This window comes from Plesiocystis pacifica SIR-1, assembly GCF_000170895.1.
In the GTDB taxonomy this organism is placed as follows: domain Bacteria; phylum Myxococcota_A; class Polyangia; order Nannocystales; family Nannocystaceae; genus Plesiocystis; species Plesiocystis pacifica.
Genome location: NZ_ABCS01000039.1, coordinates 1 through 56,765, shown reverse-complemented (window position 1 = coordinate 56,765; position 56,765 = coordinate 1). Strand labels below are relative to the sequence as shown.

At 70.6% G+C, this 56,765-nt stretch carries 48 protein-coding genes (1 of these 48 running past the window's edge); 24 read left to right on the top strand and 24 right to left on the bottom strand.

Annotation, left to right across the window (positions count from 1 at the left end; genetic code table 11):
- On the top strand, nt 1–1,654 hold the 3' portion of the coding sequence (locus PPSIR1_RS20275; RefSeq protein WP_006973006.1) for a serine/threonine-protein kinase. The gene continues 1,472 nt to the left of window position 1, outside the view; only the last 1,654 of its 3,126 coding nucleotides appear in the window; the start codon falls outside the window, past its left edge; the stop codon is at nt 1,652–1,654.
- 15 nt (nt 1,655–1,669) lie between these two features.
- Here the strand turns inward: PPSIR1_RS20275 and PPSIR1_RS20270 are convergent, their stop codons facing one another.
- From PPSIR1_RS20270 to PPSIR1_RS20260, 3 genes are all read right to left on the bottom strand, one after another.
- A complete protein-coding gene (locus PPSIR1_RS20270) occupies nt 1,670–2,089 on the bottom strand; it encodes a hypothetical protein (protein WP_006973005.1) in 420 nt (139 codons plus the stop codon).
- A 27-nt stretch (nt 2,090–2,116) separates the two neighbouring features.
- Nucleotides 2,117–2,536 carry a hypothetical protein gene (locus PPSIR1_RS20265; RefSeq protein WP_006973004.1) on the bottom strand — a complete coding sequence of 140 codons (420 nt, stop codon included), beginning with the start codon at nt 2,534–2,536 and terminating at the stop codon, nt 2,117–2,119.
- A gap of 92 nt (nt 2,537–2,628) precedes the next feature.
- Nucleotides 2,629–3,252 carry a metallophosphoesterase family protein gene (locus tag PPSIR1_RS20260; protein WP_157595753.1) on the bottom strand — a complete coding sequence of 208 codons (624 nt, stop codon included), beginning with the start codon at nt 3,250–3,252 and terminating at the stop codon, nt 2,629–2,631.
- Nucleotides 3,253–3,528: 276 nt separating this feature from the next.
- Here PPSIR1_RS20260 and PPSIR1_RS20255 point away from each other — a divergent pair, with 276 nt between their 5' ends.
- Nucleotides 3,529–3,972, top strand: a complete 444-nt coding sequence (locus PPSIR1_RS20255; protein WP_045116400.1) for a CBS domain-containing protein — start codon at nt 3,529–3,531, stop codon at nt 3,970–3,972.
- Nucleotides 3,973–4,187: 215 nt separating this feature from the next.
- Here PPSIR1_RS20255 and PPSIR1_RS48095 read toward each other — a convergent pair whose 3' ends face one another.
- From PPSIR1_RS48095 to PPSIR1_RS20235, 4 genes are all read right to left on the bottom strand, one after another.
- Nucleotides 4,188–5,357, bottom strand: a complete 1,170-nt coding sequence (locus PPSIR1_RS48095; RefSeq protein ID WP_045116390.1) for a hypothetical protein — start codon at nt 5,355–5,357, stop codon at nt 4,188–4,190.
- 61 nt (nt 5,358–5,418) lie between these two features.
- Nucleotides 5,419–6,837: a hypothetical protein gene (locus tag PPSIR1_RS48090; protein WP_006972999.1), complete on the bottom strand. Its 1,419-nt coding sequence runs from the start codon at nt 6,835–6,837 to the stop codon at nt 5,419–5,421.
- Between the two features lie 53 nt (nt 6,838–6,890).
- Nucleotides 6,891–8,294 carry a DUF1501 domain-containing protein gene (locus PPSIR1_RS20240; RefSeq protein WP_006972998.1) on the bottom strand — a complete coding sequence of 468 codons (1,404 nt, stop codon included), beginning with the start codon at nt 8,292–8,294 and terminating at the stop codon, nt 6,891–6,893.
- A 55-nt stretch (nt 8,295–8,349) separates the two neighbouring features.
- Entirely contained in the window at nt 8,350–10,014 is a 1,665-nt protein-coding gene (locus PPSIR1_RS20235) for a DUF1549 domain-containing protein (protein WP_006972997.1), read from the bottom strand.
- Between the two features lie 446 nt (nt 10,015–10,460).
- Between PPSIR1_RS20235 and PPSIR1_RS20230 the strand changes: the two genes are divergently transcribed.
- The 8 genes from PPSIR1_RS20230 (at nt 10,461) to PPSIR1_RS20195 (ending at nt 16,557) form a co-directional block, all read left to right on the top strand.
- The gene (locus tag PPSIR1_RS20230; protein WP_006972996.1) at nt 10,461–11,105 is read left to right on the top strand and encodes a hypothetical protein; all 645 of its coding nucleotides are present in this window, start codon (nt 10,461–10,463) and stop codon (nt 11,103–11,105) included.
- A gap of 310 nt (nt 11,106–11,415) precedes the next feature.
- Nucleotides 11,416–11,970, top strand: a complete 555-nt coding sequence (locus PPSIR1_RS20225; RefSeq protein WP_006972994.1) for a hypothetical protein — start codon at nt 11,416–11,418, stop codon at nt 11,968–11,970.
- A complete protein-coding gene (locus PPSIR1_RS20220) occupies nt 11,967–13,166 on the top strand; it encodes a hypothetical protein (protein WP_006972993.1) in 1,200 nt (399 codons plus the stop codon). Before PPSIR1_RS20225 ends, PPSIR1_RS20220 begins: the two co-directional genes overlap by 4 nt.
- Nucleotides 13,166–13,741, top strand: a complete 576-nt coding sequence (locus PPSIR1_RS20215; RefSeq protein WP_006972992.1) for a hypothetical protein — start codon at nt 13,166–13,168, stop codon at nt 13,739–13,741. The genes PPSIR1_RS20220 and PPSIR1_RS20215 overlap by 1 nt, the downstream gene beginning before the upstream one ends.
- Nucleotides 13,742–13,809: 68 nt before the next feature.
- Nucleotides 13,810–15,204 (top strand): cytochrome P450, encoded by a 1,395-nt coding sequence (locus PPSIR1_RS20210; RefSeq protein ID WP_006972991.1) that lies wholly within the window; start codon nt 13,810–13,812, stop codon nt 15,202–15,204.
- A 196-nt stretch (nt 15,205–15,400) separates the two neighbouring features.
- Nucleotides 15,401–15,565, top strand: a complete 165-nt coding sequence (locus PPSIR1_RS48085) for a hypothetical protein (RefSeq protein WP_006972989.1) — start codon at nt 15,401–15,403, stop codon at nt 15,563–15,565.
- Nucleotides 15,566–15,631: 66 nt separating this feature from the next.
- Nucleotides 15,632–15,874, top strand: coding sequence for a hypothetical protein (locus PPSIR1_RS20205; RefSeq protein WP_006972988.1), 243 nt, complete (start codon nt 15,632–15,634; stop codon nt 15,872–15,874).
- 212 nt (nt 15,875–16,086) lie between these two features.
- A complete protein-coding gene (locus PPSIR1_RS20195; protein WP_006972986.1) occupies nt 16,087–16,557 on the top strand; it encodes a hypothetical protein in 471 nt (156 codons plus the stop codon).
- Nucleotides 16,558–16,773: 216 nt separating this feature from the next.
- Here PPSIR1_RS20195 and PPSIR1_RS20190 read toward each other — a convergent pair whose 3' ends face one another.
- Complete coding sequence (locus PPSIR1_RS20190) at nt 16,774–17,397, bottom strand: class I SAM-dependent methyltransferase (RefSeq protein ID WP_045116398.1); 624 nt, start codon at nt 17,395–17,397, stop codon at nt 16,774–16,776.
- Nucleotides 17,398–17,504: 107 nt separating this feature from the next.
- Nucleotides 17,505–19,784 (bottom strand): serine/threonine-protein kinase, encoded by a 2,280-nt coding sequence (locus tag PPSIR1_RS20185; RefSeq protein WP_006972984.1) that lies wholly within the window; start codon nt 19,782–19,784, stop codon nt 17,505–17,507.
- Nucleotides 19,785–20,153: 369 nt separating this feature from the next.
- On the opposite strand from PPSIR1_RS20185, the gene PPSIR1_RS20180 reads away from it, so the two are divergent.
- Nucleotides 20,154–20,915 carry a hypothetical protein gene (locus tag PPSIR1_RS20180; RefSeq protein WP_006972983.1) on the top strand — a complete coding sequence of 254 codons (762 nt, stop codon included), beginning with the start codon at nt 20,154–20,156 and terminating at the stop codon, nt 20,913–20,915.
- Between the two features lie 289 nt (nt 20,916–21,204).
- A complete protein-coding gene (locus PPSIR1_RS20175; RefSeq protein ID WP_157595751.1) occupies nt 21,205–21,936 on the top strand; it encodes a TlpA family protein disulfide reductase in 732 nt (243 codons plus the stop codon).
- A 203-nt stretch (nt 21,937–22,139) separates the two neighbouring features.
- Here PPSIR1_RS20175 and PPSIR1_RS20170 read toward each other — a convergent pair whose 3' ends face one another.
- The 4 genes from PPSIR1_RS20170 to PPSIR1_RS20155 all read right to left on the bottom strand — a co-directional run bounded on the left by PPSIR1_RS20170 (nt 22,140) and on the right by PPSIR1_RS20155 (nt 27,444).
- The gene (locus tag PPSIR1_RS20170; RefSeq protein WP_006972981.1) at nt 22,140–23,267 is read right to left on the bottom strand and encodes a DUF3419 family protein; all 1,128 of its coding nucleotides are present in this window, start codon (nt 23,265–23,267) and stop codon (nt 22,140–22,142) included.
- A 186-nt stretch (nt 23,268–23,453) separates the two neighbouring features.
- The gene (locus PPSIR1_RS20165; RefSeq protein WP_157595750.1) at nt 23,454–25,289 is read right to left on the bottom strand and encodes a long-chain-acyl-CoA synthetase; all 1,836 of its coding nucleotides are present in this window, start codon (nt 25,287–25,289) and stop codon (nt 23,454–23,456) included.
- Nucleotides 25,286–26,392 carry a phosphotransferase enzyme family protein gene (locus PPSIR1_RS20160; RefSeq protein ID WP_006972979.1) on the bottom strand — a complete coding sequence of 369 codons (1,107 nt, stop codon included), beginning with the start codon at nt 26,390–26,392 and terminating at the stop codon, nt 25,286–25,288. Before PPSIR1_RS20160 ends, PPSIR1_RS20165 begins: the two co-directional genes overlap by 4 nt.
- On the bottom strand, nt 26,389–27,444 hold the full coding sequence (locus PPSIR1_RS20155; protein ID WP_006972978.1) for a hypothetical protein: 1,056 nt from the start codon (nt 27,442–27,444) through the stop codon (nt 26,389–26,391). Before PPSIR1_RS20155 ends, PPSIR1_RS20160 begins: the two co-directional genes overlap by 4 nt.
- A gap of 22 nt (nt 27,445–27,466) precedes the next feature.
- On the opposite strand from PPSIR1_RS20155, the gene coaD reads away from it, so the two are divergent.
- From coaD to PPSIR1_RS48080, 3 genes are read left to right on the top strand one after another with little or no spacing between them, the layout of a single operon-like run.
- Nucleotides 27,467–27,997, top strand: a complete 531-nt coding sequence (coaD, locus tag PPSIR1_RS20150; protein WP_006972977.1) for a pantetheine-phosphate adenylyltransferase — start codon at nt 27,467–27,469, stop codon at nt 27,995–27,997.
- Between the two features lie 12 nt (nt 27,998–28,009).
- Nucleotides 28,010–28,705: a hypothetical protein gene (locus PPSIR1_RS20145; protein WP_157595749.1), complete on the top strand. Its 696-nt coding sequence runs from the start codon at nt 28,010–28,012 to the stop codon at nt 28,703–28,705.
- Nucleotides 28,702–28,872 (top strand): hypothetical protein, encoded by a 171-nt coding sequence (locus PPSIR1_RS48080; protein WP_006972975.1) that lies wholly within the window; start codon nt 28,702–28,704, stop codon nt 28,870–28,872. The genes PPSIR1_RS20145 and PPSIR1_RS48080 overlap by 4 nt, the downstream gene beginning before the upstream one ends.
- Here the strand turns inward: PPSIR1_RS48080 and PPSIR1_RS20140 are convergent.
- The 4 genes from PPSIR1_RS20140 to PPSIR1_RS20125 form a co-directional block, all read right to left on the bottom strand.
- A complete protein-coding gene (locus PPSIR1_RS20140; protein ID WP_157595748.1) occupies nt 28,869–29,723 on the bottom strand; it encodes a hypothetical protein in 855 nt (284 codons plus the stop codon). The genes PPSIR1_RS48080 and PPSIR1_RS20140 overlap by 4 nt on opposite strands.
- A gap of 181 nt (nt 29,724–29,904) precedes the next feature.
- Nucleotides 29,905–31,479, bottom strand: a complete 1,575-nt coding sequence (locus PPSIR1_RS20135) for a WS/DGAT domain-containing protein (protein WP_006972973.1) — start codon at nt 31,477–31,479, stop codon at nt 29,905–29,907.
- The gene (locus PPSIR1_RS20130) at nt 31,476–32,432 is read right to left on the bottom strand and encodes a glycyl-radical enzyme activating protein (RefSeq protein ID WP_006972972.1); all 957 of its coding nucleotides are present in this window, start codon (nt 32,430–32,432) and stop codon (nt 31,476–31,478) included. The genes PPSIR1_RS20135 and PPSIR1_RS20130 overlap by 4 nt, the downstream gene beginning before the upstream one ends.
- Nucleotides 32,422–35,091, bottom strand: coding sequence for a pyruvate formate lyase family protein (locus PPSIR1_RS20125; RefSeq protein ID WP_006972971.1), 2,670 nt, complete (start codon nt 35,089–35,091; stop codon nt 32,422–32,424). Before PPSIR1_RS20125 ends, PPSIR1_RS20130 begins: the two co-directional genes overlap by 11 nt.
- 716 nt (nt 35,092–35,807) lie before the next feature.
- Here PPSIR1_RS20125 and PPSIR1_RS50250 point away from each other — a divergent pair.
- Complete coding sequence (locus tag PPSIR1_RS50250) at nt 35,808–37,379, top strand: M57 family metalloprotease (protein WP_006972970.1); 1,572 nt, start codon at nt 35,808–35,810, stop codon at nt 37,377–37,379.
- Between the two features lie 74 nt (nt 37,380–37,453).
- On the opposite strand, the gene PPSIR1_RS20115 is transcribed toward PPSIR1_RS50250, so the two are convergent.
- Nucleotides 37,454–38,515, bottom strand: a complete 1,062-nt coding sequence (locus PPSIR1_RS20115) for a pirin family protein (protein ID WP_006972969.1) — start codon at nt 38,513–38,515, stop codon at nt 37,454–37,456.
- 166 nt (nt 38,516–38,681) lie between these two features.
- On the opposite strand from PPSIR1_RS20115, the gene PPSIR1_RS20110 reads away from it, so the two are divergent.
- A complete protein-coding gene (locus PPSIR1_RS20110; RefSeq protein WP_006972968.1) occupies nt 38,682–40,052 on the top strand; it encodes a hypothetical protein in 1,371 nt (456 codons plus the stop codon).
- Nucleotides 40,053–40,324: 272 nt separating this feature from the next.
- On the opposite strand, the gene PPSIR1_RS43280 is transcribed toward PPSIR1_RS20110, so the two are convergent.
- The 4 genes from PPSIR1_RS43280 to PPSIR1_RS20090 all read right to left on the bottom strand — a co-directional run bounded on the left by PPSIR1_RS43280 (nt 40,325) and on the right by PPSIR1_RS20090 (nt 45,981).
- Nucleotides 40,325–41,884 (bottom strand): carboxypeptidase regulatory-like domain-containing protein, encoded by a 1,560-nt coding sequence (locus PPSIR1_RS43280; RefSeq protein ID WP_006972967.1) that lies wholly within the window; start codon nt 41,882–41,884, stop codon nt 40,325–40,327.
- A gap of 174 nt (nt 41,885–42,058) precedes the next feature.
- A complete protein-coding gene (locus tag PPSIR1_RS20100) occupies nt 42,059–43,303 on the bottom strand; it encodes a hypothetical protein (protein ID WP_006972966.1) in 1,245 nt (414 codons plus the stop codon).
- Between the two features lie 142 nt (nt 43,304–43,445).
- Complete coding sequence (gene ftsA, locus PPSIR1_RS20095) at nt 43,446–44,726, bottom strand: cell division protein FtsA (RefSeq protein ID WP_045116387.1); 1,281 nt, start codon at nt 44,724–44,726, stop codon at nt 43,446–43,448.
- Between the two features lie 16 nt (nt 44,727–44,742).
- Nucleotides 44,743–45,981, bottom strand: a complete 1,239-nt coding sequence (locus PPSIR1_RS20090; protein WP_045116386.1) for a cell division protein FtsQ/DivIB — start codon at nt 45,979–45,981, stop codon at nt 44,743–44,745.
- Nucleotides 45,982–46,318: 337 nt separating this feature from the next.
- Between PPSIR1_RS20090 and PPSIR1_RS20085 the strand changes: the two genes are divergently transcribed.
- The 4 genes from PPSIR1_RS20085 to PPSIR1_RS20070 all read left to right on the top strand — a co-directional run bounded on the left by PPSIR1_RS20085 (nt 46,319) and on the right by PPSIR1_RS20070 (nt 51,298).
- Complete coding sequence (locus PPSIR1_RS20085) at nt 46,319–47,704, top strand: aminotransferase class V-fold PLP-dependent enzyme (protein WP_006972963.1); 1,386 nt, start codon at nt 46,319–46,321, stop codon at nt 47,702–47,704.
- 31 nt (nt 47,705–47,735) lie between these two features.
- Complete coding sequence (locus PPSIR1_RS20080) at nt 47,736–48,512, top strand: hypothetical protein (protein WP_006972962.1); 777 nt, start codon at nt 47,736–47,738, stop codon at nt 48,510–48,512.
- 749 nt (nt 48,513–49,261) lie between these two features.
- A complete protein-coding gene (locus PPSIR1_RS20075) occupies nt 49,262–50,257 on the top strand; it encodes a sigma-70 family RNA polymerase sigma factor (RefSeq protein ID WP_045116393.1) in 996 nt (331 codons plus the stop codon).
- A 108-nt stretch (nt 50,258–50,365) separates the two neighbouring features.
- A complete protein-coding gene (locus PPSIR1_RS20070) occupies nt 50,366–51,298 on the top strand; it encodes a hypothetical protein (RefSeq protein WP_086001530.1) in 933 nt (310 codons plus the stop codon).
- 227 nt (nt 51,299–51,525) lie between these two features.
- On the opposite strand, the gene PPSIR1_RS20065 is transcribed toward PPSIR1_RS20070, so the two are convergent.
- The gene (locus PPSIR1_RS20065; protein ID WP_006972959.1) at nt 51,526–52,338 is read right to left on the bottom strand and encodes a phytanoyl-CoA dioxygenase family protein; all 813 of its coding nucleotides are present in this window, start codon (nt 52,336–52,338) and stop codon (nt 51,526–51,528) included.
- A 161-nt stretch (nt 52,339–52,499) separates the two neighbouring features.
- Nucleotides 52,500–54,110 carry a phytoene desaturase family protein gene (locus tag PPSIR1_RS20060; protein WP_198154562.1) on the bottom strand — a complete coding sequence of 537 codons (1,611 nt, stop codon included), beginning with the start codon at nt 54,108–54,110 and terminating at the stop codon, nt 52,500–52,502.
- 70 nt (nt 54,111–54,180) lie between these two features.
- Between PPSIR1_RS20060 and PPSIR1_RS20055 the strand changes: the two genes are divergently transcribed.
- From PPSIR1_RS20055 to PPSIR1_RS20040, 3 genes are read left to right on the top strand one after another with little or no spacing between them, the layout of a single operon-like run.
- On the top strand, nt 54,181–54,849 hold the full coding sequence (locus PPSIR1_RS20055; protein ID WP_198154561.1) for a TetR/AcrR family transcriptional regulator: 669 nt from the start codon (nt 54,181–54,183) through the stop codon (nt 54,847–54,849).
- A 14-nt stretch (nt 54,850–54,863) separates the two neighbouring features.
- Nucleotides 54,864–55,943, top strand: a complete 1,080-nt coding sequence (locus PPSIR1_RS43275; RefSeq protein ID WP_006972956.1) for an NHL repeat-containing protein — start codon at nt 54,864–54,866, stop codon at nt 55,941–55,943.
- 16 nt (nt 55,944–55,959) lie between these two features.
- The gene (locus PPSIR1_RS20040; RefSeq protein ID WP_157595746.1) at nt 55,960–56,490 is read left to right on the top strand and encodes a hypothetical protein; all 531 of its coding nucleotides are present in this window, start codon (nt 55,960–55,962) and stop codon (nt 56,488–56,490) included.
- Nucleotides 56,491–56,765 lie beyond the last annotated feature (275 nt).

The window sequence follows — 56,765 nt, the reverse complement described above, 5'->3', positions numbered from 1 at the left end:
GAGCGTGGTCCCCCAGGCCGTGCGCGCGGTCGCCAGCCTCAACGCCATGGCCGCCTGCACCGACGAGGCGGTCCTCGCCACCATGCCCGCGCCGCCGCCCGCCGCCCAGCGCGGTCAGATGCTCGCCGCCCGCCAGTCCCTCAGCGAGGGCACCTACCTGCGCGTGGCCGGGAAGTACGCCGAGAGCCTCGAGACGGCCCGGCGCGCCCGCGAGCAAGCCGACGCCCTGGCCTGGCCGCCGCTGCAGATCGCCGCCTTGCTCGGCGAGGTCCAGTCGCACAAGTTGTTGGCGAACAACGAGGAGGCCGAGCGCCTCGCCATCGAGGGCTACGTCCTCGCCGTCGGCTCGCGCAGCTGGTCCGAGGCCGCGGCCCTGGCTTCGGAGCTCGTGTTCGTCGTGGGCTATCAGCAGTCGCGGCTGGAAGAGGGCGTCGTGTGGTCCAAGAGCGCCCAGGCCCTGCTCGCGCTCAGCGGGGACGCGAACGACCTCGGCCTCGCCAAGCTGCGCCGAGACCTCGCCTCGTCTCGCTACGCGGCGGGGGACTACGCCGGGGCCGTCGAGGGCTTCGAGGCCGCGCTCGCCATCGAGGAGCGGGCGCTGGGCCCCGAGCACCCGACCGTCGCCCAGGAGCGGGTCAACCTGGGCACCGCCTGCTACGGCGCCGGCGACTACGCCCGCGCCCGCGAGCAACTCACCGAGGCCGTCGCGCTCCACCGCGCCGCCCTCGGCAGCCACCACCCGGACACGGCCAACGCCCTCAACGCCCTCGCCACGGTGAACCGGACCCTCGGGGAGCACGACGAGGCCCTCGAGAATTACGAGGCCGCGCTCGCTGCCTTGCGCGGATCGCTGGGGCCCGAGCACCCCGAGGTCGCCCACGCCCTGTCCAACCTCGCCTCGCTCCACCGCGACCAGGGGGACTTCGACCAGGCGCGCGCGCTCTCGGAGGAGTCCCTCGCCCTGCTCGAGAAGCACTACGGCCCCGACGACCAGCACCTCGGGCACTCTCTCATGGGCCTGGCCAACCTGAACGCGCGACGAGAAGCCTACCCCGAGGCCCAGGCCCTCTACGAGCGCATCGTCCGGCTCTACGAGGCCAACCTGGGCCCCGAGCACCCCGAGCTGTCCAAGCCCCTCAACAACCTCGGCTTCGTGCTCAGCGCCCAGGGCGACCACGCGGGCGGCCTCGAGCACTACGAGCGCGCCCTCGCCATTCGCGAGAAGACCCTGGGCCCCGAGCACCCCCGCGTCGCCACGACCCGCTCGGGCATCGGCGAGCTCCACCTCGAAGCCGGCGAGCTCGCCCTGGCGCGGGACGAGTTCGAGGCCGCGCTGGCGATCCGCGAGCAAGCGGACGGGCCCGAGGCCGACCGCACCCTCGGCGTCGTGGCCTCGCTCGCCCAGGTCGCCCTCGAGCAGGGCCGGGCGCGCGAGGCGAGCGAGCTGGCGCAGCGGGTCGTCGACGCGTGGACGAAGGCGGGCAAGTCGGCCGAGCAGCTCGCGCCCTCGCGCTGGGTCCTCGCCCGCGCGCGCGCGCAGCTCGACGGCCCCAGCCCAGAGACCATCGCGCTCGCCGAGCTCGCCCGCGAAGGCTACGCCGACGACGCCGAGACCCTGGCGGCCATCGACGCGTGGCTCGAGCGAAACGACTGAGCCGCCCTTTCGTGGTCAAAAGCCGCAGTCTTGGGCGGCGCCGACGGTGTACTCGAAGTCCTCTTCGACCCCGCTGATGACGTAGGTGCCCTCGGGCACGGTGATGCTGCACCCCGCCTCCGGCGTCTGGCAGTCGTCCGTGCACGCGCCGCCAGCCTGGCTCTCGATCACCGCCACGCCGGTGACCACGAGCGCGCCGTCGACCAGCTCGACCTCGCAGCTGGACTCTTGCAGCGAGTCGCAGCTCGAGCTCATGCACGCGGCGAAGCCGACGTCGAAGTTCAGCGTGGCCTCGCCGTCGACGACGGCCTCGGACTCGACGCAGATCTGCTCGAGGGTCTCGACCTCGGAGGTCTCGGTCCTCAGGGAGCACGCGCCGAGGCTCAGCAGGGCGCACGCGGACAGGGCAATGGACAGGCGCTTCATCGACTTCATCGGGGTCTCCTCAATCCTTCGAGTGGTTCAGAACCCGCACTCCATGGGCTCGCCGCCGACCTCGTACTCCATCTCGGCCTCCCCGGCGCGGACGAGGTAGGTGTCCACGGGGACCGTGATCGAGCACTCGGCCGTGACCGCGCCGCAGTCGGCCGTACAGCTGCCGTTGGTCTGGGCCTCGATGGTCGCGGAGCCGCTGACCTCGAGCACGCCGTCGACCAGCTCGACCTCGCAGCTCGCGTCGACCAGCTTGTCGCAGCTCGAGCTCAGGCAGGCGTCGAAGGCCACCTCGAGGGTGAGCTGGGTGTCTCCGCCCTCGATGCCGGTCTCCTCGATGCACACCGACTCGAGGACCTCGACCTCGTACTCCTCGGTCTGGGTGCAGCCCGGGGCGGCGAGCAGGCAAAGCAGGGCGGACAGGGCCGTGAACGCGGGAAGACGTGCCATCGCTCGCTGTGGTCCCCGGCCGAGCGCGGGCGGTTCACGCCCCCGACGCCCCGGGCCGGGGCCATCCTCACCCGGGACCCATTGAACCACTCTCATCGCAGCGAGACCGCGCCCCCCGTGCGCATCGAGTAGACCTCGAGGGTCATCGCGGGCAGCACCAGGACCGCGCAGGTCGGGCCGAGGGCGCAGCGCCCCTTGGTCACCGAGCCGGGGTTGCACAGCCAGTGGTGGGCCCAGCGAAAGCGCATCGGGATGTGCGTGTGGCCGAGCACGACCACGTCGGGGTCGTGGCGACGCAGGCATCGCCGCATGCGCTTGGGCACCATGCCGGGGCGGACGCCGGTGTAGTCCTCGGCGAGGGAGGCGTGGGCCAGGGCGATCTGCTTGCCCGCCCAAGTGTAGCTGCGCGTGCGCGGCAGGGCGTCGAGCCAGCGCACCGTGTCGCGGCTCATGCCACATCCGCGGGGCTCGAGGCCGGCGTGGCGCACCGCGTTGGCGTCGTGGTTGCCCTGGACCGTGGGGATATACAGGGCCTCGAGGCGCTCGACGACGGCGTCGGGCCGCGGGCCCTTCTCGACCACGTCGCCGAGGCAGACGACCCGGTCGACTCCGGCGGCTTCGAGGATGGTCAGGGCGCGTTCGAGGTGGTCGAGGTGGGCGTGGATATCGGAGATGAGGCCGACCCGGAGACCCGGGCGGCGTGAGCGAGGGGACATGCTGAGCTCCCGACGAGGCCGCGCCGCGGCCTGCCCCGCTCCCATCTGGGGGTCGGGCGACCATGGCGCGAAGGCGCGACTCCCCCGCCAAAGCGCGGCTTCAGCGGGAACAGAGGTGGATTCGGGTGCTCAGCGGTGCATCGGCCGACGCTCTGGGCCCAAGCTGACACGCCTTCGGTGCTCCGGCAACGCTGCGCAATTTTTGACCCCCACCGAGCCCGGCGGGCCCAACTTTTGCCGCCGCGTCCCGGCCCCATCTCCGGGATCATCGCCGCGATGCAAGCCCGAGAGCTGATGGTCGCCCCCCTCACAGTGAGCCCCGATGCTTCGGTCCGCGAGCTCGCCGAGACCCTGCTGCGCGAAGGCTCCGAGGGCGCCTGCGTGGTCGAACGCGGCGCCCTCGTCGGCGTGGTCACCTCGATGGATCTGGTGTTCCGCGAAAAGCGGGTCCACCTGCCCTCGGTCCTGAGCATCATGGACTTCACCATCCCCCTCGAGCCCCCCGGTCGCCTCCAGCGCGAGCTCGACAAGATCGCCGGGACCGAGGTCCGTCAGATCATGAGCGCGTCGCCCGTGGTCGTCGGGCCCGACGCGGGCTCGGACGCGGTCGCCAGCGCGATGGTCGACAAGCACATCACGATCTTGCCGGTGGTCGAGGACGGGCGCCTGCTCGGGATGATCACCAAGCCCTCGCTGCTGCGCGCGACCTTTGCTCGCTAGCCCTACCAGGGCTGGGCGCCGCAGCTGCCACCGCTCGCCGATCCGAACCCCGCCACGACCCGCCAGGCGCTCAGCTTCGCGGAATGCACCTGGGAGCTGTGCGCGACGACGGTCGTGCTCGGGTCATCGTCGCAGTCGATGTAACAACGCGTCGCGAAGTCATGCCCCATGATGGCTCAGCTCCGCGACGCTGTCGCCTCTTTCGGGGCGCCCGCTCAGACCCCGCAAGCGCCCGCGACCGCGAACGCGGCCTCCGCGAAGAAGTCCCCGTAGCTCGTCGCGCACGCGTCGCCCACCATCCCGTGGGTGAAGCGCTGGGTGAACTCGATGAGCCGCGGCGCCAGCTCGGCGCCCTCCTTGCCGTCCCACTGGAAGCCGGGGCAAGCGTTGGGCTTGGCGTGACCCACGAGGCTGAGCACGGACACGCGATCGTCGACGCCCTCGACGATGGTGCTCAGCTCGTCGGCCCAGCTGTCCGGGTTGCCCGCCGAGCCCCACGCCGTCACGGTCTCGAGGTCGTCCTCTTCGTCGGTCAACAGCACCACCACCAGCGCCGAGTCGTCGCGCACGAAGCCCATGTTCGCCCCGGGCTCGGGGCCGCCGACCACGTTGGCCGCGGGCCCCAAGGCGGTGAGCGCCATCTCCATCGGTCGCTCGTCGGGGCTGCCCGCCGTGCCCACGGCCAGGGCGCAGCTCAGGCCCGCGTCGAGGGCGGCGTTCATGCCCCCGGCGTGGGAGATGAAGGGCAGGCCGGACTCGGCGAAGAAGCTGCAAGCGGCGCCGCCCGGGCTGCGGACCAGGTCGGCGCTGTCCGTGGTCACGGCGCCGACTTGGAAGGTCACGTCCTCGGGCACGAGCTTGGCGATGTCGTCGATGAAGCCTCCGGCGGCGGCGAGCAGCTTGCCCTGCTCCTCGGCCATGGTGTCGGAGTTGTCGATGACGAACAGCAAGTCGACGCCCGTACACGGCTCGAGGGCCGCGCCGCCGCCGTCTTCCTCGCCCGAGTCCGCCCCGTCCGTGCTCCCCTCGTCCTCGCCCATCCAGTCGGCCCCGTCGTCCCCCTCGTCGCCGTCGGTCTCGCCGGCTCCGTCCACGCCAAAGCCGACCATCATCGTGTCCCCGTCGACGTCGAGCGCCGCTCCCTCGTCGGCGCAGCCCGAGGACCCGAGCAGGGTGAGCAGCGCCCCGAGCATCGCCGCGCCCGCGGCCAGCGAACCCACGCCGAGGCCAAAGCGGGCCTCTCGACGCGCGGCCACGGCCTCGTCGCGGCTGCGCCAGGGCTCCCGCGCGGGGCGGGTCATCGGCGGGGTCGGGTAGCGACTCCACGACTGGGACAGGGAGGCAGAGCTGTGGGCGCTGGGGTGATTGGAGGGCCGGATCGACATGGCGAAGTTCCTCGGGGTGCGTGGGGTCGGGGGTCGGAGGTCGGAGAAGCGTGGGGGTGGCTCAGTCGTTGGCGGCGCCCTCGATGATCCACTGGCGGACGATCCCGATCGAGGTCTCGTCGAGGGGGTCGCCGCCCTTGGGCATCTGCACCCCCGACAGGCCGTTGCCGGTCAGCTTGGTCATCAGGTAGCTGTTGGTCGGGTTGCCGGGCTCGACGAGGGCCTGGCCCGGGTTCTGGGCCGAGCCGCCGAGCAGCGCGTCGTAAGCCTTGCCCGCGCTCAGGTCGAGGTCGGCGGCCGGCTGGGTGCCGCCGTGGCAGCCCCCGAAGGCGCAGCTCTGATCGAGGATCGGCTGGACGTCCTCGCTGAGGCTGTGGCCGCCGCTGACCGCCCCGCCGCCGAAGGTCTGGGCGAAGTCGCAGTTGGCGTAGTCGATAGCCAGGCCCAGGTCCTCGGCCGCGCCCTCCCCCGCGGTGCTCTCGATCCAGCACGCCAGGGCGATGACCTCGGCGGAGCTCAGGGGCTGGTTGGCCAGGGGCATCGGGCTGCCGGGCACGTTGCCCTGGAGGCGCTGGAGCAGGTAAGAGCGCGCCGTGTCGCCGGGCTCGACGAGGGCGTAGGGGTCGTCGGCGCCGAAGGTCCCGTTGCGGTTGGGGTCGCCGCCGACCAGGGCGCTCTCGAGCAGGTTGAGCTCGGCGTCGGTCAGCAGGCTCAGGTCGGCGATCTCGAGCACCTGCCCGTAGGGCTGCCAGACCACCGAGCTCAGCGCGCCCACGGCCAGGGCCCCCGACTCCGTCTCGCGCTCGAAGGTCACGGCCTGGGGCTCGCCCGCGTAGAGCTCGCTGGGGATGGCCTCGCGCAGGTGCACGGCGGCGGACACCGGGGTGCCCTCGGCGTCGGTGATGAACTCGACGTAGGCGACCTCGGCGGTCACGAGCACGGGCTCGACGGGGGTCGGCTCCTCCGGGGGAAGGTTCGGGTCGTCCCCCTCCTGCACCGGGTCCGGCAGCGGCGGCGGGGTCAGGTCCACGACCACGCGATCGCCCACGGGCTCGCAGCCGTCGAAGGTGTCGGTGATGTCGTCCTTGTCGAGGTTGCAGCGCTGGCCGATGGTCGCCAGCATCGACGAGGGGGTGCGCAGGTCCGGGTACTCTTTTTGGTTGTGGCACACGCCCTCGTTGGGCGTGCAGGTCCGGGTGATGACCTCGCCGTGCAGCGTGGGGTAGTCGGGGAACAGCGCCATGGCCTCCTCGACGGCCTCGTGCATGCCCGAGCCCTCCTCCCCGCCGGAGCCCTCGTCCCCGTCGCCGTCATCGCCCGCGTCCTCGCCGGCCTCCCCGTCCGCGGCTCCGGTCTCGCCCTCGCCGAGCAGGACCGCGTCCTCGCTCTCGGGCGCGGCGCAGCCGTTGGCCAGGGTTGCGAGCAGGGCCAGGGTGCTGAGGGTGGTCAGGGAGAGCAGCAGGGAGGGCTTGGCGGTCATCGTCTCGATCTCTCGGCGCGAAAGGGTCGGCAGGTGGAGGGGTCCGGCGCGGTCTAGAAGATCGCCGTCAGCGGCTCGATCCCGGGGAAGTAGGGCTCGGGGTCAATCTCGAGCACGGCGAGCATCATGGCCATGTGCGAGATGGTGGAGAAGGCCGGCTCGCCCGCCTCGACCTCCATGGTCGCGGGGTGGGTCGCGCCGAACTGCTGGCCCGCCTGGCTGACGAGTCCGCCCATGTAGGGGAAGGCCTGGTTGCGCGAGCCGGGGCCGCCGGTGTGGTCCGAGCCGCCGCCCGAGTTGAAGCCGCCGCCCATGACGTTGTCGCGGCCGAACTCCGAGGTGATGGTGATCAGCGTGCGATCCCAGTAGCTGCCGCCCTCGGGGTGCTCCATGAGCTGCAGGGCCACGCGCAGCCCCGACAGCGCCCGGGCGACGTCGTCGGCGTTGGCCTCGTAGGAGGCCATCTCGTTGCTGTGCGTGTCCCAGCCCCGGCTCTCGACGAGCACCGCCGCCGAGCCAAAGCCCATGAAACGCAGCGCCAGGGCCAGGTCGCGGCCCAGGCTGCTGGTGCCCAGGCAGGCCTCGAGCATGCGGTTGGTGACGCCGTGCATGCCCGCGTCGAGGGAGCCCTCGACGTCGATGGTCGGGTGGGTGAACACGGCCTTGAAGGCCTCGACGTTGCCCTTGCCCTTGCGGATGCGCTCGAGCAGGGCGCGGTCGCGGTTGCTCCGGCGCAGGGCCGCGGCGCCGTCGAGGGACTCCTCGAGGGTCCGGGCCCACTCGGGCTGGGAGCCGCCGTTGTCCCCCGACTGGGCGGCGAACTCCGAGTAGCTGGGCACCATCACCGGGGCGATGGACTCGTAGGGCGTGCCGAAGGGCAGCGTCGCCCCGCCGGTGCCGATGACCACGGGCGGGAAGGCGGGCTGGCCGACGCCGACGTTGTACTTGTGGTGGCCGTGGTAGATCATCGACATCAGGCCCGGGCCGCCGGCCTCGCGCCCGCTCGAGATCACGTTGCGCGCCGTGGCGTGGTTGCCGATGCCCGTGGCCGCGCCGGGGACGTGGTCGATGGTGGTGAGGACGGCGAGCTCGTTGCTGATCTGCGGCAGCGAGGGCACCTCGAAGCCGAGCACGGGCACGCTGTCGGCGTAGGCCTCGGCCTGGAACACGCCGCCGACGGTCCAGTGGGTCCCCTCGGCGCCAAGCTGGGAGCCGTAGGGGTTCCAGCGCGAGTCGACGTTGGCGTTGAACATCGGCACCGTCCGCCCGCCGCCGTTGAGGTTGATGACCAGGACGTAGTTGTCCTTGCTCGCGGGCAGCTCGGCGGCCTTGCTCAGCTTCGGCGTCCAGATGAAGGGCGCGGCCGAGGCCGCGGCCAGGCCCCCCACGCCGACGCGCATGAAGTCGCGGCGAGAGGTCAGCAGGGGCTTGCGGGTGGGCTTGGACTGGGCGGACATGGCGGGTTCTCCAAAGCGGGCGGTCGGTCGGAAGTCGGGCGAAGGTCGGTCGAGCTCAGTAGGCGATCAGGTCGGCGGACTTGAGCACCAGCCGGCAGGTCTCGGTGGCGAAGGCGGTCGGCGTGCAGTTGAGGTCGTCGCGGCACAGATCCACGCCGGCCATGACCCCGTCCATGGCGTCGGCCGGGATGGGCTTGACCAGGGCCGAGGCGTAGACCTGGTCGGCGGCGACGCGCAGCGCGTCCTCGGTCTTGTCGCTGGGGTCCTCGATGACGCCCAGGGGGAAGATCGGCGAGCTCTCCGTGGCCAGGCCGCACAGCTCCTCGGTGATCGTCGCCTGGGTCAGGGCCGCGATCAGCCCGGTCCGCAGCTCGCGGAGGGCGTCGACCTGATCCGGGCAGCCGCCGAGCAGGGCCGCGCGGTCGCGGAAGCCGTAGTCCGGGGTGCCCTCGGCGGTCAGCGGGTAGTCGTGGGGGTGCATCCCAGACGCGCCGCTTTGGACCTCGGGGTAGCGGTGGTCGCAGTGGCCCAGGTCGACGCCGGTCAGCTTGGCCGCGGTCGTCAGCCAGACCTCGGCGTCCATGAGCTTGAGCGGGCCGTGCCAGTAGGGCGGATCCCAGTGGTCCTCGTTCTCGTCGACGGCCTCGGCGTACTCGTTGCTCGCGCCGTAGAGCTGCGAGGTCAGGATGGTCCGCTCGAGGGCCACGACGTCGCCGCCGGTCTCGACCATGAGCGCGACCAGGCGCTGGCGCACCGCCGGCAGCTCCGAGCCGAGGTCGTAGCCGAAGTAGCGCTCGAGGGTGTCGTCGACGAAGCTCTCGTAGAAGGCCTCGTGGGCGGCGATGAGCTCACCGGGGCGGCGCAGCACGCCGAGCTGCGAGGCGCTGAGCTGGGCGTGGGGGATGACGTTGGCGCCGTTGGGGTCCATGTCGCCAGGCACCGGCGTCTCGATGACCACGGCCTCGTCGCCCCACAGCTCGCTGTGGCACTGGCCGGTGAAGGGCGCGGCGCACTGGCGGGTGTCGAGGACCACCCCGCGCGCGTTGGCCTGGAAAGGATCGGGCGTGTCGCGCTCGTCCCACATCCGCCACAGCGGCATCAGGGCCACGCGCTCGGCCGGGTTGGCGTCGCGGCCCAGGAAGGCCAGGAAGCTGTAGGCGACCAGATCGAGGCCGTCCCAGCGACCGAGGAAGGCCGGGTGGGTCGTCGCCTCGACGGCGAACTCGCCCAGGGAGGTCTCGCCGGTGTAGAGCTCCCCGGCCTTCGCGTCGAGGTCGGCGATGTCCTGCCAGCGAGCGATCGCCGAGGTGAAGTGGAACACGTCGGCCCAGTGGCGCTGGCCGAGGCGGACGTAGTCCGGCCGGCTCATGAAGTCGTCGACGATGGCCTCGGTGCTCCGCCACTTGCACGACTCCTCGTAGTCGTGGTCCGTGGGCGAGGAGCCCAACAGGTCGATCCACAACCGGCGGCACAGCTCGACCTCGTCGGCCGCCGCGAGCTCGACACTCTGCCCCTGGATCCGCACGCACGCGGCCTCGTCGAGGATGTTGTCGAAGCTCAGCGCCGCGCAGATCGCCTCGGCCTGTTCGTCGCCCTCCCCGCCCTCGGGATCAGTGCCCTCGTCCGCCGAACCGCCGCCATCGGCAGCGCCCGCGTCTGCGCCCTCGTCGCTCGCTCCGGTCTCGCCAGCGTCATCCCCGCCGAACTCGGCGGAGTCCACGCCGTCCTCTCCAGTACAGGCGGAAAGCAGCAAAATCGTGGCTCCGAGGGCTCCAAGTGCGGTTTTGGTGGTCATGTCGTTTTCTGTATGACGTGTCAGCTACTGTGCGAGCTGTACTGACTTATCCTACATCTCCCACCTCTTTGTTAGACGACTCACCTCCTCCCGATCAAGACAAAATTTGATTTTTCTGCCGATTTTTTGGGGGCGCTCATTTAACGCCGTAAACTGATCGGTCGACCAATTCATCCGCAGCGGGGCCCTCGATGACCCGCCAGCCAGGCCCGGCGGAGGGCCGCCGAGGCGGACCTGGAGCCGGTCGCCAGCGGCGACGCTCGGATCCCGATCGCCAGCGGATGAGCACGCCGATCATCATTAACGATTGACTCCAACTGTGCTGATTTGACCCCGTGGATCCTCGAAGGCCGCAGGGGTAGGCTGCGCGCATGCGCCTCTCCCCCACCCGCACCGCGCTCGCCTCCCTGGCCCTCTTGCTCCCCCTCGCGCTGACGGCCTGCGTCGTCCACGTCAAGAAGGGCTCGGGGAGCGACACCAGCAAGCCCAACACCGACGGCAGCGACGCCGACGAGGCCAAGCCCGACACCGCCACCGAGACCACCCCGGAGGAGGACGCCGACAGCGATCCCGCCCGCGCCGAGGCCCCGAGCCTGGCCGAGTGCCCCGCCGAGGCCCCCGAGGGCGGCGCCAACTACTGCACCGAGGACGGCAAGCTCGCGGCCTTCAGCGGCCCCGTCGACAGGGTCAAGGTGCCCGAGTCTGCCGAGAAGCTGTTCTACCAAGAGGGCACGGACACCGAGCGCAAGACCTACCTGGCCATCTCCGCCGTCGGTGAGACCCTCTACATCCGCCACGTCACCTGTGAGAACTGCCGCCGCGTGCTCGGCAAGGGCTACACCGCCCACCTCGATCACATGAGCGAGGAGCAGGTCAAGGCGCTCCAGGCCGAGCTCGGCCTCGACGCCGAGGTCGCCGCGCTGACCACCGCCGCCGCGTGGAAGGACTTCGCCAGCAACGAGCGGGGCATGGGCACCCTCGTCGGCCTGGCCGCCAAGGCCGAGGGCGAGCTCTAGTCGGCCGGTCGACCCGCCGACCGCTGCACCAACAAACGAAAGACCCCGAGGACGCTCGACGGAGACGGCACCCCAGTGCCGACTTCGTCGAGTGTCTCGTCGTGCTCGCGCACGTCATCGAGGGCCACTCAGAGGGTCGGCCAAAACGAGTTTGGCCAACCCTCTGTCTACTTTAGCCGTCGTGGACGACGCCACGCCCTCCCTGCCCCACGTCCACGACTCAGAAAGCTCCCCCGCCGTTAATCCATGCGCGCGACATCGGTATTGCCCCGATGTCCGCCGAGCGTCGACCGCTCGCGGAGGAGTCCCCATGAACCGCAAACAACCACTCGTCTCCACAGACTCATCCAGTCTGCGTCCCCTCGCGCTCGTCGGCCTGCTCGGCTTCGCCATCGGCTGTGGCCTGCACGCCCTGCCCGCGTCCGGCATGCCTGCTCCCCAGCCGAGCCCCAGCGCCGACCCCGTCGAGGCCGACACCGGCCACGAGCTGCTGTCCCGGGTCCCCGGCCCCGAGCTGACCCTGCAGAACATCAGCGAGGGCCCCGTGGCCCTGAGCTTCCACCCCACGTTGCTCGGCCCCGACCGCGCCGTGCTCGAGCGCAGCGAGGCCGTCGAGGCCCGGATCGAGCGCGGAGCCGAGTTCTCCCACGCCCCGCGCTTCGAGGTCCCCGACGGCTTCTACACCCTCGAGCTCGAGTTCACCGCGGCCCCCCTCGGGGCGCGCGACGAGGACCGCACGGACCGCGGCCTGATCGAGTGGCGGGTCGAGATCGTCGACGGCCGCACGACGACCGCCGACGACAACGCCTGGCTCGCCGCGATCCAGCCCGCCGACGTGACCGGCGAGATCGGAGGTGCCCGATGACCGCCCTCGGCAACCGCAAGGCCCGCACCTGCGCCGCCCTCGGCGTCGGCCTGGTCGCCGCGCTGTGGGGCGCGGAGGCCTCGGCCGCGTCCGGCGTCATCGAAGGGCGCTTCACCTTCACCCAACGCACGGGCGGCTACTGCGACAGCGCGTCCATGGACTGCGCGGGCTCGAAGTACGACAGCACCGACTACGACACCGCCCAGCCCCTGCGGCACGCCCGGCTCGAGGTCCGCGACGGAAACTTCAACTACCTCGGCTCGTGCGGCACCGACAAAAACGGCGACTTCGAGTGCAGCTGGTCGAGCTCGGGGACGCCCTCGAACCTCTACGTCTACTTCCGCTTCGAGGACAAGAACCAGCGCTTCATCGTCTACCAAAACAACGGGACGGACCGCTGGTACTACCGCAAGTCCGTGAACCCCCAGCTGTCGAACCAGTCGGTCGGCACGGTCAACGTGCCGGCCTACGGCTTCACCTCGCTCTACGACGTGATGCAGCGCTCCTACTACGGCTTCCTCAAGAAGTCGGGGCTGATGCAGTCCCGGTTCACCGGCATCAAGGTCCTCTACGACCACCCCGACTCGGGCGGGTGGGCCAACGGCGCCCAAAAGCGGATCCAGATGGGCTTCAACCGGACCAACACCATCAACGCCGCGCACGAGGCCGGGCACATCGCCGACTACCTCGCCAAGCCGCGCAACAGCCACAACGGCTGGGGCTACAACTCGAACTCGGGGCACTCGCCCGAGTCCCACGAGTGGCGAGGCTTCGCCATCAGCGAGGCCCTCGCCGACCTGGTCGCCGTCGGAGCCTACTGGTCGTTGTCGAGCTCGAACGAGCCGCGGCTGTGCATGTACGAGGCGACCGACGAGTGCACCACCGACCCCGACCTGGACATGGAGACCGCCGACGGCTCGTGCGGGATGAGCGGGCCCAACAACTCGCGCACGCGCGTGGCCACGACCCGCTTCTTTTGGGACATCATCGACTCCAACGACTCCGTCGACGCCAACCTCTACGACATCTACGAGATGATCGACTCGCTGCCCGCGGGTGATAACTGGGGCCAGGCCGACTCGGCCGCGAGCGACATGGACAGCTTCCACCAGTGGGAGTTCGCCACGCAGTTCAACGCCCTGCGCGGGATCAACGTCTCGACGCCCTACTTCAACAACTGCATGGGGCATTTCTGATGCTCGACCCGCACCGCACCCTTGGCGCCGTGCTCGTGTTTGGCCTGTGCGGACTGCTCGGGTGGGTCGCGGGTGTCGGCGCGGGCAACGAACCCGCCGCGGTCACCGAACACGGCGATCACGATCACGCGCGCGAGGCTCCGCCGCGCCACGGGCACGCGCACCGCTCCCGCCTCGCCGCACATCGACCGCACTCGCCAACGCGTTCGCTGGCGGAGTCTGGGGAGCGAGAGTCGAGCGCGCGTCCTCCGGGCCTTCGCAAGGCCGTCGATCCCGAGTACGCCCAGGCCTGCGAGCGCTCCGAGACCTGCGCGGACGGGCGCGCCTGCATCGACGGCGCGTGCGCGCACTGCATCGCCGACCACGAGTGCGAGGGCGACCTGCTGTGCGCGCGGGATCGCTGCGTCGCGCCTGACGATGTCGCGTGCACCCGCGACGAGGACTGCGGCGCGGGGAGCTACTGCGTCGACGATGTCCGTGCCCACGGGCCCGCGCGCCGCCGCCATTTCACGGTGTGCACGGCGGATGTCGAAGGCGACGCCGACTCGCGAGTCGTCCTCGCCGAGCGACGCTAGGCGTGGCGTCCTCCACACCCCGGGTCGAAGCTCGGGCTTGGGCCCGGGGTGTATGCTAGCTGCTGCACATGGACGGTTTTCGCGCGTCTAAAAGGGGTCGCGGCGGGGGCTCACCCCGCCCGCCAGGCAAGCGGGGTCTGCCGATCATCGGCGAGACCATCGAGTTCCTCCGCGACCCCACCGCCTTCACCACGAGCCGCCACGATCGCTTCGGCTCGATCTTCCACACCCACATCCTCGGCAAGCCGACGGTGTTCATGCGCGGGGCCGCGGCCAACCACTGGATCTACGCGGGCGACGGCAAGTACCTGCGCAACGAGTGGTCGCCCGCCATCCAGCGCCTGCTCGGCCAGACCAGCATGGCGATGATCGACGGCGACGAGCACAAGGCCCGCCGCAAGCTGCTCGCGCCCCACTTCAAGCGCACGGTCATGGGCGAGTGCGTCCCGCCCATGCTCCGCGTGGCCCGCAAGCACCTGCGCCGCTGGCAGACCGACTCCGAGCTCGGGCCCATCGCCATCGTCCCGCGCATGCGCGCCCTCGCCTTCGAGATCACCGCGACCTACGTGCTCGGTGAGTTCAGCGATCTGGGCGTCGAGCTCGACGCCTTCAGCCGCGACTTCGAGACCACCACCAACGGCATGTTCGTGCTCGCCCCGGTCGCGCTGCCGGGCACGGCCTTCGCCCGGGCCGTCGCCGCCCGCGAGCGCATGTTCACGGTCCTCGACGACCTCGTGCGCCGCCGCGACGCCGAGGAGCGGAGCAGCCCCGACGTGCTCTCGACCCTGCTCCGGGTCCGCGACGACCAGGGCCGCCCCCTGCCCCGCTCGACCATCGTCGACGAGCTCCACCTGCTGCTCTTCGCCGGCCACGACACCACGGTGGTCGCGACCTCCAACGCCGTGTTCCACCTGGCCCAGCACCCCGAGGTCGCCGCCAAGGCCCGGGCCGAGCAAGACGCCATGGACACGCGGGCCTACACCCTCGAGAGCCTGCGGGCCATGCCCTACCTCGAGGCCATCATCAAGGAGAGCATGCGCTTGATCCCGCCGATCGGCGGCGCGTTCCGGGTGATGACCCGCGACGAGGAGTACGGAGGCTTCACCATCCCCGAAGGCTGGCGCATCGCCATCGGGCCGCGCAGCGTCCACCGCGACCCCGAGCTCTACCCCCAGCCCGACCGCTTCCGCCCCGAGCGCTGGCTGGACGCGGCCGAGAACGACGCCCGGCCGCCCTTTTCGTGGATCCCCTTCGGCGGCGGCCCGCGGACCTGCCTGGGCATGCACTTCGCCATGCTCGAGATGCACATGGTCCTCGCCATGCTCCTGCGCGGGCACGAGTGGGCGCTGAGCCCCGGTCAGGATCTGGGCCACCACAACTTGCCCTTCCCCCTGCCCAAGGGCGGCGCCATCGTCGAGCTGCGCCCGCGTGACGCGAAGGGCGAGGCCAAGGCCCGGGTCTAGCCTCGGTTGACTCGGTCACCGACTCCCCCTCGCCCTCACGTGGCGAGGACCTGCAGCTCATCGCCGGGCTGCTCGCCCACATGATCCATCAGCAGCTGCGCCACCCCGAGCAGCGAGGGCGGCTCCAACGAGAACCCGAGCGCCGTCGAGGAGTCGCGACATCGCGCGGCCGCGGACACCCAACCCCAGCTTGGGGATGGGCCCCCACACCTGCCTGGGCGCGCACCTGGCCCGACTCGAGACGAGGAGCGCCCTCGCCACCTCGCTCCGCCGCTGCCCCGGGCTCGCGCTCGTCGACGAGGGCTTCGAGTGGTCGCCCTCGATCTTCCACGTGCCCGAGCGGCTGCGACTCCGGATCTAACCAGGGCCCTCTGCGGCAGCCCACTCGTGACGTGCGTTCGGCCGGCAAATCTCCGATCATTCAGCCGTGGCCACCTGGCTCATCCTCCTCGCCCTCCCCGCCCTCATCGGCGCCGGCATCGTCGGCGTCGTGCTCATTCGTCGCAACGCCGAGCCCGCCCGCGCCGCGACCATCCTCGAGCCGACACCGACCGAGGAGGAGCCGCGCTACCGCTTCGGCAGCGACGTCGACGTGCACGCGCCCCGCGAGGCCGAGAGCACCGTGCCCGAGTCCGTGCGCCGGCCCAAGCTCGACCTTGGCGGGAACTAGCACCGCTCGCCCTCCGCCTCGCGCTTGGCTTCGATCCTCGCCACCTCCCGCTCGAGCTCGGCGATGTGGCGTTCATCGCGGGTCCGAGTCTCGCGCCAGTCCTCGAGCTGCTCCTCGGCGCTAGCGAGCGCACGCTCGGCGCCGCTGCGTCGTCCGCATCGGACGGCGAGGGCCCGCCCACTCCCGAGCACTCCCAGGCTATGCTAGCGACCATGCGAACGAAGCTCCTGGCCATCACAATCGGCGCCCTCGCCCTCGCCTGCACCCACGAGCCCAGACCCGGCGAGTCCGTGGGAGAGGTCTGCACCCTCGCCAACGACGGCGAGGAAGTCACGGCCTCGGGCTACGTCGTCGCCCCCTTCTTGACGGTCAGCTGCAAATACGACTGCTCCGTCGACCTCTCCCCATCCCGAGAACGCACCGAACCCAGCTTCAGCCTCGACTTCCCCGTGGGCGACGGGCCCGGGACCATGGACCCCATCGGCTGGAAGGGCGAGAAGCCCACCCAGTTCGGCCAGATCCAGGAGCTGAAGCGCTCGGACTTTCGGCTCCGCGACGACACCGGCACGCCCTTCACGCTCGGGGACGTGGTCCGAGTGACGGGTGTGCTCGAGTCCAGGATGGTCAGCAACGGCGAGCGCCTCGTCTGCACCATGGACGTGAGCAAGGTCGAGAAGCTCTGATCCGCGGGCGTGGGGCAGGGAGGGTGTGGCGTCGTCCGCGACGGCGAAAATAGACAGAGGGGCGGACAGGACTTGTTCTGGTCGACCCTCTGAGCTCTCCTTTGCCGCACGCCTTCTCAAAGACACGACCCTCATCGTTGCCCCACGACCAAAACGGAGGAGCGGACAGCGACGAAGCGCCCCGGCTCCCAAGCGCCCGTGGGGGCAAGACAGCGCTCAGTCCAGCGCCGGCAGCTCGCCGACGATGAAGTAGCGCATCGGCCCAAAGCGGACGTCCGCGCCCTGGCCCTCGAGCAGCTCGGCGCGGATCGGCTCGACGTGGAACCACTCCAGCCACTTGCGCAGCCCCTTGGCCGCCGGGCCGGGCAGGCCCTCGAGGTCGCAAAAGTCGACCACGACCACCTTGCCGCCCGGGGCCAGGGAGGCCTGGGCGTTTTGCAGGGCGGCGACGGGCTCGGCGACCATCGACAGGCAGTAGGAGAAGAGCACGCGATCGGGGCGCTCGCCGCCGAAGGGCTCGGTCATGTCCGCGTCCTCGGCGAAGCCGTGGATCGCCGACAGCCACGGGAGGCGCTTGCGGGCGTGGCCGAGCATCTCGTCGCAGGCGTCGAGGGCCGCGTACTGGGCCGAGGGCCGCCCCTTGTGGAGCAGGTCGAGGTTGCGGCCCGTGCCCACGCCGACCTCGATGAGCTTGGACCACTCCTCGCTGAGCAGCTTCTCGATCACGCCCTCGCGCCCGAACAGGTAGTAGCGGCGGGTCAGGTCGTAGAAGTGCCGGGAGACGCCGTAGTAGCGGTTGAGGAAGTCCCGGTGTTCCGTGCGATCAGCTGCAGCAGGCATGGCGGTCTCGGGCCGAGGGTAGGAGCTGCGGCCACCGAGGACCAGGGCCCAGCCTGTCACGCTTTCGTGAGCTCCTACCCGTTTGGGGCCCGAGGACGTAGTCCGGCTCACGGACTCGCGCCCTCTCGTGTCCCGGCCTCGAGCTCGGCGACCAGGCGCGAGCGCGCGCTGTCGAGGGCCCGGCGGCTCTCGTAGGTCGAGTAGACCTCCTCGGGCAGCGCCAGCAGCTTCTCGACCTGCTCGAGCTCCCCGCGCGCGTCGCCGCGGTCCGCATGAATCGCCCGCGCGATGAAGTAGGTGTCGAACTCCCGCCGCGTGCCGGCCCCCGCGATGTGCTCGCGGGCCTGCTCGATGAGCGCCAGCGCCTCGTCGTGGCGCCCCTGCATCCGGCGGATCTCCGCCATGTTGTTGTAGCAAGCGACGACCAGAGGGTGCGCGTCTCCCATCAACGCGCGGCGCAGCTCGAGGGAGCGCTCGGCGTAGCCCCACGCCTGCTCGGGCTTGCCCATGGCCATGTAGGCGTTGGCGATGTGGTTGAGGGTCCGCCCCACGACGGGCTCGTTCTCGCCGTAGAGCTCGATCTCCGCGGCGAGGGCCTGCTCGTAGTTGTCCACGGCCGCTTCGAAGTCCTTTTGGCCAAAGGCCACGCCCGCGCGGCAGCTGAGCAGCTCGCTGAGCAGGCGCGGGGCCTCCCCGACCCGCTCGAAGGCAGCCTCGGCCAGGCTCAGCCACATCGCCCCCTCGGGGCGCTCGAGCTCCGCGCCCTCGACCCACGCCAGCCACATCAGCGCCGCGACGATGAGCCGGTCTTGCGAGGTCGACATCGCCGCGGTCAGGGCCTCGAGCAGCGAGGCCCGGGCGCCCTCGAAGTCGCCCCGGCCCAGCTCCGCGCGCGCGAGCGCGAGCCGGGCCTCGGCCACCAGCGGGGCGTAGCCGATGGCTTCGGCCTTGGCCTCGACCTGGGCGATCATCACCAGGGCTTCGCCGTAGCGCCCCGCCGCGACGAGGATCTTCGCCTCCGCCAGCGTCCCCCGAGCCCCCTCGATCTCCGCCCGAGCGCCGGGGTCCCGGGGCAGGTCTTGCTCGGACTCGAAGGCCCCGGGGTCCTCGCAGGTGGCGAGCCAGCCCAGGGCGCCGACGGCCGAGACCGCGTTCTCGACGACGACCTCGTCGGCCTCGCTGAGGGTCTCGACGAGGACCTCGACCTCGCGCAGGCGACGATCCAGGCACGCCGCGCGCTGGGCGAACTCGACCTCGGACTCGCGCCCGAGCACCACCGTGGCCTCGCACGCCTCCCGGTATTGGGCGGCCCACGCCCGCGCGTAGTCGTCGAGCTCGCGGACGACCGCGGCGGCGCTCGCGTCGGCGTAGTCCGCCCCCTGGGCTCGGAGTCGGGCGTCCACCGCGGCCCGTCGCTCGGCGTTCCAGACCTCCTCCAGGCGGCGATCACCGGCCTCGCACAGCCGCGCCTGCTCGCGACCGTGGAGCTGCCAGCCCGCGACGCCGGCCGCCACCGCCACCGCCACCGCCACCCCCGTAGCGATCCGAGCCCGGGTCAGCTTCGACCCCGAGCGCAGCTCGAAGGCCCCGTCGAGGGCGCTCAAGAGCGCGTCCATGGACGGGAAGCGGTCCTCGGGGCGGAGCGCGACGGCGCGACGCAGCGCAGCCCCGACCCCCGCGGGCAGCTCGGCGTCCAGCTCCCCAAACCACGCGTCGGTGAGCTTGACCTTGGCGATGGCCTCGATCGAGCCCGAGAAGGGCGAGCGACCCACCAGCGCCTCGTAGAGCGACACCCCGAAGCTGTACTGGTCGCTCGCGGTCGTCAGCTCCTCGCCGCGGTGCTGCTCCGGCGACATGTAGCGCGGCGTGCCGACGACCCGGCGATGGCGGGCGCGCGACAGCCCCTCGGCCAGGCCCTCCTCCTGCGCCGGCGCGGCCGGGCGGGCGAGGCCGAAGTCCAGCACGCACACCCGACCGTCGTCGCCGACCATCACGTTCTCGGGCTTGAAGTCGCGGTGGACGACCCCGGCGGCGTGGGCCGCCGCGAGGCCTCGCCCCGCGTCGACGAAGGTCCGCAGGATCTGGGCCCCAGCCCGAGGCGCCTCGAGCCAGGCGCACAGATCCTGGCCCTCGATGAGCTCCATGACCACGAACACCCCGCTGCTCGGGGCCTCGCCCCCCTCGAGCTCCGAGTAGGTCCCCGAGTCGAACACGGCCACGACGTTGGGGTGAGAGATCCGGGCGATCGCCCGGGCCTCGCGCAGCTCCTCCGACGCCCCGCGACGGCGGCGGCGCAGCAGCTTGATCGCCACCTTGCGATCGAGCTGGGGATCGTAGGCACGAAACACCGAGCCGGCGCTGCCCCGCCCGCAGCGCTCGAGCAGCACGTAGCGATCCAGTGGGACCGCTCGGAATCCTCGTCGTCCTTCCACGCTCCCATTCAACATAGCCTGGCAGGGCTCGGCGTCCATGCCCGCGCGCGAGTCTGTCCGCGGCCACGCTCGAGGGCGGGGAGAGGGCCCCTCAGAGCCGTCATGGACGCGCTCGATGGCCGTCACCGGCGGCTCCGATGGATCCCTGCCACTGCTCTGCTTTCATCTTCGATATGTGCATTCGAGGGCTCGGGAATGCACATGAGCTCACCGTCACGCCTCCCAAGCCTGGACACGCAGCGCCACCCGCCCCTTGGTGCCAGCGCAGACCCTCCACCCCCCGATTGGTTTGAACGCGCCCCAAACGTGGGCAATCATCGTTCCATGAGCGATCGCGTCGTCGACATGGGCGGGGGTTTCTGGAACATCCGAGGGACCTGGCGCATCAAAGGCCTGATCAACGCGGGGACCCAGTCCTCCCTCGTCCGCCTCGAGAGCGGGCGCTTCGTGCTCCTCGACAGCTACACCCTCCACGGCGCGATCGAGCGCGAGGTCCTCGAGCGCACTGACGGCGGCGCGGCCATCGAGGCCGTGCTCAACCTCCACCCCTTCCACACCCTCCACGTCGAGCGCGTCGCGGCCCGCTTCCCCGGCGCCAGGCACTACGGAACCGCGCGCCACCATCGCCTGCTGCCCGACCTCGACTGGCAGCCCGAGCGCACCGAGACCGAGGCCTTCGCGGCCCTGTTCGCCGACGACTTCGACTTCTCCGTCCCGGCCGGCGTGGACTTCATCGCCCGCGACGAGCGGCTGCACTTCGCGTCCGTGCTCGCCTTCCACCGGCGCAGCCGCGTGCTCCACGTCGACGACACCCTCAACTACCTGCCCTTCCCCCTCGGCCGGCGCCTCGACTTCCACCCCACCTTGCCCCAGGTGCTCGAGCGGCGCCCCGGCGCGGCGGCGGCGTTTCGCGGCTGGGCCGAAGGGCTGATCGAGCGCTGCGCCGAGGTCGACCACGTGTGCACCGCCCACGCCGGCCTGGCCAAGCGGGGCTCGCTGGGCTCCGTCGCCGATCAGATCCGCGCCGCGCTGAAGCGTGCCGAGGCGACCCTCGCCAAGCACGAGGCCAAGCACGGCGCCGGCTGAGCGCGGACCCCCCTGGCCCGAGCGCCGGGACTATACTCGGGCGTGCCCAGCCCGACCGCCTCGACCGCTCTCTCCCTCGCGCTCACCGCCTGCCTGGCCCTCGGCCTCGGCGCGTGCCAGCCCGCCGACGGTAGACCCAGCGCCGCCCCGGGCGCGGCGACGAGCGACCTCGCGAGCCAGGGCGTCACGCGACTGCGCGGCCGGGCCCTCGGCCACGACGGCCCTCCTCGACGAGCTCCTCGCCACCTTGGGCCCCGCCGATCCCATGTGGAGCCTGCGGGCTTGGTCCATGCCGCAGGCCCTAAAGCTCCGCCCAGAGCCCGAGTACCGAGATCAGGCGCTGCGCCAGCACCCCGACGACGAGCTCGTCGCGGGCCTGCTCTACAACCAGCTCGAGGCCGCCCTGCGCGAGCCGGGACCCGCCGCGGTGGCGCAGATCCGGGCGGCCTACGAGGCCCTCCAGGACGAGCGCTTCGCCGGCACCGTCGGCCAGTTCATCGCCCGTCAGCACGATCCAGACCGCAGCACCGCCCCCGGCCAGCCCCTGCCCGCGTTCAGCTTCTCGCGCCTGCGCGGCGGCGACCCGATCACCCCGGAGAGCCTCCGCGGGCGCGCCTACGTCCTCGACTTCTGGTCGACGTCGTGCAAGCCGTGCATCGGGGAGATGCCCCGGCTGCACCGGGCCTACGCCGCGCTCAACGGCGTGGCGCTCCCCCCCGAGCGCGCCAAGCAGCCCGCCAGCTACCGCGACCTCGCCCTCGACACGCCCCGCGTCGAGTTCGTGTCCATCGCCCTCGACGACGATCCCGACGAGGTCCGCCGCCTCCAGGCCGAGGGCTGGCCCATGCCCTGGCCGAACACCGTACCCGCCGACGACGACGCGAACGCGGACCTGTGGCAGCGCTTCAACCTCGTCGGCGTCCCGACGATGATCGTCGTCGACGCCGACGGCACCATCCTCGCCAGCGGCACCCACGTGCGCGCCGACGACCTCGCCGCCTTGCTGCCCCCGGGCCCGTGAGGGCGCGGACGAAATCCTTGACGGATCCAGCCCCCAGCGGCACTGCCGAGGGCATGAAGACCAAGACCCAGACCAAGGCCGGCGGCTTCGCCACCCGCGGGGCCTGACCCCAACTCGCGGCGAGCGAGCAACCAATGCGACGGCCGCCGGGCAACCCCTCGGTTACCTGGCGGCCGGTTTTCGATCCGAGGCGCGGAGCGGCCTCAGTTCGCAACGGTGTAGACGTTGACGCGCCGGTACTGCTTCGAGCGGTCGCTCGCCGAGGCCCAGTCCGACTGCTCGCGGTCCATGATGAAGCGGTCCTCGAGGCCGTGGAGCTCCATGAGCGAGCGGTCCTCGACGCTGCGGTAGAGCACCTTGGCGCCCGAGCGGGCGGTCCGGAAGATCTCGCGGAACAGCTCTTGCTGCACGGCGCCGGGCATCCAGTCGACGGCGTCGCACAGGGTGTAGTGCGTCCACGTGTCGGGGCCGGCGTTGCCGAGCAGGTCGAAGATGTTCTTGTTGTGGTAGCGCATCTGCGTGCCCGACTCCCTGCTGCGCTCGAAGTGATCGCGGCGCAGGTAGGGGGGCACGGAGTCGTCGAGGTCGTGGTTGAAGTGACCGGCGGCGGCGTACCAGGCGTACCAGTTGCGCTCGAGGTCGGTGTCCGCGAGGCGCTTCATGTGGTTCTCGAAGAAGTCGACCATCTCCATGACCGACTCCTCGGCGAGCATCTTGTCGCGCTGCTCGTAGTTGACGCCCAGGGCGATGAGCTGGATGGGGGACTCGAGGCCGGCGAGCACCCAGCGGCGGCGGCGGATCTCCTTGAAGGCCCACTCGACGGCCTGGACGCGCTGCTCGCGGGTCTCGCCGATGCGCGCGCGCAGCCAGTTGGCGTCGATGCCGGTGAGCTTGCGGAACAGCGTCAGCATCTGCGCCGTCATGCCCGAGCGGACCATGGACTTGTTGAACATCCGCCAGCGCACGCGCCAAAAGGCCTGCATCCACTTGGGCAGCTCCTGGCTGAGGTCGCGGACGATCTTCTCGGCGTCGGGGTGATGGCCGTGGCCGAACAGGGTGTAGAACTCCGACCAGCTGTCGAGGTGCTGGGCGCCGGCCGACTTGAGGGCCGTCAGCGCGAGGTGGTGGGGGTTGATGTCGACCGCGTCCACGCGGGTCGCGTGGCGGCTGATGTGGTTGGCGACGCCGCAGCCCGCCCCCGAGATCGCCAGCACCGACGAGTCCTCGTCGACGCCGAGGATCGTCTCGTCCACCTCCGTGTCCTCGAAGAGGATGTTGTACACGTAGGCGGAGCGGAAGAACTTCTCAAAGGTCCAGTCGCGTAGTTGCATGGGTCTCGAGGCCGAGCATGCCTATCCCTTGCGGCGTCCCAAAGCGTCACGCTGAGGAGTCCAAGGGGACAACTTCGGCAATCGTTCTAGTGCCAGATGAGTGACACACGGGTCAACCAGCGGCCGCGCTCGAGACAAAACCATGAACCTGGCGACTGAAGGCCGCTCACTCCAAAGACGAGCGGATCACAAGGATCGCTCGCCGCGGAGCGCTGCGTCACGGGTTGCACGGTCCAGTGTGACGTAACTGCTGCTCGAGCGGTCCCAAATCAGCAGCGGGTCGTCGACGCGCGCGGGATCCCAACCCTGATCGCGCAGGTCGTTCTTCTTGTGCTTGAAGGTGCCCGTGGTGCCCATGGCAGCCACGATCCGTAGAAATCGCGGCTGGGCGTAGGTCGGCAGGACCTCGCTGACGTGAGCGTAAAAGGCGCGGGGGTCGAAGTCACCATCGACGACGATCGCCGCCATACCCGCGCGGCCTTCACTGCCGGGCACCTCGACGCCGTAGACGTTGCTCTCGAGCACACCGGGCGCGCCGTTGAGCTGCTCGGCGACCTCCTGCGTCGACACGTTCTCCCCCTTCCAGCGGAAGGTGTCACCGAGGCGATCGACGAAGTGCAGGTGCAAGAGGCGATCGACGCGGAGCAGGTCCCCGGTGTCGAACCACGCGTCGCCCGGGGCGAACACGTCGCGCAGGATCTTGCGCTGGCTGGCCGCGGCGTCCTTGTAGCCGGCGTAGGGGTTGCGATCGTTGATCTTCCCAATCAGCAGGCCGGGCTCGCCGAAGGGCGCCCGGACGCAGCGGCCCTTGGCGTCGCGGACCACCTCCCCGCGGGCCGGATCCCAGCGGACCACGGCCATCTTCCAAAACAGCAGCGGGCCCACGGTGCCGCGCAGGTTGAACACGTTGGCCGTCTCGGCGTTGCCCTCGGTCGCGGCGTAGAACTCGACGACGCGCTCGATGCCGAAGCGCTCGCAAAAGCCGTCCCAGATGTCGTCGCGCAGGCCGTTGCCGACGAAGCAGCGGACCTCGTGCTCGCCGTCGTCAGGCCGCGGGGGCTGGTTGTGGAGGTAGCGGCACAGCTCGCCGATGTAGATGCAGGTCGTGACGCCGTGGGCCCGGCACTCGGGCCAAAAGCGCGAGGCCGAGAAGCGGCGGGCGAGGACCAGCTGGGCCCGGCGGGCGATGGTCATGGACACGCCGATCATCGAGGCGCTGGCGTGGTAGAGCGGCAGCGCGACGTAGACGATGTCCGCGGCGGTCAGCATGGCCAGGCCCCCGAACACGTCCCCGGCCCGGCGCTGGCGGTGGTGCTTGACGACGGCGGGCTTGGGCAGGCCCGTGGTCCCGCTGGTGTAGATGTAGGCGACGACCTTGGTCAGCGGATGCTCGCGGACCTCGGGGATGGGCAGGGGCGAGCAGCCGGCCACGCCCTCGGCCCAGCTCGACCAGCCCAGGCATACCCACGCGCCGGACCCTTCGGGCTCCCTACCGAGGCCGCCCTCCACGTCCACGAACACGCGCTCGGGCGAGACCGGGACCGCGTCCGCGTCGCTCGACTCGGCCAGCTCGCGCAGGCCGTCGAGCTGTCCCTCGCCGACCACGACGGCCCGGGCCTCGCTCGCCCGCAAGGCGTGGCTCAAGGCCGCGCCGCGCAGCGCCGGGTTGATGAGCGCCGCGACCACGCCGAGCTTGGCGAGGGCGTAGTAGTGAAACAGGTACGCCGGGCGGTTCTCGAGCACGAGCGCGACGGTCTCGCCCGCGACCACGCCCGCGCGTCGCCAGGCCCGGGCGTGGCGGTTGACCGCGGCGTCGAAGCTGCCCACGGTCCAGCGCCGATCCTCGAAGGTCAAGAAGGGGTCGCCGGGACGCTCGAGGGCCCAGCGCTGGAGCTCGAGGGCGATGGTCTGGGTCGAGTTCGGATCCCAAAAAAAGTTGGTCTCGAGGCCGCGGCCCATGGCCTCGGTGCGCGCCAGGGCCTGGCGCAGGCGAGCGAGCAACCCGGCTCGAGGCTCGCTCACCCCCGGGCCTCCTCGTCGATGACCGCCGACCGAGCGCCGCGGGCCCCCGCGAGGGCCTCGTGCAGCGACCACTGGCCGCGGGCGCGGTGGAGGTTGTGCTCCCCCCGACCCGCGAAGCGCTCGCGGTCCCAGCCGAAGTAGTCCTCGAACAGGGCGTCGGCGGCGAAGCGGCAGGCCAGCTCGAGGCTGATCCACTCGGGCCCGACGAGCAGCGCCTGGCGCTCGTCGGCGCCCAGGGCCTCGCCACCGCCCTCGACCCAGCCCGCCTGCCAGCCGCGGAAGGACTCGCTGAACAGCTCGAGGTCGAGCTGAGCCTGGGCCTGGTCTTCGCCCGCGCGGTTGGTCCACGAGCGCCACGCGTCGCCGAGCTCGTGGCCCAGGTGCATGGGCGCGAGGGTGTCGAGGTCGATGAGCGCCACGGGCTCGAGGCGGCCGGGGCCGGCCTCGCTGGCGAACAGCAGGTTGTTGATCTTGAGGTCCCCGTGGGCGACGCGCCGGGGCAGGCTCGGGGGCAGCGGCGGCAGGGACTCGGCGGCCGCGAACAGCCCCTCGGCCAGGGCCGCGACGGCCTCGTAGAGGCGGTGCTGCGCGTGCTCGGGCCGGTCGACGGCCTCGCGCAGGCGCCCGAGGTGACGGGGCGTATCGTGCACGCCGAGGCGCAGGGCGACGAAGTCGTGCTCGAGGTCGGCCACCGCGGCGTGCCAGCGCCCGACGAAGCGACCGGCGGCGCGGGCTTGGGCGGGGTCGTCGAGGGCGTCGACGCTGACCCCGGAGACCGCCGTCTGCAGCCGCCAGGTCCCCGCTCCGCCCTCGCCCGGGTCGACCTCGAGCCACCAAGCGCCGGCGTCGGTAGGCACGAGGGCGGGCGTCCGCAAGCCCTTGCGCTCGAGGTGGCCGGTGACCGCGGCGATGTTCTCGTGGATGCGCGCGTCGAAGATCGGGTTGACGCGCTGGAGCACCCAACGCCCCGCGCCCTCGCCGGGGCGCGAGCCCTCCACGGCCAGGGTCTCGTTGATCAGCCCGCGCCCGAGGGGGCGGACGTCCGCGTCGGCGAGGGACCAACGCGCGAGGATGTCGGTGAGCCCGCGGGAGTCCGCGCTCATTCGGGCTTGGCCTCGGCGCCTGGACCGGTCTCTCCGGGGGAAGGTGCCGGCGCCTCGAGCTCAGCCTCGGCGCCCGGGCCCGTCTCGCCGGGAGAGGGAGCCGCAGCCTCGAGCTGCTGCTTTTCGTACTCCTCGCGGGTCGGGTAGGTCTTCGCGGCTTCCTCGAGCTCGGCGATGCGGGCGCGCAGCATCTGGGCCTTGGCCTCGGCCGGGTCGACGGGCTTCTTGGCCTCGGCGGGCGCCTTGGCCTCGCCGCCGGACTCCGTATCGCCCCCCGCCTTGGGCCCCTCGAGGCCCGCCCCGGACTTCTCGAGGTGGCTCTTCATGAGCGCCGCGGCGGCCAGCGCCTCCTCGCGGATGCCCAGCTGCCCGCGGAGCACGGCCTCCTCGTAGAGCCAGTCCAGGTTCTCCTCGCCGCCGTCGGCGGTGAGCTTGGCCCGCGCCTTGGCGATGGTGTCCGCGCCCTCGCCGACGCGCTTGGCGTCGAGGGAGTAGACCTGCCCGAGGACGAACAGGGCCTCGGCGGTCTCCTCGCGGGCGAGGCTCTTCTCGAGGGCCAGGGCCGCGTCCGCGGTGCGCCCGTGCTTGCGCAGGGCCATGCCGACGTCGCGGTAGAGGGCGGCGTCGGCCTTGGGATCGTCGTGGCGAGCGGCCTCGGTCAAGTAGTAGAGCGCGGGCGCCCGGCGGTTGCGGGCGGTGATCATCGACAGGCCCAGCTTGCCGTCGCAACGCACGCTGGCTGGGATCTTGTTTGCACACTTGCCCAGCGTCGTGCGCCCCTGGGCGACGTTCTCGTCGGCGAACTGCTCGGCGGCCTTGGCCAGCAGCGCCTCGATCTCGGCCTCGGGCAGCTGCTCGCCCTCGCGGGCCTTGGGCGCCTTGGGCCGGCCGCGGCTGCGCTCACCGCGGTCCTTCTCGAGCTCGCCGCGGGCGAAGGGGCTGGCCTTGTCGACGCGCTGAGGCTTGGGCGCTTCGGCGCTCGGGCAGCCGACGCTGAATGTGAGGAAAGCCGAGGCCGAGATGAGCAGGGCTGTTGCCGACGACGCGCGCATGGACGCGAAGTATACTCGCCGGGTGAGCGGATCAAGCCCGCGCTACATCGCCGTCTATCCCGGCTCCTTCGACCCGATCACCCTCGGGCACACCGAGATCCTGGAAAGGGCCGCCCAGCTCTTCGACGAGGTCGTCGTGGCCGTGGGCCACCACCCGGTCAAGCGCGGATTTTTCAGCTACGAGCAGCGCGTGGAGCTCATCCGTGAGGTTACCGCGCACATCCCCAACGTCCGCGCGGCCCACTTCTCGGGCCTGATGATCGACTTTTGCCGCGAGGTCGGGGCCCGGGTGATCGTCCGCGGGCTGCGGGCCGCTGGCGACTTCGAGCCCGAGTTCCAGATGGCCCTGGCCAACCGCGAGCTCGAGCCCAAGGTCGAGACGGTGTTCCTCATCCCCGAGCCGCAAAAGCAGTTCATCTCGTCCTCGCTGATCCGCGAGATCGCCAGCCACGGCGGGCCCTTCCAGCGCTTCGTCCCCGGCGCGGTGAGCCGGGCGATGGAGGCCCGCTACCCGCAGCACTACGGCGGCCCCGCGGCGTCCACGGACGACTGACGAGGAGTGAGCGTGGCTGACGACGACGCCAGGGAAGACGCGGACGGCACCGCGAGCCGGGCCATCGCCAGGCTCGACGAGGGCCAGCGCTGGAGCGGCGACGAGCACGGCCTGCGCGTGGCCGCGGCCCGCGAGGCCGGCCTCGACCCGAGCGAGGTCGAGCTCGAGCTGTTCACCGCGGGCTTCAAGGCCGGCATGACCCTCGACGACCCCAAGGACCGATCCATCGTCCTGCGCGGCCGGACGATCCTGCGCGAGAAGCAGCTGCGCAAGTCCCTCGCGCCCACGGTCCGCTTCCTCCAGCTGCCCCAGGACCAGGTCGCCCTGCGCGTCCACGACGGGGACTTCGAGCTGCGCGTGTCGAGGAACGCCGCCGAGCAGGCCACCCCGGTGCTCGACTCGGCCAAGCTCGTGCTCAAGCTGTGGCTGGGCTTCGGCCTCCTCGGCCTCCTCGCCTACAACCTCCTCGGCGTCGCCTGGCTCGCCGCGATCTTGTGGGGCGGCGCGCTGGTCGGGGGCGCCTACGTGCTCCGCCAGGGCGCGGTGTCCGGCCGAGCCATGCTCGCCGCCCGGCTGATCACCTCGCTGAGCATGCTCGCCCAGGAAGAGAAGCTGATCTTGCCGCCTTCCAAGGAGGACCTGGCCCGGCGCGCGGGCAAGGACGGCGCGGCCCTCGGGGAGCTGCGCGCCAGCGGGGACGGCCCGTGACCGGCCCCGGACTGTGCGCCCGCTGTCAGCACGCCCGCCGCATCGTCAGCGGCAAGGGCTCGGAGTTTTGGCGCTGCTCGCTGTCGGAGCGCGTCGCCGGCTGGCCCAAGTATCCCCGCCTGCCCGTGCTGCGCTGTCGCGGCTACGCCGAGGGCGAGCCGAGCTAGGAACAAATCTTAGATAGGTAGTCGAGCTCGGTCCTTTCGAGCCGTTGCTCGATGGCCGCCGCCACGTGTTCATCGGTCCCCCGGGGAAACTCGATCTTCGGGTTCCGACCCACAAAGACCAAGCACATATGCGAGGAGTGACGCGCCAACATGTATTCGTACTTGGCGAGCCACAAACTCAAGTGTGTATCGAGTTGAGCTCGGTCCACCCTTGAGGGAAGAAGGTCGTCTTCCGCAGCTCGGACGAGGCTCCGCACCCGCAAGTTGACAGTCTGCATCTCGTCCGTCACACGCCGCAGAGCCTCGAAGATTTGCCTGGGTCGACCTGGCCTGATCAAGCCCAAGTAGGACGCCCGCGCGAGCAGGTCATCTTTGAGAGTCAGCAGCTCATTTGCCGATGAATACCGAACACGCTCCATGTCATCCTCGCTCAGTCCGTCCAAGAGCTCCCTGGCGAATTCGAGCTGTCGATCAAAGATGGCTTTGGAGTCTGAAAGTGACTGCCCGAGCACCACGACAAAGCGAAGCTGATCGCCAGGGTCTTTGGGGTTGAAGTCTCCTCCCCCGAAAGCCAGCGATGCGAGCTCGCTCTGAACCTTGTCGAGCTGCTCGTCCATGTTCGCCAGGTCCTCCCGGGTAGCACTCACCTCCTTGGCGAGGCTTCCCATCTCGTCCTTGACTCCGACGAGGACCGCAAGCCCCTTGGACTGCAGCGCAGCGACCTCCTGCAGCTTCCCAGCGACCTCCTCGAAACCCGCCTCACCAATGGATTCGATACGCGCGAGAACTTCGAGGATCGACTCGACCCCCTTCTCCTGGTCCTCTGCGTCGACGCCCTCATAGATGTCCACGAGAACGCCTCCGACAACGGGAATACTCTTGAGAGCAATCTTCGCAGCGCTGTCCAAAACGGGCTGGCCTCGGACCCAAGTCACCGCAGAGTTGATTTTCTCGAGGATCTCGGACCAGGGAACTCTTCGGTTTTGACGCGCTCTCTCCATGAGCCCAGCCTGGAGCCATAGCCCTGCGCAGTCAAGCACCCCCCAATCGGGCGAGCTCCCTCAGCTCATCCTCGACCAGCGCCGCGAGCTCCCGCGGATCCCCGATCAAGCCCGCGTCCGCGGCAAAGCCCACGCTCAGCTGCCCCGCGTAGCTGGCGATGCTGATGCCCAGCCCGAGGTGCCCGGACTGCGGGACCCAAAAGCGCATCGCCTGCACGCGGCGCCCGGCCAGGAACACCGGCCGCTCGGGGCCGGGGACGTTGGTGACCACGGCCGAGGCGCGAGCGGAGAAGTAGGACACGCCCGCGGACTCCACGGCCGCGGGCGCCAGACCCAGCATCCACAGCAGCCCGTGGGTGACCACGGCCTCGGGGCTTCGCTTGAGCGCCCGGGTCCGCCCGGCCACGACCTCGAGGCGCGTGCGCGGATCGACCACGCCCACGGGCAGGTCGAGGAAGATCAGCCCAAAGTGATTGCCGAGCGCGGCCATGTCGGCGAGGCGGCGCAGGTTCACGGGGATGGTCACGCGCAGGTCCCCGGCGCAGGCCTCCTCCTGCCCGCGGCCGAGCAGGTGACGACGCAGGGCCCCCGCGACGGCCGCGAGCACGAGGTCGTTGAGCGTCGGCCGCGAGCTCGGGTCCGCGCCGGCGAGGGCGTCGCGGACCGACTTGAGCTGCGCCAGGGGGAGCTCGCGGGTCCAGGCGACGGCCTTGGGCACGCCCAAGGGTCCGTGGAAGCAGGGCGTCGTGTCGGGGCTGCGCAGGCCCAGCTCGCCAAGCTCGCGGACCACCGCGCCCGCCTGCTCCACGGTCTGTTCGGTATTGAGTCCACCCTGCCCCCGCTGGCCGCCCTCCCTGGGCTCGCGGTGCAAGAGGAGCTTGACCCCCGTGGGCATCACCTCGCGCAGGTAGGCCCGGGCCGCGCCGACGTTGGGGCGGCGCGCACCGAAGAGCATCGACAGGGGCGTTGGCCCCTTCACCTCCGGGGCGTCGTCGACGAGGGACATGAACACCAACATGAGCGCGATGCCGTCCCCGACGCAGTGGTGCACCCGGGCCACGACGGCCGTCCCGGCGGCCCCGAGCTGGACCACGTGCAGGCGCCACGGCGGCCGCTCGCGGGGCAAAGCGAGGGCGAGCTGCTCCCCAATGAACGCGCGCAGCTTCGCCTCGGCGTCTCGTCCGTCGTCCTCGCTCAGGTCGTGCTCGAGGACGTGGGCGTCGAGGTCGACGGTGTCGGCGGGTGTCCAGCGCGGCCAGCCGTCTTCGGCCTCCCTGTCGCCCTCGCCTCCCTCGCTTCCTTCGATGCAGGCCGCGAAGCGAGGCACGGTCAGCAAGCGCGCGCGCACGAGCTCGACGACCTCCGCCCGCGGCAGCGCTTCGGCCACCCGGAACATGCCCGTCACCGTCATCCGGTTCTCGGGTCGCTCCATCCGCAGCCACGCCCGATCCACCGGCGAGAGGCGGCGCTCGACCTCGAGCACCCCCGAGACCGCGCGCCCGAGGGCCCGGCCGAGGACGGGCGCGACGTGCTTGGCGACCCCGTCGACGACCGCCGCCTCGGCCCGCGCCCACGCGCTGTCTTTGTGCTCCGAGTCCCCGCTCACGCGACCGCCTCCGGCTCTGGCTCTGGCTCTGGCTCGTCAATGAGGTGCGCCCGCAAGCCGGCCTCCGCGAAGGTCTCGAGCAGCCCCGCGTAGTAGGCCCGGGTCTGCGGACCGATGCCCAGAGGCGCGCGCGCCCGCGACAGCCGGGGCAACTTCGCCTCCCACAAGTGGTTGTAGGGCAGCAAGGTCAGCGCGCTCACGCCCATGGTCAGGAGACGCTTCGCGGTGGCCTCGACGTTGGCCCCGTCGTTGAGCCCGGGCACCACCGGCGTGCGCACCTCGACCGCGACGCCGTGCTCGGGCGCGCGCTCGAGCAGGCGCTCGAGGTTGGCGAGGATCGTCGCGTTGTCCCGGCCGCACAGCTCGAGGTGGCGACCACCGTCGACGTGCTTGACGTCGTAGAGCACGCGCTCGAGGTGGGGCAGCAGGGCCTCGAGGCGCGCGAAGGGGTAGGCCCCCGCGGTCTCGATGCAGCGCGAGATCCCGGCCTCACCCAGGCGCGGGAGCAGCTCGAGCAAGAAGGCCTCGTGGAGCACGGGCTCGCCCCCCGAAAAGGTCACGCCGCCGCCGGAGCTCTCGAAGAAGGGGCGGTCGCGCAGCAGCGTGGTCAGCAGCGCGTCCGCGTCGACGTGGGCGCCGACCTGGGTCAGCGCCTGGGCCGGGCACGCATCCACGCACGCGCCGCAGCCCGTGCACTTGGACCAGTCCACCCGCCCCTCGACGCCCAGGCCCAGCGCGCCCTCGGGGCAGACGCCCACGCAGGCCGAGCACCCGGGGATCCTCGCGCAGCGCTCGGCGTAGTAGGCCAGCTCCGGCGCGTTGCCCTGGGCCTCGGGGTTTTGGCACCACACACAATTCAGCGCGCAGCCCTTGAAGAATACGACCGTGCGGATCCCCGGGCCGTCGTGCACGCAAAAGCGCTGCACGTCGAAGACCAAGCCTTCAGACGCCATCGCCCCCGCCCTCTTCTCCATCTTCTCCGCCTTCTCCAGCGAGGACCACCGGGCAGGCCGAGGCCCCGTGCCGGCTCCGCGCGATGAGCTCGTCCTTCATGGCCTCGCTCAGGTCGTTGAAGTAGGCGCTGTAGCCCGAGATGCGCACGACCAGGCCGCGGTGGCGCTCGGGGTGGGCCTTGGCGTCGACGAGCTCGGCCGTGTCGAGCACGTTGAACTGGACCTGGTTCCCGCCCGCGGCGAAGTAGCCGCGGACGAGCTGGTCGATGCGCGCCAGCCCGACCTCCCCGCGGACGAAGCTCGGGTCGAGGGTCTCGTTGAGGGCGTAGCCGTTGCCCACGAAGCCGCCGCTGACCGCCGCGACCGAGAGCAGCGAGGCCGTGGGCCCGCGGTTGTCGGCCCCGCTGCTCGGCGACAGGCCGTTGGCCAGGGGTCGGCCGGCCTTGCGCCCGCTGGGCAGCGCGCCCAGGCGCCGACCAAAGCCCACGTGGGTCGTCATGCTCCAAAAGCCCGGGGCGTAGGGGCCGTGGCGCGGGTTGAGGTGCTCGCGCAGGAGCTCGGCGTAGAGCTCGGCGACGCGTCGGGCCCAGCGCTCGGGCGGGCCCGCGTCCTGACCGTACTTGGGCACGTGGTTGCGCAGGCGCTGGCGCAGGGCCTCCTCATCGACGAAGTCCCGGGCCAGCGCGCGGCGCAGCCGGCCCAGGCTCAGGGACTGTGAACTTTTCACAGTCCCTGTCCTCTCTAGGAGCCTGTGGTGAAACCCGTCACGACCCAGCGCACGCCCTCGCGGCCCGATCCCACGTCCGCGACTCAGCTCGGGGCGGCCGCCCCCTGGAGGCGGGAACACCAGCTGCTCGAGCACCGTCAGCGAGTCGGCCACGTCGGCCACGCCCACGGCCTGGACCCCCGTCGAGTTGAAGTCGGCCCCGCCCGCGCACACGTCCTTGCCCCGCGCCGCGCAGCCCCGGACCACGGCCGAGAGCATGGGCGTGGGCCGGTACTCGGCGTGGGCCCGCTCGATGGCGTCGTTGCCCGCCACGACCTCCTCGATGCGCGCCTCGACGGCCGCGCGGAAGGCCGCCCACACGTCGTCCATGTCGCGCAGCGGGGGCTCGTGCTCTTCCATGAGCAAGTCCCGGAGGATCGCCGGGAGCGACACGAAGGCCGCGCCCGCGGCTGGGAAGGACCGATAGGGCACCCCCCACTCCACGCAGCCGACGATGGCGTAGTCCTCCGCCGCCTCGTGGGGCACGCCCAGCCCGCGGATCGCGTCGACCACCCCCTCGTCGCGAAACAGCGCCGGCATCCCCCCGCCCTCGCGCAGCACCGCGTAGGCCAGGCGACGCAGCCCCTCGGGCGTGCCCGGGTGCACCCGCAGGTGCAAGTTTGGCTGGCGCAGGCGCAGCTGGTGATAGGCCAGCAAGATCGCCCGGGTCACGGAGGTCGTCGCGTCCGCGCCGGTGCGCGGGTCGGTCCCGCCCAGGGTCAGGCCCGAGGCCGAGGACAGCCCGGAGAAGAACTCCGTGCTCATCGCGTTGAACAGCGGCAGCTGCTCGGCGGCCTTGGCCAAAAAGCAGCCCGTCAGCTCCACCGCCCGCGCCTCGTCGAGGCGACCCGCCTCCAGGTCGGCGTCGAGGAAGGGGGCCAGGTACTGGTCGATGCGCCCGAACGAGATCCCGTGCTGGAAGCTCTCTTGGTGGATGACCACGTGCGTCGTGAACACGCTCTGGAGCGCCTCGTGGTAGGTCCGCGCAGGTTCGATGGGCACGCGCGCGAGCACGGCCGCGAGCTCGCGCAGCTCGGCGGCCCGCTCCGGGTCCTCGGCCACCTCCGCCGCCCCCGCCACGAAGCGAGCCTGGCGCTGGGCGAAGTCCATGGCCGCGGTCACGCAGATCGTCGCGGCCTCGTAGAACTCGCGCTGCTCCGAGCTCTGGGCGTGGCGCTGGGCTGCGCGCAGCTCCTCGAGCACCCCCCGCAGGCCCAGGCGCAGCACCGTCGGGTAGTCGGGGACCACGTGGGCGATGCCGGCGAACTGCGTGAGCACGAAGTCCCGGGCCTCGACGAGGCGATTTTGCAGCAGCTTGTCCGCGGCCAGCAAGGGCGCGCGCGAGAGGATCGAGCAGGTGAACCACCACGGCAGGATGTCGTCCTCGAGCCTGCGCAGCTGCTCGTCCGTGGCCGCCAGCGGGTTGAGCTCGCGGCGGGTCAGCTGGTCGAGCTCGGGCAGCATCAGCATGCCGCCGTACTCGGGGTGGATCGCCGAGCCGATCCGATGGGCCGTCGGGTTGCCCATGATCAGCTCGTCCGGGTAGACGCGCAGCTGCATGTGCCCGAGCACGTGGGCGAAGCCCCGGGCCAGCGAGACGATCAGCGGCTCTGGGTGGGTCGTCGCGTCGAGGGCTTCGTAGACGGCCTGCAGCGCGTTCGAGGCCCGCAGCACCAGCTCCGGCGCCTGGGCCCCCTCCCCGAGGTTGCGCTTCATCGCGGCCTTCATCGCGTCGAAGTGGCGCGCGGCGAGGGCCTCCGTGACCGCGTCGTGGGGTCGATGGGCGCGCAGAAAGGTCGTGAGCAGCTCGGCCTTTTGCGTACACAGGTGATAGGGCGCGTCGAGCAGGGCCGCCCGGATCCGCTGTAAGCGCGGTGAAGGCTCGACGCTCACGAGCGCACTCTCCGCACGCCCCCTGCCGACTGTGAAGCTGTCCATGGCTTCATCATCGTCACAGGCCCGCTGTGGCGCATGCGAAGGACTTGCGCCATCTCCGCGCACTTCCCATGGATCGGCGCAGATCGGACGTACGCAGCTTTGGCGCCCCAAAACTGGAGCCCGATCGCCAATACCGACAGCAATTTTGAAACTGCGATTCCTGCCACGAGAAGGAGGAAGATTCTTCACACTCACGCACCCAGCGCACAAACAGTGCGAACAGTCGAATGCGCAAATCACGGGTCAAAATCGCTCACCGATACGCGTCACATGACCCAAAGGACATGCTTACGGCCAAAGGACAGCACATTTCGAGCCGATACGGTGCTCACGCTGTTGAGCACGACTACAAAGAAGACTGTATCGAATTTAACTCTTGAACACTGGACCAAGCCTTGGTAAGTGCCGACTCCGATGGTGAGCGGGCGAGGGAATGGCCCTCGCAGTTGCTGCTCATTGTCCAAATTCAGGAAGATACGAGGGATAAGATGACGAAGAAGTCGAATTTGTACGCTGCTGGAACTCTGATCATCATGGCTGCATTGGCCACGAGCTGTGTCGATTCCGTCGACGATACTCAGCTCCGGCGTACCGAATCCGAACTCATCGTCCACAACCTCGAACTGGCCGGATACCCCATCAGCGAGATTGACGTCCTCCCCGATGGAACGGTGTTTGTCGGCCAGGACGCCGTCGTCACCCTGCAGGCCTCCCGCGAGATGGCCGGCATCTACGACGACCTCGTCGACTACTTCGGCGAGGAGCCCTTCCGCCAGTACCGCACGAACAATGTCGTCGATCCGGGGACCATTGGCGGGGTGATCTGCGTCAGTCCGACCAGCGCGCTGCTCGGCTCGGCCGGCGCGGACGCAGCCCTCACCAAGGCGGTCGCAAACTACAAGGACTACAACTACAGCGCCGCCGGCGGTCAGATGCAGTTCACGATGAAGCGCACCGACACCGAAGGGAGCGCGGGCTGCAACTCCACGAACACCATCACGGCCAAGTTCGACTCCACCAGCGGCGGCGGCGTGGCGGGCTTCCCCGCTGGCGGCCAGCCCTACAAGGAGTTCACCGTCGGCCCGATCGCGGCCAACTACGGCGTTGACGTCGGCGCCCACGTCATGACCCACGAGCTCGGCCACGCCATCGGCTTCCGCCACACCGACTACTTCAACCGCTCGATCAGCTGTGGCGGCGCCGCCACCAACGAGGGCGACGGCGGGGTCGGGGCCAACCACATCCCTGGCACCCCCACCACCAACGTCACCTCCTCCACCTCGGTGATGTGCTCGTGCTACAGCACCAGCAGCGACGGCGTGTGGACCTCCTCGGACCAGATCGCCCTCGACTGCATGTACGACTCGGGCAGCTGCGCGCCCCCGGCCCCGCCGAGCTACTCGACCATCTACACCGAGTCGAACATGTCGGGCGGCACCAGCTACCCCAACGGCGGCGGCGGCACCATCGTCAACGGTGTGTTCGACGCGACCGGCTACAGCGCGGTGCGCTTCGCCATCGCCGGCGGCAGCGGCGACGCCGACCTCTACGTCAAGTACGGCTCGGCCCCGACCACCAGCGACTACGACTGCCGCCCCTGGCTCTCGGGCAACAACGAGAGCTGCGAGTTCAACCCCTCGCTGGACGGCGACTACCACGTGATGATCGTCGACTACTCGGCCTACTCGGGGGTGACCTTCACCATCGACGCCGAGGGTGAGGGCGGCGGCGGGAACCCCGATCCGGACCCCGAGCCCGACCCCGACCCCGACCCCGATCCCACTCCGGGCGACTGGACCGAGCTCTCGAACGACAGCTTCGAGTCTGGCTGGGGCAGCTTCAACGACGGCGGCAGCGACGCGGCTCGCTCCTCCGCCTACGCCACCGACGGCTCCTACACCCTGAGGATCCGCGACAACTCCGGCACCGCCTCCTCGGTCTTCTCCGACGACTTCGACCTCAGCGGCTACAGCGACCTCAAGCTCGACTTCAGCTTCTACGCCTACAGCATGGAGAACGGCGAGAACTTCTTCATCGAGCTGTGGGACGGCAGCAGCTGGGTGGTGCTGGCCGACCTCGCCCGGGGCACGGACTTCAACAACAGCACCTACTACGACGCTGGCTTCGAGATCAGCGCCAGCGACGTCAACTTCGCCCCGGACGCGAGCCTGCGCTTCCGCTGCGACGCCTCCAACAACGCCGACCGCATCTACCTCGACGAGATCGTCATCTCGGCCAAGTAGGGCCCGCGCGGTCACCAAGCGAGAGGGGAGCTCCCGGTACGCCGGGGCTCCCCTTCTTCTTGGTTGGCCGCGGCTCACTCGGCCGCTTCGTGGGTCTCTTCGCGCCCGTCCGAGTGCACGGCGAAGCGCCCCGGCGTCGGGCCGTGCACCGGCCCGTCCTCGGCCCACGGCCACCCGCCAAAGCCGGTGCTCCGGTAGTCGATGAAGGCCTGGCGCAGCTCGGCCTGGGTGTTCATCACGAAGGGCCCGTGGTGGGCGACGGGCTCCCCGATGGGCCGGCCCTGGAGCATCAGCAGCTCGACCCGCCCCTCGGAGCTGGCCTCGAGCTCTACCGACTGGTCAGAGCGCAGCCGCACGCCGGCGTGGCGGTCGAGGAGCTGACCCCCGAGCGCGACGGACTCACCCAGGAAGAAATAGAGCGTACGGTTGAGCCCGGGGCTCGCCGCCGGCAGCGTCCAGCGGCTGCCGGGCTCCATGCGGATGGTCCAGATCGCGACCTCGGCCTCGGGCCGCGCGGCCCAGGAGTTGGGCGGCGGCGCGGGCGGAGCCTTCGGCGTGCCTGCCGGGACCTCGACCCTCTCGGGCAGCGGCCCCGCCACGACCTCGAGCTCCACCCCCTCGGCGACCTGCGGGCGCGGGATGCCCTCGGACCACAACATGGTGAAGTAGGGCTCGACCATCTTGTCCTCGGCCGGGAGGTTCAGCCAGATCTGGAACAGCTCGCCGCGGTTGTCTCCGTCTTGGTCGAGCAGGGGGAACATCTCCGAGTGCACGACCCCCTTGCCGGCGGTCATCCACTGGCAGTCGCCGTGGCCAAAGCGGGCCTTGGCCCCCGTCGAGTCCGAGTGATCGATGTAGCCGTGGCGGGCGAGGGTGACGGTCTCGAAGCCGCGGTGGGGGTGACGCGGAAAGCCGGGGACGACGTCGCCGTGGTACATGCGCCAGCCCTCGCGCAGCTCGAAGTCCATCCCGATGTTGCGGCCCTTTAGGGTCTCCTTGGGCGGGCCGAGGGTGGGCGTACCGGCCGGGTAGGCGTCGTCGTGGTGGACGCAGAACAAGAAGGGATCGAAGGTCTGCCAGGGGAAGCCCAGCTCGAAGGCCCCCAGGATCGCGCTGTCTTGGATCTGGTCGGTCATGGGGCTTGCATACGACGGCTCGGCGAGAATGCTACCAAGACGCGCCCGGGGCCTTGTGGGGCGGTCCTGGCAGTGACCCGGACCACCGCCCATGGGCGAAAGTGCCGCGGATCGGCCTGGAGGTCGGGGACAATTCCAGCGCTTTGAGGCTACAGTCCGCCCCGCCATGAACCCGCGCGCGCGCCTCATCCCGCCCCTGTTCGCCCTGCTGGCGAGCGCCTGTGCCCAGCCCGACCCCGTCTACCTCCCCGCCCCCGAGCACCTGCTCTCGGCCACGCAGGTGCCGCCCATGCCCAGCGACCCCGACGACCCGTGGGCGCGGGTGGTGTGGACCATGAACTACGACCTGCGCGAGTTCGACGGGACCTGGGCCTGGCTCGAGGACGAGGCCACCCCGGGCCTCGAGCGAGACCGCAGCATGGGCGCGGCGGCCCTGCTCGGCGTCGCCGAGCTCGACCGCTTCGAGCTCCTCGGCCCGGGCATCGACAGCCTCGCCGCGGCCATCGCCGCCGACCCCGAAGACGGCCGGCTCCCGGCCTGGCGCGCCTACCTGGTCACCCTCGAGGCCATGCGCGCCGGAGACGAGGCGGGGACCGAGGCCGGCTACGAGGCCATGCGCGCGGCGACGGACGCCTACACCTCCTTCAGCTTGTTCGGCGTGACCCTGACCGTCGCCGGCGACCCCAACGCGGACGAGGCCCTGATCCGCGAGGCCCTCGACGAGTACGACCGCCTGCTCGTCGACTTTGGCGAGCTGCAGTACGAGGACGACGCCCTCAGCCAGGCCCGAGGCTCGCGCCTGGGGGACTGGGCCTCGGCGCCCTTCAACATGCCCGGGACCCAGGCGCTCATGGGCGACATGGCCGCCCGCGCCGGCGAGCACGACCGAGCCAAGCGCCACTGGTACACCGCCCTGCGCGGCAACGAGGCCTACCGCTGGGCCTTCCGCGACGAGGTCCAAGAGCGCCTCGACCTCGGGCCCGAGGCCGTCGCCGAGGGCATCGCCGCGGGCGAGCTCCAGCCCTTCGGGGCGCGCTTCGAGGGGGCCCTCGGCACCCCCGAGGGCTTCGTCGATCCCCGCTTCGAGGGCCGCGTCGGCAACGGCAGCTGTACCCTCTGCCACACCCGCCTGGGCGCCTTCGACGATCCCACCGAGAGCTCGAGCAGCATGGAGGTCGGCTTCATCCGCGGGACCATGGTCCTGCCCGAGGGCGTGCCCAACCCCATGCCCAACCTGTTCGCCCTCCCCGGCCAGGACTCGACGCCCAAGGGCTTTCAGATCGCGCGCATCGAGTGGAACCAAGACGAGTCGAAGGCGCCCCTGCCCGCGCCCGAGCCGGGCACCGAGGTCGAGTACATGATCGCCACGCCGCCGGGGCTGCAGTTCGTCGCGGGGCGCATCGGCGTCGACGATCGCGTCGACTTCGACGCCTACACGGCGCGGACCATCGGCCCGCCGCGCTACATCGACGTCCGCGCCGGCGAGATCGCCGACATCACCAACGCCAAGCCCATGGTGTTCGAGGCGGCCGACTGAGTTTGCGCCGCGTTCGGCTCAGACACGGTAGACCGACGCCTGAGGGGTACGAGGCCAAGCGGGTAACCAGATCGCCGGGACGCGGATAACCGGAACGACAAGCTCGAGCTTTGGAGCACTTCATCCCCGCCAGATGACGCCCCCGCCAGCGGGGGCGACCCCATGCCCTCTCCGAGGCACGAGCTCCATTGCCCACCAAGCCAAAGCGGAGGAGCGGAGCGAGGAAGCGCCCCCGGTCCACAAACGACTGTGGGGGCAAAATAGCGCTCGGCTCAGCCGGGCGGCGGGTAGTTCTCCTGGCACACGCCGATCTCGAGGATCGTGTAGATCAGCACCAGCTCCTGCGGCGACAGCCCGACGTAGTTGAAGAACTCCGCGGTGTGGTAGCTGGTGAACTGAATCTTGCCGCAGCCGTACTGACCCGTGACCGTCAGCGGCAGGATCTCGTTGGCGGGGATGTCGAAGCCGCTGCCCGGCCCCTCGAGCCAGGCCTTGTGGCCGATGTTGACCTGCCCGCCGTTGCCGTCGTCGACGAGGATCTCCGGGAGCGGATATTGGATCCCCGACCAGTTGTCGACGGTCATGACCTTCGGCAGCTCGTAGAGGGTCGGGTGCAGCTCGTCGTTGAGCGGGTTGATGTCCTTGAGCGGCTCGGGCATGGACTCGAGCCACTCGAGCAGGCCGTCGTCGAGGACGTCGGCGAGGGAGTCGTAGGAGCCCAGGTCGCCGTCCCCGCCGCCGTAGAAGGTCTGGTACTCGGGGAAGACCTTGCTCATGAACTCGTTGGACCAGTCGGCGGCGTACCAGCGGCCGCCGGCCTCGACCCAGCTGCGGATGTTCTCGATCTCCGCCGGGCCCATGGCGTCGGAGTAGGTGTCGCCGGAGCAGGGCACGAAGATGATGTGGTAGTCGTCGAGGCGGTCGGGGTCGGAGATGAGCTGGGTCATCGTCCCTTGCGAGGGGAAGCCGTCCGTGCCGGGGTCGCGGCCGTTGTTGTAGAGGTCGAACTGCTCCGTCCCCGCGATGGTCCGCTCCTGGAAGTTGGTGATGCTCGTGTCGCCGAGGCCGAACTTGCCCAGGGCGTCCTCGAGGCGGTCGAAGGTCCCGTTGGCGACGGCGATCTTCGGGATGTAGAGGCCGTCGTCCGGGCTCCACTCCCCCGGCAGCTCGACGTCCTCGTCGGGCAAGTCGGTGTCGCCCGCGGGGATGTCGATGGGCGTGATGCGCATGAACTGGCCCTTTTGCACGACCAGGAACTGGCCCGGGCCCGAGCTCACCGGCAGGCTGAAGGCCCCGTTGACGTCGGTCTCCGTCGACTTGGTCCCGCACGGCAGCTCGACGCACTCTTCGCAGTAGACGTGGTCCGGGACGCCCTCGGGCTCGACCCCGGTCACGTAGACGAGGGCGCCCGGCGACGGGATGGTGCCGTTGGGGGCGAACACCGTCCCCGACAAGGTCGCGTCGTTGTCCCCCTCGCCGCAGCCGTCCCCGCCGTCGGGCTGGGTGAGGGTGTCGAACTTGGGCCAGTTTTGCCCCTCCCCGCCCCCGCCCCCGCTGGAGCTGTCGTCGTCGTCCTCGGCGTCGTCCGACTCGCCGCTGCTCTCCCCGTCCTCGTCCTCGTCGGCGTCCTCGCCCTGGTCCGCGTCCTCGCCCTGGTCCGCGTCTTCTTCCGGACCCTCGGGCGTCTCCTCCTCCCCAACTTCATCGGCCCCGCCCTCCTCGGAGTCGGGGCCGCAGGCGCTCAGGCCCAGCGTCGCGAGCACGGCGACGGCGAGGTCGAGGCGGTGAGAGAGGACGAAGTGCGGATGTCGGCGAGAACGAAAGACAGTCATGAGCCCGTAATCCAGGCACTGATGCTAACAGCCATGACAGCAAACGAAAGATGGCGGAAAAGACGCCGCCACCGTTCGAGCAACCCTCGCGTCATGAACAGGCAAAACATGGGCGGAGCAACGATCAACGAGGATCGAGCGCTGGGCGGGATGGCATTGCCGAGACTGCACAGTTCAACCTTCGAGATCCGCTCTGCTCCCTCGATCGCGCGCCTCTTCGGCAGCGAGGCGCTCGTCTGGGTGGCGAATGTTCCCAACGAACACTCCGCCGCAGTTCGGGCAAGTCGAGGTTTGGCGAGATATCCGCTCACGGCACTCGGAGTCCGAGCAGCGCAGCGAACCAAGGCGACGGACCAACTCGCGACCAAAGAAGAACGCGATAGCCGCGCTCGCCAGCCCGAGCAAGCCATGAATGAAGCTGGCCAGCGTACCGATCACGAAACTCGCAATCCCTAGGAACAACGCTTCGCCCCGCTGGTGTCCAGGCAGGACGCGGAACACCGGGCGGCCCTCGTTCCACGGCTCGACATCACGTTGGTCCTCGGTGTTCTGCCCGTCGCCCTCCACCACCTCCTCCTCGGTGTCGCCGAGGGGCCGGGTGAGTTCGTCGAGCAGCCACGGCTCGGGCCACTCTTCGGGGTCCTCGGGCAAGCCGAGGCGGGCGCACAGATCGGGAAAACAACGGCGCAGCCACTTGATCCCCCGGCGAAAGCTCGCCGCCTGGTTGGGCTCGAGCTCCCCCGCCACGGTCCGGAGCGTCGCGCCGTCGAGGTCACGAGCGACGGCGACGACCGCGAGGGCAAAGGCCATCGTCGCCGGGGACAGGTAGCCGAGCGAGGTGAAGCTCCACTGGTGACCAGCGATCAGGCCACCATCCGCCGCGGTCGACCGGTGGCGGGCCGTGGCGTTGGTCGTGAGCACGCCGAAGCCGAGGTAGACCGTGGTCAGATCGGTCAGCCGCTCTTCTTCGTCGACGCGCTCGGGGTCCAAGATCGCAAGGCCAAAGCGGGTCCGAAACGCGTGGGCGACCTCGTGAGCCATGGTCGCCGTCACGCCGAGTCCGTCGTCGAGGCGGTCCGCGTTGACACCGTAGAGGCAGACCTCGTCGACGATCCCGGCAAAGTAGGCAGCCGCCCCCTCGTGCTTGACCGAGTTGGAACTGACATCGGGCGAAGCTCGCTCCTCCTCGAAGATGCGCACGTCGACGTCGAGCTCGTCGAGGCCGGCGTAGACGTGCAGACGCCGGGCGAGGCGGTGGACGCCGCGGGCGTCGGGGGTCCAGGTGTCGGGAAAGAACTCGGCCACCGGGAGCAGCACGGGCGCAGCGACGAGGGGATCGCGGCCGCTTTGTCTAGCGATGTCGGCGAGCGCCTCGATCACCCATTCGCGCTCACCGACTTCGGGCAGCAGATCCGTCACGGCCCGCAGTGTACGAAGAAGCCCCACCGGGGGCGACCACCGCACCTACACCCAGGCCCCATTGCCCCACGCACAAAGCGGAGGAGCGGAGCGACAAAGCGTCCCCGGTCCTCCGCCGCCGGCGGGGGTAAAGCCCAAAGGCCTAAAACATCTCGCGCACGCGCTCGAACCACCGGCGGGGGAGGCTCTGGCCGCCGCCCATCACCGAGCGCTGGCTCATCGGCGCGACGTCGAAGTCCATCTCGACCGGCTCGTTGCGGGCGCCGTAGAGCACCAGCCCCACGCCCGTGGCGAACTTGCCGTCCTGGATGACGCTGGCGAAGCCGCCCTCGGTCAGGCCGATCTCGCGGCCGTTGCCGGTGGCGTAGACGGGCGTCCCCTGGCGCACGGGCATCTGGAAGATGTCCTCGGCGATCTCCATCATGCCGACCATCTGCGAGGCGCCGCCGGTCAGGACCACGCCGGAGGCGGCGAGCTCGAGGAAGCCCGAGGCGATGAGCTCCTGGCGGGCGAGCTCGAGGATCTCTTCCACCCGCGGCTCGATGACCTCGGCGAGGAAGCGGCGCTGGAACTCCCGGGGCGGGCGCGGGCCGACGCCGGGGACCTGGATGATCTCGTCTTGCTCGATCATCGAGACCAGCGCGCAGCCGTGCTGGCGCTTGATCAGCTCGGACTCGTGGACGCTGGTGCGCAGGCCGTGGGCGATGTCCTGGGTGACCCGGTGGCCGCCCATGACGATGACCGAGGTGTAGACGTTGGAGCCCTCGGAGTAGATGGCAAGGTCCGAGGTCCCGCCGCCCATGTCGATGAGCACCACGCCCAGGTCGCGCTCGTCGTCGTGGAGCACGGCGTTGGCCGAGGCGACGGGCTCGAGCACGACCTCGACGACGTCGAGGCCAGCGCGGTTGCAGCACTTGACGATGTTCTGGACCGAGGTGACCGCGGCGGTGATGATGTGCGCGCGGACCTCCATGCGCACCCCGGACATGCCGATGGGATCGCGGATCTGGCCCTGACCGTCGATCATGTACTCGAGGGGCAGGGTGTGGATGATCTGGCGATCCAGGGGGATGTTGACGGCCTTGGCCTGCTCGATGACCCGGGCCACGTCGGCCTCGGTCACCTCGCGGTTGCGCATGCTGACCTGGCCGAGGCTGGTGAAGCCGCGGATGTGCCCGCCGGCGATGCCGACGTAGACCGACTGCACGTCGACCGCGGCCATCTGCTCCGCCTCCTGGATGGCGGCGGCGATGCTGTTGGTCGTGGCCTCGATGTTGACGACCACGCCCTGGCGCAGCCCCTCCGAGGGCGAGGTGCCGACGCCGATGACGTCGATGCCCGACGAGGTCACCTCGCCGATCACCGCGGCCACCTTGGTCGTGCCGATGTCGAGCCCGACGATCACTTCTCCGACTTGAGCCATGCTTGGATCCTCTTCGTCATTCGTAGCGGGGGATTCGATCGCGCCGACCGGCGCGGGCGGCCGGGCGCTCGGCGGGATCCGCTGCGCTGGCCTGATCGGAGCTGGCGGATCGACCCGATCCGCGGCTGCTCCGGCTGGAGTCTTCTTGGGAGTCGTTGGCCTGAGCCAAGAGCACGGCCTCGTCCTTCGCGTCGGCGAAGCGCGCGACGACGCGGTCGCGGCGATCGGGCTTGCTCTCGTGGTCGAGGTGGACCACGGCGAGGGCGTCGGCGCGGGGGCCCAGGGCCACGCGCAGGGCGTCCCAGCGCTCGAGCCGGGCGTCGAACTCGTCGCGCCCGAGGCGGAGCTGGGTGCCGCTCTCGGCGGTGTAGAGGGTCACGGAGCCGTCGGAGTCGAGGTGCACCTCGCCCAGGCGCGGGCGCTGCTTGGCGGCGTAGAGCTCGACCACGGCCATGGCCCGGGCGACGGCGTCGGTGCCCAGCTCGACGCTCGGCTCCTTCGGATCAACCTGAGCCTCGGCCTCGGCCTCGGCCGAAGCTTCGACGGCGCCGGCCTGCTCGGCCGCTCGCGCCTGCGATGCCAGGGCGTCGGCGCGCTCGGCCGCGGCGGCCAGCTCGGCCTTGGAGATGCCCGTGATGATCGGCAGCTCGCCCCGCTCGCCCCGCTCGACCTCCTTGAAGGGCGCCCCGGCGGCGTCGACCAGCCAAAAGCGCTCGGCCAGCACGATGGCCGCGGGCTCGTGCTCGACCACGGTGATCTCGAGGGTGTCGGGGAGCTCGCGGACGACGGTGGCCTGGGCGACCCAGGGGTGCTCGAGGATCCGCTCGCCGAGCTCGACGGGCTCGAGGGCGAGGATGTTGGTCCCGGCCTCGATGGCCAGCAGCTCGCGCAGCGTGTCGTCGTCGACGTGCTCCGTGGGCTCGAAGATGAAGTGCTTGGTCTCGAAGCGCGCCGAGGTGGTCGAGTAGTCGTAGACCTCCTGGCCCGCGAACGCGAGGCCCCAGGCGAGGGCGCCGACGGTGCCCAGGCGCAAGCTGGCGGTCGCCAGGCGGCGCGGCCAGTTGGGGCGCTGGTCGTCGCCCTGGAGCGCGAGGCCTTCGGCGCGGGCGCTGTGCTTGGCCGCGCGGCGCTCCGACCAGGCCTGCTTGCGGGCGCGCAGGCGAGCGCCCATGCCCTCGCCTGTGTCCGCGCCGTCCGCCACCTGCTGCCGCGGGCTCTCGGCGGGCGCGCCGAGCTTGCGGTTCGCACCGCGCACTCCCTTGCCCACCCGGGGCTGCTTGCCGGTCCGAGCGGCCCCGCCCGTGCGCTGCTTGCTGCGAGCTGCCGCACGCCCCCGGTTGGGGCCCGAAGCGCGTCGGGGGGCTCGTTGGCGGCGGCGATTGGCGGAGCTGGACATGGTCTGAGGGCGCGGATCTCGGTCTGCGGCGCTCTCCAGCCCTAACCCCCGTTCACGCGATCCCCAAAAAATACGCACCTGGGAGGCTGCCCCGGAGTGTTTCTGTACAGTGTTCTGCTCGACTGAGCAGTCCGCGCGCCCTGCCGCGCAATTCCCCCGCGCTGATCTACGGCGAATGACCTGGTAAGACCGAGCCATGGCCGACGGTTCCTCCCCCCTGTTCGACTGGGATCAAGTCTGCGCGGAGTTCCCCATCGCGTGCCGCAAGGTCCCCCTCTTCGATGGCCGTGAGACCACGATCCTCTACCTCGACCACGCCGCGTCCACCCACGCGCCGCGCTGCGTCCTGGATCGCTACACCCGCTTCATGGCCGACGAGTACGCGAACATCCACCGCGGCACGCACCTGCTCTCGCGCACGGCCACCAAGACCTTCGACGAGTGCTACACGACCGTCTCCAGCTTCATCGGGGGGGACCTCGACCGCGGCGCCGTCGTGTTCCTGGGCAACACCACCCAGGCCATCGACCTGGTCGCCCACGTCGTCGACCCCCTGCCCGGCAAGGTCATCGTCACCGAGCTCGAGCACCACTCCAACGACCTGCCCTACCGCAAGCGCGGCCCGGTGCTCCGCGCCCGCGCCCGCGAGGACGGCAGCCTCGACATGGACCACGTCCGCGACCTGCTGCGCAGCAACCAGGTCAAGCTCGTGGCGGTGACCGGGGCCAGCAACGTCACCGGCTGGATGCCCGACATCCACGCCCTCGCGCGCATGGCCCACGAGCACGGGGCCCTGATCGCCCTCGACTGCGCCCAGCTCCTCGCCCACAAGCGCATCGACGTGCGCGACATGGACGACCCGGAGCACATCGACTTCATCGCCGCCGCGGGCCACAAGGCCTACTCGCCCTTCGGCTCCTCCTTCCTCTATGGGCCGCGCTGGCTCATGGACCAGGCGCCGCCCTACCTCCCGGGCGGGGGCACGGCGAGCCGCGTGTCCAAGCGCTCGGCCGAGTTCGTCCCCTCCCCCGATCGCCACCAGGGCGGCACGCCCAACATCGGCGGGGTGATCGCCCTGGCCGAGGCCATCAAGTTCCTCGACAAGATCGGCATGCAGCGCGTGCGCGAGCACGAGATGGAGCTGACCCGCCGGGCCATGGCCGGCATGAAGGCCATCGAGGGCGTGACCGTGTACGGGCCCGAGGACCCCGACGCGCGCCTGGGCGTGCTGACCTTCAACGTCGCCGGCGTGTCCGACCTGCTCGCCGCCGCCGTCCTCAGCGAAGAGCGCGGCATCGCCTGCCGCAACGGCCGCTTTTGCGCCCACGTCTACGTCGACCACCTGCTCGCCCATCAGGGCGGCTACACGGCCGAGCGCGACGCCACCCCCGGCGCGGTCCGGGCCTCGTTCGGGATCTACAACACCGTCGAGGACGTCGACCGGCTCATCGAGGGCGTGGAGATGTTGACCCAAAAGGGCTGGAAGGGCCGCTACAAGGTGTTCGGGCCGGGCAGCACCGAGGTCGTGCAGACCGAGGCTGCTGCACGTTGCAACGATCATTGGATGGCGCCCGAGCAGTGACACATCCGGGCGCGGCCGGTGTTCGAGGGTCATGCTCCCGGCCCTCGCCACCGCCCTCGCCTCGACCCTGCTCTCGCCCCAGGCCCTGACCACCCAGCCCACCGCCAGCGCAGAGGGCTCGGCGACCGTCTCCGTCGAGGCCAGCGCCGAAGCCACGGCGGACACGAAGAAGCCCAAGAAGTCCCGGCCCCACCCGGCCGAGCGCCTCGCCCAGCTGGATGAAAAGCGCGTCGCGGTCCACCTGGGCGCCCGCGCCTACGCCCGCACCGGCGGCGTGACCACCTTCGAGTCCGGGCCCGGCAGGACCGTGACGACGAACATCGCTGGCGGTGCCGCGCTCCAGCTCGGCCTCGGCGTGCGCCTGGTCCGGGGCCTCTACATCCACGGCGAGTTCGCCGGGGGCGCCCACGCGGAGCCCTTCGGCGCCAACGTCTCGGGCTTCTTGGGCCTGCACCACGAGCTGCGCAAGACCAAGTGGGTGCGCCCGAGCTACTTCGTGGGCTACCGCCACATCGTCGAGACCGACTTCCGCGGCCAGTTCGACGGGAGCTTCGACGGGTCCTACGAGCAAAGCTGCGGCGGGTGCACGGTGAACGGCAACGTCGGCGGCGGCGGCCAGTTCGAGTTCGACAGCCGCACGGACCTCGTCCACCGGCCCGCCGTCCAGGCCGGCCTCGGCCTGCGCTTCCCCATGCCCTTCGCCCCGCGCCTGTCCCCCTATGTCCGCGGCGACGTCAGCTACGCCTTCGACGATCGCTTCGGCAACCTCGAGGTCGGCGTCCAGGGGGGCATCCAGCTGGTCTTCTGAGTTCTGCTCTGCCCCCACAGGCATCTGAGGACCGGGGGCGCTTCGTCGCTATCCGCTCCTCCGCTTTGGCTTGGTGGGCAATGGGGTTCGTGCCTTCGAGAAGGCTGGTGGTCGCCCCCGCGAGCGGGGGCGTGGATTCGTTGACAGTCCCTGAGTCGTGGACGTGGGGCAGGGAGGGCGTGGCGTCGTCCACGACGGCTAAAACAGACAGGGACTGTGAAAATTTCACAGTCCCTGAGTTCTGCTCTGCCCCCACAGGCATCTGAGGACCGGGGGCGCTTCGTCGCTATCCGCTCCTCCGCTTTGGCTTGGTGGGCAATGGGGTTCGTGCCTTCGAGAAGGCTGGTGGTCGCCCCCGCGAGCGGGGGCGTGGATTCGTTGACAGTCCCTGAGTCGTGGACGTGGGGCAGGGAGGGCGTGGCGTCGTCCACGACGGCTAAAACAGACAGGGACTGTGAAAATTTCACAGTCCCTGAGTCGTGGACGTGGGGCAGGGAGGGCGTGGCGTCGTCCACGACGGCTAAAATAGTCAGAGGGTTGGCCAGAACTCGTTTTGGCCGACCCTCTGAGTCGTGGACGTGGGGCAGGGAGGGCGTGGCGTCGTCCACGACGGTTAAAATAGACAGAGGGGCGGACAGGACTTGTTCTGGCCGCTCCTCTGAGAGCCGTCGCGGTTCGCGCACGCCGCTGCGGAGGGTTTGAAACGCTCCGCGGCGCCCACCCGTGGCATCGTCGTGCCGACCCGCGCCATGTCCACGCCACCCTCTCGCCCGCAGACCACCCCGCCCCGCTGGAGCGAGCAGCTCGCGACCCACCGCAAGTACCTGTGGGCCGTGGGCTATCGGCTCATGGGCGACGTTCAGGACGCCGACGACCTGGTCCAGGCGACCTTCGAGCGCGCCCTGGCCCGCCCGCCCCAAGACCTCGAGCGGGCGCTGCGTCCGTGGCTGACCCGGGTGGCCACCAACCTCGGCATCGATCTGCTGCGCAAGCGCAAGCAGCGGGCCTACGACGGCCCGTGGCTCCCGGCTCCGGTGGAAGAGCTCGTCGAGGTCGCCGGCTGGACCCGCACCGAGCACGGCCCCGCGCCCGCGGGCGACGTCGAGGTCCGCTACGGCCAGCTCGAGAGCGCCCGCCATGCCTTCTTGTTGGCCCTCGAGGCCCTCGAGCCCCGACCCCGCGCGGTCCTCTTGCTCCGCGACGTGCTCGGCTACTCCGGCCCCGAGGTCGCCGACATCCTCGGGCTGACCCCGGCCAACGTCCGCGTCGTGCTCCACCGGGCGCGCAAGACCCTCGACGCCGCCCGGGCCGAGTTCCACCCCCGCGAGCGCGTCGACGAGGCCGACGCCCGCACCCTCGACCTGCTCCAGCGCCTGATGGTCGCCGTCGCCAGCGACGACGCCGAAGCCCTCGAGCGCCTGTTCACCGCCGAGGTCGTGGTGACCACCGACGCGGGCGGGGAGTACACCGCGGCGCGCAAGATCGTCCGGGGCGCCGCGGCTGCCAGCGCCCTGCTGCGCGGCATCTCCCGCCACTCGCCGCCGCCCAAGTCCATGACCCTGCGCCCCGTCAACGGCGAGCCGGCGCTGCTCGGCGAGTTCCACGATCGGGAGATCAACACGGCCCCCCGGGCGCTGATGCGCATCGAGCTCGACCCGAGCGGCGAGCGCATCCGGGCCGTTCAGGTGCTCCTGGCTTCGCGCACCCTCGCGGGTCTGCGCCCGGCCGATTCGACCAACGCCTGAGCGTCCCGAGCACGGGCCAGCTGTCCCGAGCGCAGGCCGGCGCGGACGGGAGCTCCCTCGAGATCATGGAGGATTTGGGCGGCACGCCCTTTGCTCTTCGTTCTGGCGATGCCTTCCAGCCATCACCAGGGACTGATCTGGATCTTCCGCGATCAACCGCGGCTGGCCTTCGACCTGCTCGAGTCCGTGTTTGGCCTCGAGCTCCCCCAGCTGACGGCCTTCGCCGAGCGCCGCGGGGAGCTCGACCGCTTCGCCCCCTGCCTCGGCGACACCGGAGAGCTGCGGCCAGACCTCGCCCTGTCCGCCGAGGTCGATCCGCGCGCCCTGGAACACGATGAGCTGGCCCATTCTCGGGCCGCTCCCGAGGGCGCGGCCCTGCTCATCGAGGTCCAAGGTCGCGTCGACCGTCAAAAGCGCTTTCGCATCTGGGTCTACTGGGCCCTCCTCGCCGAGCGCCTCGAGCGAGCAACGAACGTGCTGATCATCCCGCTCAACGACACCGTCGCTCGGTGGGCGCGCAAGCTCAATGAGCTGGAGCGCCCGCCCCGGGAGACTTTGCTGGTCTTGGACCGACAAAACATGCCGCGGGTGGTGTCCGACACCCTCGCCCGCGAGCGGCCCCACTTCGCCATGCTCTCGGCGATGATTCACGGCGCGCACGGGGACTCAGAGGTCTTTGTCGTCGGCATGCGTGCGGCCCTGGCCTTTGCAGACGAACGGCGGTGGCGCTACGCCTCCAGCCTGGTGAGCGTCCTCTCCGAAACGGAGCGGGCGAGGATCCTGGGAGAACTGACCATGCGAGAACGCTACGAACTGACCGAGGCCGAACTCCGCAGCGGCGCCTATCACAACGGGATCGCCAAGGGAAAACTCGAAGGCAAGCGCGAGGTCCTGCGCACGATCTTCGAGCTGCGCGGGTTCCCCGTCGCGGAGACACTCTCCGATCGCATCCAGGCCTGCACGGATACCGGCCGACTCGAGCGGTGGATCGCCCGGGCCAAGACGGCTCCCGACGCGGCGACGGCCCTCGCTTCGCTCTGAGCTCTGAGCTCTGCTCTACCCCCACAGGCATCTGAGGACCGGGGGCGCTTCGTCGCTATCCGCTCCTCCGCTTTGGCTTGGTGGGCAATGGAGCTCGTGCCTTCGAGAAGGCTGGTGGTCGCCCCCGCGCGCGGGGGCGTGGATTGTTCACCGTCGCCGACCGTGGGACGTGGCTCGTCGATGACGGCCAAAATCGGTAGAGACTCGAATCGCGTCAGTCCCTGAGTTCAAAAGCCGCGCAGAGGCGCGTCCGCGGGGCGTTGCAGCCAGTTGTCCTCGGCGTAGTGCGCCGCCCCATCGATGGTGTGGATCGTGTAGGCCCAGCGCGAGCGCTCCGAGCGATTGGCCGAGCTCCGATGGGGCATGAGGCCGTCGAACACGACCAGCGTCCCGGCCGACACCTCGAGGGGCAGCCAGCCCGCCTCGGGCCACGGTCGCTCGTCGAGGGTCTCGGTCCAGGTCTCGCGCCCGCGCCGGTGGTGACGCTGCCGCAAGCCCCCCAGCGGAGGCCGGTGGGCGCCGGGCAGGACCCGCAGGCAACCGTTGTCCACGCTGGCGTCCTCGAGCGCGAACCAAAAGCCGATCACGGACACGGGCTCGGTGTAGAGGAAGGTCGCGTCCTGATGGGGCGGGACGTCGGCCCCGACCCGCGGCGGCTTGAAGATGACCATGGACTGGAGCAGCAAGGGCTCGGCGACCCCGAGCTCCCGGACCAGCGACGCCAACGCAGGGCTCCGCGAAAAACGGTCAAACTCGGGGATGCGGTCGTGCATGCCGTGGCCGATCTTGTTGACCCGCTTGGCTCCGCCGTCGCGCTCGGGCTCGAGGAAAAAGCGCACCTCCGCCCCCGAGTCCAGGAAGTAGTCGTCCTCGTCGTGTCCCTGGCCGTCGGTATCGAACACCGTCGAGAGCGCCTCGAGGTCGGCCTCGGCGAGCAGCCCTTCGATGGCCCGGCGCAACCCCGCGCAGGCCTCGGCCGACACGAACTCCGGCAGCACCAAGAAGCCGTCGCGCTCGAACTGCTCTCGCCGCTCGCTCATGGGCCGGACTGTAGGCCCCGCGGGCGGCTCCGACAACGAGGCGCGATCTGTCCGGTCCATGGCGCCAGCGGTCCGGGGCCCCCGCTCGGTCGGCGCGTCAACCTGATCCCATGCCAGGGACCGCCCCCTCCGCCCACCTCGGCCTTCTTTGCCCGCAACGACTAGAAACCAGCGAGCGAGCGGGTCCGACGGCCCAGGCGCGACAGCTGGTCGATGCCGCTGGGCAGGGCGCCAAACACCGAGCGCCGGACCGCGGTGCTCGCCAGCGCGGCCTTGCCCGCCGTGACCCCAGAGGCCAGGCAGGGCACCACGCCCGGGCCGAGCACGCCCGCGCCCGCGTGGAACAGGCCAGCGACGGGGCCCGTGGTCCGGTAGGCCTTGTGGCCCCACTGATCCCGGGTCGCCATGGGCCCGTAGATGGACCCGGCGGGCGAGCCCACGAAGTGCTGGTTGGTCACCGGCGTGGCCACGTCCTCGACGGCCACGTCCCCGACCAGCCCGGGCCAGCGCCGCTCGACCGCGGCCATGAGCCCCGCGGCGGTCCGGGCCTTGAAGTCCTCGTAGGCCTCGCTGCGCCGGAGCACGGGCTCGTCGGCCCAGCGGGCGAAGGGCTCGTGGGCGGCGAGGGTGACGATCTCGAGGGTCGAGCAGCCCTCGGGCGCCATGGTGCCCGTGTCGTCCTTGAGCGAGTTGGGCGACAGGAAGAAGGCGTGGTCCTCGGGCAGGCGACCCTCGCAGGCCGGGCGGAAGGCCGCGTCGACGTCCCAGGTCGGGTAGTCCCACACGTTGAAGGCGCCCAGGCCGTGGTTGCGAAGGTCCCGCTCGAGGCCCAGGAACACGCACAGGCTCGCGACCGAGGGCGTGGTCTCGCGGGCCTTGGCGACGATCCGCCGGGGCAGGTGCGCGGCGTCGATGAGCTGCCCGTAGGTCAGCGAGGGATCGATGGCCGAGACGACCACGTCGGCCTCGATGAACTCGCCGTCGGCGAGGGTCACCCCGCGCACGCGGCCGTCGTCGACCTCGATGGACGCGACCTCGGCCCGGCGCCGGTAGCTGGCCCCGTAGCCGCGCCCGCGCTCGACCAGGGCGTCGCGCAGGCCCCCGCTGCCACCGCGCGGGAAGTAGGAGCCGTCGAGGAAGTGGAGGATGAGCATGACCCCGAGCAGCGCCGGCGCCTGGGCAGGCGGGACGCCGTAGTCGCCGCACTGGGCCCCGAGCACGGCCCGCACTTGGGGATTGCGAAAGCTCCGCTCGAGCAGCTGCCCGAAGGTCTGCAGGTACCACTTGCCGCACGCGCCCAGGCCACGCAGCGCGCCCAGCTTCGCGGCCATCGAGGCCTTGGCGCCCGGCAGCAAGGTCAGCTCGCGCACCTGGACGAGCTGATCAAAAAAAGCGTTGAGCTCTCCGGCGTCCTCGGGGAAGGCCTCGATCATCCGCCCGCGGAAGCGGTCGACGCCCTTGGGCACGCGCATCTCGAAGCCGGGGAAGCGGATGACGTCGAAGCCGTCCGGGTCCATCTCGCAAAACAGCTCCGTGGCGTCGAGGTCGAAGCGCCGGAGCACGCGGTGGAGCTGCCCGCCCTCGAAGGCCTGGCCGACGTAGTGGACCCCGGGATCGAAGTGGTACTTGCGGCGCTTGAAGGGGTTGAGGAAGCCGCCGAGCTGCTTGGCGCGCTCGAGGGCGATCACCTCCATGCCGCCCTTGGCCAGGGTCGCGGCGGCCGTCAGGCCCCCCGCGCCAGTTCCGATCACCACTGCCTTGGTCTGTGCCATGTCCTGCTCGCGCTCTTTCTGGGGTCGGTTCCGAGGTTGCGCGCCCGATGTGAGCAGCGCTAACTTATATGTGAGCATTGCTTACTTCGCCCCGATGTGCAACCCCTCGGAGGTGGCGACGCGCTACCACCACGGCCAGCTCCGAGAGGCCTTGCTCACGGCCTCCCGCGAGCTCCTCGCCGAGTCGGGGGCTGGCGGCCTGTCCCTGCGCGCCGCCGCGCGTCGAGCCGGGGTCAGCACCGCGGCGCCCTACCGCCACTTCAAGGACAAGCAGGCCCTGCTCGTCGCCCTCGCCCACGCGGCCTTCGTCGAGCTCGACGCGAGCTTGTCCGCCGTCGAGGCTGCCCTCGCCCCACCGAAGGCGGGGGATCTCGAGCTCGTGCAGCGCCTCGGCGTCGCCTACGTGCGCTTCGCCGCCGAGCGCGGGCCCGAGTTCCGCCTCATGTTCGGCGAGCTCGCCCCGGCGCCAGACAGCGATCCCCAGCTCGCGGCCGCGACCGCAGCCGCGGCCGCGCACCTGCCCCGAGCCATCGGCGCCCTCGCCCCGGAGCTGGACGGCGAGCAACACCGCGACCTGACCCTGCTGGCCTGGTCCATCGTCCACGGCCTGTCCACCCTCTACCTCGACGGTCACCTCGGCACCCAAACCCCAGCGCGGGCCGAGGCCATCGCCGAACGCATCATCGCCCAGCTCGGCGTCGCCATCGAGGCGGCCCTGTCCCGCCGCCCGCGCCAATGAACTAAGCTGCCGAGGTGCGCGCGACCAGAGCTCTGTCCCTCGGCCTGCCCCTCGTCTTGGTCCTCTCCGGTTGTGGCGACAGCGGCGGATCGCCGGCGGAGGGGAACGCCGACACGGACGACGAGGTCGGCAGCAGCGAGGACACCAGCACCAGCGGGGGCGACACCGAGTCGAGCAGCTCGGGCGAGAGCAGCGAGACGGCCACGGAGGAGTCCGCCTCCGAGGAGTCTTCGTCCTCCGAAGACGAGGAGTCCTCGACCGAGTCCGACACGAGCACCGAGTCCAGCACCGACACGGGCACCGAGACCGACACCGACACCAGCACGGACACCGACACCGACACCGACACCGGCGACACCGAGACCGACACCACCGGCGGCATGCCCATCTTTGGCGAGTGGCTGCTGACCTCGGACACCGTCGGCGACGCCGTCCGACTCCTGCGCATCGACCTGTCCGAGGGCCAGCTCGGCCAGATGGACGTCATCTGCGACGACGTCGCCCTGCCCATGGAGGTGCCCAACCTGCGCTTCACCTCCCTGGCCTTCCTCGACAACACCCTCTACGCCGTCCGCAACCAGTTCCTGATGATCGTCGACCCCTGCGTGTGCGAGGCCGAGCTCGTCGGGGCCTTCGACGGATCCGTGGCGGGCATCGCCGTCAACGCCAACGACGTGATGTACGGCGTCAACGCCAACGCCAACACGCTCATGGAGATCGACCCGAGCGACGCCTCGACGACCCTGGTCACCAGCTTCCCCTTCGACGTCGGCAACCACGGCCTGACCTGGTCCAACCTCGACGTCAACGAGCTCTACTTCATCGAGGCCCAGTCCGACACCCTGCGGGTCCTCGACGGCAGCGACCCGAGCATGGAAAAGAGCGTCGTCGGGCTGAGCCTCGACTTCGGCTCCGTCGGCGCCGAGATGCACCCGGGCAACGAGGTGCTCTACGCGTGCTCGAGCTCCGCCGACCTCTACAGCATCGACATCCAGACGGGGACCGTCGAGGTGGTCACGACGATGATGGGCTTCGACCCGCCCTGCGGCGCGATCGGGGCGCCCTGGGGACCCGTCGACTGCGTGCCCCAGTAGCCCTACAATCGCAGCGATGCGCACCGAGCCCGGCTCGGCGGCGAGGGCGGGACCCGCTTCACCGCCCCCGCCGGCAGCTACGTCATCAAGCCCTGCGGCCGCCCTCGGCCCCGATCACCCCCACGTCGCGGTGACCCTCGAGTCGCTCGGCGACCTCGACATGGTCGAGGCCAGCTACGCCCTCGCCGAGGCGCTCTTCGAGCAGGCCCTCGGACCCGCGTCACCCAACGTCGGGGTCAACCTCGGGCCGCTCGGGGACGTGGCCCTCGAGCGCGGCGAGTGCAGCGACTCGAGGCCATGCCCTGGGCGGGCCCCGATGCCCTCGAGCGGCTGCGCTTCGGCCTCGCCCGCGCCCTCGCAAACGAGGACCCCACGCGCGCTGTGGCCCTCGCCGAGCAAGCCCGAAGGGACCTGTCCCACCCGAAGGGACCTGTCCCAAATGAAGACCGAGGGGCAAACCAGAGCGAAGGCTGGGTCCAAGGCGAGCGATGCCACCCTCGAGACCGTAGAGGCCTCGTTGGCGGATTTCACCGCGGGTCAGGAGTGATCGAGACCGCAGCGCTTCAACGCGCACACGGCTTTCACGCTCGACGCGCGAGACTGCGCCGCGGGGCTCATGCCCTCGCGCATGCGCGAAAGGCCCGAGGCATGTGCGCCTGCCCCGTTCGAGTGCAACTGCCCGCAAAAATCCGCAACCATCCCCGTCAACGCCCGGTTCGGGGCCGGCCCCGAAGCCGGCGCTCGCCAGGGACTCGTCTAGCTGGCATGCTGACAGGGTGTCCCGGCTCAACGTCCTCATCGTCGAGCACAAGCCCGAGCTGT

Excerpts from the sequence above, each read along its gene's own strand:
- PPSIR1_RS20270 (WP_006973005.1), bottom strand. The coding sequence starts at position 2,089 with ATGAAGTCGATGAAGCGCCTGTCCATTGCCCTGTCCGCGTGCGCCCTG.
- PPSIR1_RS20265 (WP_006973004.1), bottom strand. The coding sequence starts at position 2,536 with ATGGCACGTCTTCCCGCGTTCACGGCCCTGTCCGCCCTGCTTTGCCTG.
- PPSIR1_RS20260 (WP_157595753.1), bottom strand. The coding sequence starts at position 3,252 with ATGTCCCCTCGCTCACGCCGCCCGGGTCTCCGGGTCGGCCTCATCTCC.
- PPSIR1_RS20255 (WP_045116400.1), top strand. The coding sequence starts at position 3,529 with ATGCAAGCCCGAGAGCTGATGGTCGCCCCCCTCACAGTGAGCCCCGAT.
- PPSIR1_RS48095 (WP_045116390.1), bottom strand. The coding sequence starts at position 5,357 with ATGTCGATCCGGCCCTCCAATCACCCCAGCGCCCACAGCTCTGCCTCC.
- PPSIR1_RS48090 (WP_006972999.1), bottom strand. The coding sequence starts at position 6,837 with ATGACCGCCAAGCCCTCCCTGCTGCTCTCCCTGACCACCCTCAGCACC.
- PPSIR1_RS20240 (WP_006972998.1), bottom strand. The coding sequence starts at position 8,294 with ATGTCCGCCCAGTCCAAGCCCACCCGCAAGCCCCTGCTGACCTCTCGC.
- PPSIR1_RS20230 (WP_006972996.1), top strand. The coding sequence starts at position 10,461 with ATGCGCCTCTCCCCCACCCGCACCGCGCTCGCCTCCCTGGCCCTCTTG.
- PPSIR1_RS20225 (WP_006972994.1), top strand. The coding sequence starts at position 11,416 with ATGAACCGCAAACAACCACTCGTCTCCACAGACTCATCCAGTCTGCGT.
- PPSIR1_RS20220 (WP_006972993.1), top strand. The coding sequence starts at position 11,967 with ATGACCGCCCTCGGCAACCGCAAGGCCCGCACCTGCGCCGCCCTCGGC.
- PPSIR1_RS20215 (WP_006972992.1), top strand. The coding sequence starts at position 13,166 with ATGCTCGACCCGCACCGCACCCTTGGCGCCGTGCTCGTGTTTGGCCTG.
- PPSIR1_RS20210 (WP_006972991.1), top strand. The coding sequence starts at position 13,810 with ATGGACGGTTTTCGCGCGTCTAAAAGGGGTCGCGGCGGGGGCTCACCC.
- PPSIR1_RS48085 (WP_006972989.1), top strand. The coding sequence starts at position 15,401 with ATGGGCCCCCACACCTGCCTGGGCGCGCACCTGGCCCGACTCGAGACG.
- PPSIR1_RS20195 (WP_006972986.1), top strand. The coding sequence starts at position 16,087 with ATGCGAACGAAGCTCCTGGCCATCACAATCGGCGCCCTCGCCCTCGCC.
- PPSIR1_RS20190 (WP_045116398.1), bottom strand. The coding sequence starts at position 17,397 with ATGCCTGCTGCAGCTGATCGCACGGAACACCGGGACTTCCTCAACCGC.
- PPSIR1_RS20180 (WP_006972983.1), top strand. The coding sequence starts at position 20,154 with ATGAGCGATCGCGTCGTCGACATGGGCGGGGGTTTCTGGAACATCCGA.
- PPSIR1_RS20175 (WP_157595751.1), top strand. The coding sequence starts at position 21,205 with ATGCCGCAGGCCCTAAAGCTCCGCCCAGAGCCCGAGTACCGAGATCAG.
- PPSIR1_RS20170 (WP_006972981.1), bottom strand. The coding sequence starts at position 23,267 with ATGCAACTACGCGACTGGACCTTTGAGAAGTTCTTCCGCTCCGCCTAC.
- PPSIR1_RS20160 (WP_006972979.1), bottom strand. The coding sequence starts at position 26,392 with ATGAGCGCGGACTCCCGCGGGCTCACCGACATCCTCGCGCGTTGGTCC.
- PPSIR1_RS20155 (WP_006972978.1), bottom strand. The coding sequence starts at position 27,444 with ATGCGCGCGTCGTCGGCAACAGCCCTGCTCATCTCGGCCTCGGCTTTC.
- PPSIR1_RS20130 (WP_006972972.1), bottom strand. The coding sequence starts at position 32,432 with ATGGCGTCTGAAGGCTTGGTCTTCGACGTGCAGCGCTTTTGCGTGCAC.
- PPSIR1_RS20115 (WP_006972969.1), bottom strand. The coding sequence starts at position 38,515 with ATGACCGACCAGATCCAAGACAGCGCGATCCTGGGGGCCTTCGAGCTG.
- PPSIR1_RS20110 (WP_006972968.1), top strand. The coding sequence starts at position 38,682 with ATGAACCCGCGCGCGCGCCTCATCCCGCCCCTGTTCGCCCTGCTGGCG.
- PPSIR1_RS43280 (WP_006972967.1), bottom strand. The coding sequence starts at position 41,884 with ATGACTGTCTTTCGTTCTCGCCGACATCCGCACTTCGTCCTCTCTCAC.
- ftsA (WP_045116387.1), bottom strand. The coding sequence starts at position 44,726 with ATGGCTCAAGTCGGAGAAGTGATCGTCGGGCTCGACATCGGCACGACC.
- PPSIR1_RS20085 (WP_006972963.1), top strand. The coding sequence starts at position 46,319 with ATGGCCGACGGTTCCTCCCCCCTGTTCGACTGGGATCAAGTCTGCGCG.
- PPSIR1_RS20080 (WP_006972962.1), top strand. The coding sequence starts at position 47,736 with ATGCTCCCGGCCCTCGCCACCGCCCTCGCCTCGACCCTGCTCTCGCCC.
- PPSIR1_RS20075 (WP_045116393.1), top strand. The coding sequence starts at position 49,262 with ATGTCCACGCCACCCTCTCGCCCGCAGACCACCCCGCCCCGCTGGAGC.
- PPSIR1_RS20070 (WP_086001530.1), top strand. The coding sequence starts at position 50,366 with ATGCCTTCCAGCCATCACCAGGGACTGATCTGGATCTTCCGCGATCAA.
- PPSIR1_RS20065 (WP_006972959.1), bottom strand. The coding sequence starts at position 52,338 with ATGAGCGAGCGGCGAGAGCAGTTCGAGCGCGACGGCTTCTTGGTGCTG.
- PPSIR1_RS20060 (WP_198154562.1), bottom strand. The coding sequence starts at position 54,110 with ATGGCACAGACCAAGGCAGTGGTGATCGGAACTGGCGCGGGGGGCCTG.
- PPSIR1_RS20040 (WP_157595746.1), top strand. The coding sequence starts at position 55,960 with ATGCGCACCGAGCCCGGCTCGGCGGCGAGGGCGGGACCCGCTTCACCG.